This is a genomic window from Bradyrhizobium sp. Kon56 (assembly GCF_055807635.1).
In genome coordinates this window covers 110,028-166,693 of the sequence record NZ_JBVVOU010000003.1, presented here as the reverse complement: position 1 = coordinate 166,693, position 56,666 = coordinate 110,028, and the positions used below count along the sequence as shown (strand labels likewise).

The following is a 56,666-nucleotide window of genomic DNA, read 5'->3' as shown; positions in this document are numbered from 1 at the left end:
CTTGGCGCTCGAAAGCACCGACTTTCGTTGCAATCCCTATGCCGGAACCGCAAGCAAAATTGAGACAGTCTTCCTGTCCTAACCATCACCTTGCCAAATTTTTGTCTATCACACAAGCGCGCGCAAGTCCCGATTCCCCATATGTCAATCAATCGCTTTCCAAAAGTTGCGCGGCCCCGGTTTTGAAGCAAACGCGCCCTGATCCGGCCCTGCCGACGCCGGAATCCCAAATGAAGCTTCGGATCAACCCTTTGGAAGACCCGCCACGCCGCAAGAAGCGAAAGAGCGCGATCCATCCGGGGGCCTGACAGGAGCGTCTCGACCATGAAGTTTTTCACAGGATGTGTGGCCGCCGCCACGCTGGCGCTGGCCGCGACCGCGGCTCAAGCGCAGGTTCCAGCGCGAGGGGCGATGATCGCGGTCTCGGATTTCGACGCCCCCTATGCGCCGTCGGAGGCCGCGCCGCCGCCGCGCTACGGCTATGGCTACGAAGAACGCGGGCCGGCCCCGGTGCTGCTGCCATCGACCGAGGTCTACGCGGTGCTGCGCGAGAACGGCTTCTCTCCACTGGGCATCCCGCGCCTGCGCGGCGGCGTCTACACCATCGCGGTGATTGACCGCCGGGGGGAGGACGGCCGGCTCGTGATCGATGCCCGCGACGGAAGGATTTTGCGCTTCATGCCGGCTGCCGACGCCTACGGCATGGCACCCGGCTACGAGCAGCCTGCGGTTGCACCTTACCGCCCGCAAAGCGCGCTGCCGCCGCCGACCATGGTCCGCAGTGGTCCGCCCCGCCCTCCGGCCCCGATCCCGCATGTCGCCAGCCGCTCCGTGCCGCTGCCCAAGGCGGCTCCGCCGCGCGAGGCCCCGGGCGTCGCCGCCAAGCCGGCCGAGCCTGCGACGCCGCAGGCCCAGGTGCCGCAGGCACAACCTGTGACGCAGACCGCGGCCGCCGTGCCGTCCAAGCCCGCTGAGGTCGCACCGCAAGCCGCCGCGCCAACCGTAGGTCAGGTCAAGCCTGCCGCGACGATCCTGCCTACGCAGGAGATGCCGGCGGCACAGGGGCTGGACTAAGCGCGGGCGTTTGATGCGATGGCCCGCATCACACCAACGGTGTCGTCCTGGCGAAGGCCAGGACCCATACCGCGAGGTGCATCATATGAGTGACGCGGGAGTACCGAACTCCGAATATTCGCCAAACTCCTCCCTGTGGTGATGGGTCCTGGCCTTCGCCAGGACGAGGTTGGGGAGAGAGTTAGCGCAAACAGAAGGCGTCTCAGCACTCAGGCGCCTTCTGAACCATGACGAGCGCGGCTCAGCTCCGGCCATACCCCGCCGCTTCCAGGATCAAATTCGCCACCTCCTTCGGATGCGACACCAGCGAGAGATGGCCGGCGTCGAGCTCGATCGTGGTTGCGTTCATGCGCTTGGCGAGGAAGCGTTCGAGATCGGGATTGATGGTGTAGTCGTTCTTCGACACCGCGTACCAGCTCGGCTTGGAATGCCATGCCGCCTCCGTGGTGCGACCGGCGAAGATCGAGGCGGCCGTCGGCCATTGCACGGCGTAGAGCTCCTTGGCCTGCTCCGGCTTAACGCCATTGGCGAAGTACTTCAGGAAGGCGTCTTCTGACAGCTTGGTGTAGCCGTCGCGCTCGACGACGCCGGCGCGTGCCGGTCCCGCCGGAAACTGCTTCGACAGCGCGACAAAATCCTCGTTGGCATCGGGCGCACGGGCGGCGACATAGACGAGGCCGGTGACCTTCGGGTCGGTGCCGACCTGGCTGATCACGGTGCCGCCCCAGGAATGCGCGACCAGCACGGTCGGACCATCCTGTTCGGCCAGCACGCGCTTGGTCGCCTCGACGGAATCCGCAAGCGACGACAGCGGATTTTGCACGGCAGTTACGTTGAGCCCTGCGGCCTGGAGGATCGGGATCACTTCCGACCAGCTCGAGCCGTCGGCCCAGGCGCCGTGCACCAGCACGACGTTCTTGGCCTTTACGGTCTGCGGCGTCTGCGCGTGAGCGAGGCTGAGAGGGGCCGCCAGCAGGCTCGCGGCGACGAAAAGGCTGCGCCAGAAAGTCATGATTGTTCTCCGTCTTGTTTTTGGGTTCGATATCCAAAAGACGATGCGCGGGGTGGCGGTGTTACGCCATTTCACCGCCCTGTGATGCGGCGCAACAGTCCAGCACGGCCGTTCAGCAATCGGTGACGTCCCGGCGAGGACCGAGACCATCCTCTCTGGTAAGGTATGGCAGATCCGTCGTTCGGTATTTCTTCCGCGCACGATTGATCGATCTCGCGGCAGGATTCCCCGGCTCTCGCCGGGACGAGGAGAGCCCAACAAAAAAAACGCCCCGGGGCACCGGGGCGTTTTCGCAACCTGGAAGTGGCCGACGTGATTTACGCGGCTACCGAGTTCTCGATCACCTGTGCGCCTTGCGCACCGGTGTTGATCGCGATCTGGCGGGGCTTCTTCGCTTCGGGAATCTCACGGACAAGGTCTACGTGAAGCAGCCCGTTCTCGAGCGAGGCGTTCTTCACTTGCACGAAGTCGGCAAGCTGGAAGGCGCGCTCGAAGGCACGCGCGGCGATGCCACGGTACAGCACTTCGGCCTTCGAGTTCTCGTTGGCGACTTTCTCGCCCTTAATCGTCAACGTGTTTTCCTTCGCGACGATGGAGAGCTCATCCTTGGCAAAGCCCGAAACCGCAACGGTGATGCGGTAGTCGTTCTCACCGGTACGCTCGATATTGTAGGGGGGATAACCGGGGCTGCCGTCCGAACCGGCCTGGTCGAGCAGGTTGAAGAGACGGTCGAAGCCGACGGTGGAACGGTAGAAGGGGGTCAGGTCGTAGGTACGCATGGTCAAGTCCTCCATTGAGCGACTGTTGAGTAACCCGCCCGCCAATCGGGCCGGGCTTTCGTCTGTGTGCAGCCTGATGTTCCGGTTCCGAAACACTGGTAGCGGCCTGCACCAAGGTGATATGGGTTCAGGGGAACGGCGTTCAAGAGGGCGGATACTCAGCCTTTTCGGCGCTCCCGCCCCTGATTTGCAGCTCTTCGTGCCCAAGCCCTCCCCATCATGACGCTGGTCTCGATACCGTCCAATCCCGTTCCCGAAGACGTCGTCAGCGGCACCATCAAGACCCCTGATGGCGTCGAGCTGCGCTTTGCGCGCTGGGCACCGCCGGCGAACCGCAAGGGCACGGTCTGCGTCTTCACCGGACGCAGCGAGCAGATCGAGAAGTATTTCGAGACCGTGCGCGACCTGCGCGACCGCGGTTTTGCGGTGGCGATGATCGACTGGCGCGGGCAGGGCCACTCCTCGCGCCGCCTGCGCGATCCGCGCAAGGGCTATGTCCGCGACTTCGCTGATTTCGAGATCGACGTCGAGACCTTCGTGCAGCAGGTGGTGCTGCCGGATTGCCCGCCGCCCTTCTTCGCGCTCGCCCACTCCATGGGCGGCACCGTGATGCTGCGGGTGGCGCATGCGGGCAAGCGCTGGTTCGACCGCATGGTGCTGTCTGCGCCGATGATCGACCTCCCCGGCCGCGCCACCTCGTTTCCGGCGCGGGCTCTGCTGAAGACGATGCGCGTGCTGGGGATGGGCGGCCGTTATGTCCCCGGCGGCAGCGACCAGATCACCGGGCTCAATCCCTTCATCAACAATCCGCTGACCAGCGACCCCGTGCGCTATGCGCGCAATGCCGCAATCCTGGAGGAGGATCCGACCCTCGGGCTCGCGTCACCAACGGTCGCCTGGGCCGATACCGCCTTCCGCGCGATGAACACCTTCAAGGGCAAAAACTACCCGTCCGAGATCCGTCAGCCGATCCTGATGCTGGCGGCCTCCAGCGACACCGTGGTCTCGATCGCGGCGATCGAGGAGTTCGCCTATCATTTGCGCGCAGGCTCCCATCTCGTGATCGCCGGTGCCAAGCACGAGATTCTCCAGGAGCAGGACCGCTACCGTTCCCAATTCTGGGCAGCCTTCGACGCCTTCGTGCCAGGCACGCCGCTGTTCAAGTGAGGGGAGGCGATGCTGCCCTGCGACCACACGCCGGCATGCCGGGACAAGCCCGGCCATGACGAGGAAGTAGCATCACCCACTACAGCGTCTTCAGATACTCGATCAGATCGTAGCGCTCGTTGTCGTCCTTGAACACGCGGCCGATGACACCGGGACGTTTTTCCTCGCCCGGCTTGCGCTCGAAGGAATGGCCGAGCACGCTGTTGCCCTGGATCGGATCCTTGTCCGACCCGGCCGAGAACTCGGTTTCACCCGTCTTGCACTTCTCGTTGGCGGTGACCGCAAAGCCGACGGTCACGGGATCATAGTCGCGGCGGCCCATGCAGAATTTTTGCGGGCGCTCGCTTGCAGGCTTCAGCAACCAGTAGAGAGAGGGCACCGAACCGTTGTGCAGATAGGGTGCCGTGGCCCAGACGCCGTTCAGCGGCCGTGCCCGATAGCGTGCTCCCCCCACCGGATTGAGGCAGTTCTTGCGCGCGAGATTCCACAATTTCGACCGCTCGGCGTCCGGAGTCTTCTCGTCGTCCATCCATTTGCGGGCGACGAGATCCACCACCGTCATCAACCCGAGCGCATAAACCATCTCGGTCGGCGAGCTTGCGGTCGAGACGTCGCATTGCCACCATTTCTGGAGGTCGGCCGTATTCACCTTCAGGAAGCCGGGCAGATCGACGATCCTGTTGCTGAGCACGAGCGACTGTTCGGGATCCGTCTTGATCTCGTCGAGGGGGATCGTCACCGCGTTCAGCACCTTGCTGTCGCCGCTCGGCTCCCAATGTCCCGACGACCAGAAAGCCGGGGTGTCGATCGCCGGCAGATGGCATCCGGAGCACATCTCGGCGTAGATCTTGCGGCCATTGTCGACCTTCTTTTGATCGAGCCTCCAATTGTCGCCAAGGATCTGCGAGGGCCATTTCGGCGCCAGCAGGCCGCCGAACTTCGGGCCGGTGGAGGGATCTGCCGTCTTGAACGGGTCTGGCCCCCTGAGCATGTCCTCGATCCAGCCGAGCGTGTTGATATGAACCGAGGAGCGCCACAGCCTGTCCTCCGGGTAGGCGTCGGACAGGTTGAGCAGCGCCGTCACGCCGAGGGCTTCGCCGGCGTTGCGGATCAGCGGCTGCTCGATCGAGGCGTCGTACTGGGCGAACTTGAACCAGGGCACGGTCCAGATCGGGGGATAGCTGACCGGCGCGTCCTGGGCGTGCAGGTTCTTCTCGAATCCCTTGATCCCGCTCAGCGCGAGATCCTGCGAAAAAACTTGATTGCCGATGCGATTGAGAGCGTCGAGGCGACCGAACCCTTCCTCGGTGTCCTGCTGCTGCCTGCCGTTCCAGGTCTTCTTGCCTTCAATCGTCTTTTGCTGGGTTTGCGCCCAGTCGATCAGGAAGTTGCCGATCGCGCTGAGCTTCTGCTTGAGCGCGGCGCGGTCAGCCTTGCTGGCATCGGGGCCGAGCACGCGATCGGCGAAGCGCTGGAAGCGGAACGGCACGTAAAGCGTGTAGGCGATCGACAGGCCGGTGGAGACCTCGAGCTTCTTCAGGTCGGTCATGGCCGGGCCGCCGTCGAAACGCACGTCCACGCCCTGGTAGTGGATCTGGCCGGTATGGCAGGCCGCGCAGGTCAGCCCGATCTTGTCCTCTTCGCGACGGCCGGTCGCGGGATCGACGACACCGGTCATCCGTGCGAAGCCGACCGGCAGGCCGTCGACGTTCTCCGCCGGCGTCCACCTGGTCGACCAGTCCGGCACCTGTGTCGTCTCGTAGACATTGGCATAGCCGAAGCGGCGCAGTGACGTCGCGTCAGTCTGGATCGACTGCGGGCTCGGGATGAACCCGAAGCGCTCGAGATAGGTGCCGTCCGTCATCATGCCCGGCGCCGAGAACAGATGCAGGCGCGGCTGCTCCAGGGCCATGAACCATTCATAGGGCACCGGGAAGGTCGCTGTGCCCTGGCTGGCATGGTGAAACCAGTGCCTGTCCTTCAGCGACCAATTCTGTTCGAGCCAAAAGGCCGCCTTCGTCTCCGGGACCGTGGGCAAGGGTGGCGGCAGGAGATTCACGAGAATTCCCTTTTGCGGCAGCATGGCGCGCACCTGGTCGGGAAATTCGGCGACCGCAACGAGCAAGGCGAGACCGAGGGCGAGCAGCAGGGCCGCAACCTTGAGGGCGCCCCGCACCACACGCTGGCAGGTGGACAGCACCGGCTGCGATACCAGCCGCTGGTTGATGCGAGCAGGGAATTGCCGCTCGTTGAACAGAGTGCGCACGTCGGCCACGCTGAGATAGCGGTCCTCACCCGCGCCCTTGCCCATGATCTTCAGGAGGATCGGCCACTCGAACTTCATCAGCAGGGGGTAGTACCAGCGCGCGGCGCTGCCGGCGCGCTTGAGGTTGTCGCGCATGAAGACGCCGATTTCCGAGGCGTTGAGACCGGGCTCAGAGCCGCCGCCGTTCGGATCCCGGTAGTCCCGGCCGAAGCTCGCAAACCGCGCAAGCTCGTCCTCATCGACCTTGCCGTCGACGCCGAGGACGCGCGAGCCGGCACCGCGCTTGTCGAGAGGGCCGCCACGCAACGCGTCGAGCTGTGCGCCCGAAAATATGCTCTTCAGGATGTGACCGAGCCCGTTGGCGATAAGCGCAACGCCGCGGACCTGGATGCGGGCCGAGACCTTCTTCAGCCCGGTCTCGCCGCTCGCATTCGCGATCGTTTGCGACAGCGTGCCGAGCGGAACGGTTCTGCCGTCAACAAACCCCTCGCCGACGAGGCCGCGGAGGAATGGACAGGGATTGTTCGGGGAGACCTGGATCGAAGGGTCTAAGGAGGGCTTCGGAGCGGAGTCATGCATGGCCCAAATCCTGAAAACGGCGAATCGTGAAATACAGACGCGGCGATAGAGCGCGGAAAGTCCTGACAAACCGACAACACGTTATACTACTTCAGCGTGTAGCCGAGTGTGGCTGAATTCACTGTCGTGTCAATAAAGGCGGAGGGGACATTGCCGCGTGGCCGCGGCTGGCTCTCAGGATTCGGCGACGCGTTTGACGTCGCTCGAAACCAGGGTCAGTTTGCCGAGCGGCACGCCCGCATTCAAGAGTCCGGCGCGGTAATGGGCGAGGTCCTCGGGCCGCTTCCAGTGGAAATTGCGCAAATGGCGGTCGACATTGAGAGTCGGGTAGTTAGCCATGAGCACGCGGGTCGCCTCGACCGCCTCGTCGCCGCGTCCCAATTGCGCCAGCGCCGCGGCGCGGATTGCCAGCGCCTGCAAATGGTTCGGGTTGATGTAGAGCTGTTCTCGAGCCCATGACAGAGTCGCGTCATATTGGCCCAGCAGATAATGGCTGAAGGCGTTCAGTGCGGCCCATTGGTAGCGCGGATCGCTGTTGTCGCGCTGTGCGGCCATCGAGAACAGCTCGATCGCCTCGCGGTGCTCGCCGATGACGAAATGGCAGATGCCGAGCACGCCGCGCGCGCCGTTGTCGTAGGGGTTGAGCGCGACGGCGCGCTTGGCGGCGTCCATCGCGGCCTCGTAATGCCCCTCCAGCGCGTGGGTCCAGGACAGGATCGAGAACGCAAATGACGAGCGCGGATCGAGCCGAACGCTGGTTTCGGCAAGCTTCATCGCCTCGGCCCACATCTCGCGCGTGCCCTTGACCCAGCCGAACTGGATGCTCTGGATCTGGATCGTGGCGAGATAGGCGTGCGCAATCGACAGCTTGGGTTCGAGCCTGATGGCCTCCCGGAACAGGTCGACGGCGATGGCCAGGTCTTCCTTGGTTTGCCGATAATAGTGCGACAGTCCTTTGAGGAAGCGGTCCCAGGCGGTGACGTCGGTCGAGAGCCGCGCCGGCGCCGAGGCTTCGGCCCGGACGATCTCGGTGGCGATGGCGGCGGACAGGTTGGTGGTGATCTCGTCCTGCATCGCGAAGAGATCGCCGATGTCGCGGTCGTAGCGGCCAGTCCAGAGCTGCTCGCCGGTCTCCGGCGCGATCAGCTCTGCGGTCACGCGGATCTTGGCTCCGGCACGCCGCACCGAACCCTGGATCAGATAGGTGGCGTCGATCTCCCGCGCGATCAGGCGGGTGCTGGCGTTGTTGCCCTTGAACACGAACGTCGAGTTGCGGCTCAGCACGCGATAGAAGGATTGCAGCGACAGCGCGTGGATCAGATCCTCGGTCAGGCCGTCGGAGAAATACTCGTCCTGTGCGTCGCTGAGATTGGCGAAAGGGAGCACGCCGACGATCGCGGTGCGATACTGCTGCGAGAGGGCGGATGCCTCCCTCAGCGCGGGCGCAAGCGCCGGTGCACCTTCAGGCGTCCAGGTCCAGACCCCGATCGGATCCTTGATGTTCTTGAAGCGGTGGTTGCCGGCATCGACCAGCGGCACGGTGAGATGCTTGCTGGCCTCCTTGTAGGCCTTGGCCGAGATGGCGAAGCCGCCGGGGCTCGCCACGGCTTCGAGGCGGACGGCAATGTTGACATCGTCACCGAAGACCTCGTCCTCGTCGGCGATGACGTCACCCATATGGATCCCGAGGCGGAACTGCATGGCGCGATCGGCGGGCAGATGGTGATTGCGCTCCGCCATCAGGGTCTGCATCGCGATCGCGGCCTCGGTGGCGCCGACGATCGAGGGGAATTCCAGCAGGAAGCCGTCGCCGGTGTTTTTGACGACGCGGCCGCCGTGATTGAGGATGATGGGATGGATCGCGCTGCGATGGGCCTTGAAGGCGGCATGGGTGCCGGCCTCATCGGTGCCCATCATGCGCGAATAGCCGGCGACATCGGCGCAGACAATGGCGGCCAGACGTCTTTCCATATTCCGGAGCTCCAAGAGACTTGCAAGAGACTTGGAAGAGATCGAGGACCGGCCACGGCGTGGCAGTCGCCTCGAATCCCGCATTCAAAGAACCCGTTCCTTATAGAGCAGATGAGGCCGAGCGAAAGTATGATCCGCATTGCAAATTCGAGGTAAATCCTCGGCAATCCCGGCAGTGGACGGGGACGAGCGAACGCACTAAGCCGACCTCTTGGGCTACGGTTGGGCGGCGGAGGCACGTCACACATGCTGGGCATTCACGAAATCTGGCTCTTCGTCCTGTCGGGCGTGCTGCTCAACATCACGCCGGGGCCTGATACGGTCTATGTGATCGGCCGCAGCATGCAGCTGGGCTGGCGAGGTGGCGCCGCGGCCGCGCTGGGCATCAGTTGCGGCTGCTTTTTCCATGTCGCGGGCGCGGCAATCGGCCTTTCGGCCCTGCTGATGGCCTCATCGACCGCGTTCTCGATCCTGAAGCTGGTCGGAGCGGCCTATCTCGTCGTGACCGGGCTTCAGATGCTGTGGTCGCGCCCGGTGCTGGCCTCGGCCATCGACGCGCCTGTGCAGAGCTCGCTGCGGCGGGTTTTCCTCCAGGGCGTCTTCACCAACGCGCTCAATCCCAAGGTCGCGCTGTTCTTCCTTGCCTTCCTGCCGCAATTCGTCGCAGCCGACTCGGCGCACAAGCCGCTCGCCTTCCTGATGCTGGGCCTGATCTTCATCTGCACGGGAACGCTGTGGTGCCTGGTGCTGGCGGCGTTCGCGGCAAGGGCCGCCCACCGCTTGCGGAGCTCCGAAGGCGCGGTCGCCTGGGTCAACCGTGCCCTCGGCGGCCTCTTCATCTATCTCGGCATCCGCGTCGCCATGCTGGAGACGCGGTAACGTCCTTTACGCGAATTCCTTCAGCAGCGCGCTGCCGGCGAGGTAGAGGCCGAGCAGGATCATCGCGATCAGGAACCAGCGGCGAAACGCTTCCGCCGGCATCCGCGCCCGCACCGTTTGGCCGATATACATGCCGGCAAACGCGCAGGCCATGCCCACGGCGCCCGGCACCGCGTTGGCCGGCGTCAGCAATCCCCCCGCGGTGAGATTGAAGGCGAGCGCCAGTGTCGCTGTCGTGAAAAACACGCCGAGCGCCTGCACCAGCTCGTCCTTCTCCATGCCGATCGCCTGCATGAACGGCATCGAGGGGATCACCTGCACGCCGGTCGAGGCCGAGATCACGCCGGTGACCACGCCGACCACGCCGCCGACCCATTTCTCGTTCTTTGGCGCAACATGAAACTGGAATTTGTTCAGCCCGATGATCGCGTAGATGACCAGGAGCACGCCGAGCACGATCGTGCCGTAGCGCGCATGCGGGCCGGTGAGCGCGCCGGCATTGAGCCAGCACCCGATCACGGTGCCGATCATCAGCGGCCACAGCCGCCTCAGGATATCGCGCAAATGGGGGCCGACGAAGGTCTGCCAGATGTTGGTGACGATGGCGGGGACGATCACGATGGCGATCGCGCGGCTCGGCGCCATGCTCACCGCGAGCAGGCCCATGGAGACCGTCGGCAGGCCGAGCCCGACCACGCCCTTGACGAATCCGGCGATCAGGAAAACGGCGGCGATGAGAATGAGGAGCGGGTCGATCATATCTGCACATTGACCGATGCAGCGCGCCGGCACAATCTGTAGCTTACGGAGAAAGCCTTCGTTTGGAACGAAGGCTGAAGGGACCCCCGATGCGCTTCGACCTCGTCGACCTCCAGCTGTTCATCGCGGTCGCCGACCAGCGCAGCATCACCCGCGGCGCGGAGCGGTCGCATCTGGCGCTGGCCTCAGCCAGCGCGCGCATCAAGGGGCTGGAGGATGCGCTCGGCGTCGCGCTGCTCAAGCGCGGGCGCCGCGGCGTTGAGTTGACCTCGGCCGGCGAGAGCCTGCTCGATCACGCCCGTCTCGTCATTCACCAGATCGACGCCATGCGCGGCGATCTCGCCGGCTTTGCCAGCGGCGTGCGCGCCAGCGTGCACTTCCTCGCCAATACCTCAGGGCTTTCGGAGCATCTGCCGAAGGCGCTCGCCGGCTTCCTGCGCGAGCATCGCGACGTTGCCATCGACATCGAAGAGCGCGAGAGCACCGACATCGCGGCCGCGATCACTGCGGGCGCGGCCGATCTCGGCTTCGCCGCCGAGCACGCGCTGCCCGATCATATCGAGCGATTCGCCTTCAGCGAGGATCGCCTGACGCTGGTGACGTCCAGGCGCGGCCCGTTCGCCGGCCGCCGCGCGATCGATTTTCAGGAGGCGGGCGCTTGCGACTTCGTCGGGCTCACCAGCGCCACCGCGCTTCAGGTGCATATTTCGAAGCACGCCGCCCGGCTCGGCATGCGGCCGCATTACCGCGCACGCTTGCGCGACTTCGATGCGATCTGCCAGATGGTCGCCGCCGATGTCGGCGTCGCGCTGGTGCCCGAAGCCGCGGCCCGCCGCTGCGCAAAACTGATGCCGCTCGCCATGGTCCGCCTGCGCGATAGCTGGGCCAACCGCAAACTCGTGATCTGCGCGCGAAGCTTCAAGACACTACCGCGCCCGGCGAAGATGCTGGTGGAGCATTTGCGGTCTGCGGCGGTGTGAGTTCTGGGATTTCCCCTCCCTTTAGAAGAGGTTAAGACGCAGCTACTTCGCCGTCTCCACGCCAGCGTCCTTGATCACCTTCGCCCATTTCTGCGTCTCGTCCGCGATGAATGTGCGAAAATGCTCCGGCTCATCGCCGACCAGCGTCGCGCCCTGGGCAGCGAGCTTTTCCTTCACCGCCGGATCCGCCATCGCCTTCGTGGCCAGATCATGTAGCGCGGTGACGATCTCCTTCGGCGTGCCCTTCGGCGCGACCATGCCGTACCAGTTCTCGATGCGCAGATCCGCAAAGCCCGCTTCTGTGGTGGTCGGCACGTCAGGCGCCGTCGGCGAACGCTCGGCGGAGCCGACCGCGATCGGTCGCAGGGCGCCCGCCTTGACCTGCGGCAGCAGCACGGGGAGGTCCAGGAACGTCATCTGCACCTGCTGGCCCAGCAGATCGTTCACGGCGGGCGCCGCGCCGCGATAGGGCACGTGCACGATGTCGATCTTGGCCGTCAGCTTGAACAATTCACCGGCGAGATGCGGCAGGCTGCCGGGTCCGGAGGAGGCGAAGTTGAGTTTTCCCGGCTGCGCCTTGGCGAGCGCGATCAATTCCGCGATGTCCTTTGCGGGGACGTTGGTGGCGACCACCAACATTTCCGGCACGGTTGCGACCAACGTCACGGGCGTGAGGTCGTTGAGCGTATCGTAGGCGACCCTTTCCATGCTCGGGCTGATCGCCAGCGCGCCGGCGCTGGAGATCGCGATGGTGTAGCCGTCAGGTGCAGCCTTGGAGACGGCATCGGTGCCGAGCACGCCACCCTGGCCGCCGCGATTGTCGATCAGCACCGGCTGCCCTGACAGTTCCGACATGCGCTGGCCGATCACCCGCGCGATGATATCGTTGGGGCCGCCGGCCGGAAACGGCACGATCAGCTTGATCGGCTTGGCCGGGAAATTCTGGGCGGAGGCGAGCGTCGGAAAAAGAAGCAAGGCCGCGAGAAGGAGCGTACGTCGGTTGGTCATGCAGGCTCCTAGATCGCCTAGCCGTTGAGCAGTTTCAGTGCTTCTTCGTGAACCCTGGCGTCGCCGGCCGCGACGATGCGGCCGCCGCCCTGGGCCGGCTTGCCTTCCCAGGTGGTGACGACGCCGCCGGCACCGGTCACGATCGGGATCAGGGCTGCGATGTCGTAAGGCTTCAGCTCGGTCTCGACCACGAGATCGACGTGACCTGCCGCCAGCATGCAATAGGAGTAGCAGTCGCCGCCATAGCGCGACAGCCGCGCGCCCGTTTCGATGCGGCCGAAGATGGCGCGGTCGCGCTCGCTCATCAGCAGCGGGCTGGTGGTGTAGGTCGTCGCCTCCGACAGCAAGGCGCAGCGCCGGACCTGGAGCCGGCGCTCGCCGGACGGGCCTTTATAATGAGCCGAGCCGCTGTCGCCGGAAAAGCGTTCGCCGATGAAGGGCTGGTGCATCATGCCGTAGACCGGCGTGCCCTTGTGCAGGAGCGCGATCAGCGTGCCCCAGATCGGAAAGCCGCCGATGAAGGATTTGGTGCCGTCGATGGGGTCGAGCACCCAGACATAATCCGAATCCTCGCGCTCGTTGCCGAATTCCTCGCCGACGATGCCGTGCTGGGGAAAGTTGGCCTTGATCAGACGCCGCATCACCGCCTCCGCGGCGCGATCGGCCTCGGTCACGGGGTCGAAATCCTTGGTCTTGCTCTTGTCCTCGATCGACAGCGAGGTGCGGAAGAACGGTAGGATGGTTTCGCCGGAGGCGGTGGCGAGCCGTCCGATGAAGGCGGAGAAATCGATCACCGTCACGGCGTATCCTCAAAAAGCGAAAGTCGGGTGAAGCTCACTCCTGCCTAGCTCAAATCGGAAGAATCGTGCAGCGCTGTCTTGCTTTGCACCCTGGTATTTTGGATGCCGAATGCGTCCCCCCTTCAAAGAACTAGGCCGGCCAAAAATCGATCATTGAGTTGAAACCTTAGTTCCGGATCTGCCTCGTTCGTATGCAAATGACTATCAACCCATTGAATTTCCTTATGAAAGGAACTGAATCTGGGTTTCTCTAGAAGCAACCGAGCTATGTCCTCATTGCATGGGAAACCGCTCGAAAGCCCTTGCACTTTGTGCGGCGCGGCCGCATATTGTTGCGGTGCGGTAGCGCTTCTCGCGTTACTGCTGCCCTCCTTGGGCGTTTCCTCCCTAGACTTGGGCCGCTTCTTCATTAGAAGCGGCCCTTTTTTCTTTCAGCCTCTGCTTTCTCTCGGCATCGGCTTTCATTTCGATGCTCGCCGCGAAACGCATTCGCGCTGATCGCACCCAACACAATTGTTCGAAGAAAACGTCGCGCCTATTCAGCCGCGGCCTGGAACGGGCCGAGATCGCCGAACGGGACCGTGGTCGCCAGCACGTCTGCGAGCACGCCGAAGTCCGACGCCACTTGTGCAAAGCGCGGACTGCGCTCGCGCCGCCGCTCGTCCATGTAGATTGCGCGGTTGAGCTCGAGCTGCACGGCATGCAGGCCACTGGCCGGGTTACCGTAATGCTCGGTGATGAAGCCGCCGGCGTAGGGCTTGTTGCGGCCGATCGAATAGCCGAGGCCGGCCATGGTCTCCTCGACCCGGTCGGGCAATAGCGGCGTGCAGCTCGTGCCGTAGCGGTCGCCGATGACGATGTCGGGCCGGCGCGGCTCGTCGCGGGAGACGCCGACCGAGGGCATCGAATGGCAGTCGACCAGCACGACGGTGCCGAACATCTGGTGCACCTTGTTGATCAGCCGGCGCAGCGCGCGATGATAGGGCTTGTACAGCGTCTCGATCCGCCCCAGTGCGTCGTCGACCAGGATGCGCTCGCGATAGATCTCCTGGCCGTCGCCGACCACGCGCGGAATGGTGCCAAGTCCGCCGGCGACCCGCATTGAGCGGGTGTTGGCAAAGCTCGGCAGGCGCCCGGTGAACATCCGGGGATCGAGCTCGTAGGGCTCGCGATTGACGTCGACATAGGAGCGGGGAAAGTTGACCCGCACGGTCGGAAAGCCGCGCTCGCTGAGATGGCCGATCAACTCGTCCATGAAGGAATCTTCGGAACGCCGCAGCGTCGGCAGGTCGATCCTGGAGGCGCTGAGGAATTCGTCCGGATAGGTCGAGCCGGAATGGGGCGAGTTGAAGATAACCGGCGCGCGCCATTGCGCGGGCTCAACGATCTCGAAGGCTGGCGACTTGTCGCCGTCAAACCGGGTCATCTTCTCAGGCTTCGTCCCTTGGTGTCAGGCTTCGCCCTTGGCAATCAGGCTCCGCCTCTCGGTATCAGGCTTCGCCCTTGGCGCATTGATTCGGCCGATCGGGCGGCTCTTATGTGTCGTCATTGTCCGGAATCGCAACCATCCTGCCAAGCGAAAAGATGAGATCTGCGCTGGAACATGTCTTAACCCTGCGGGCAGCGAGGTGGGGACCGGCAGGTACGGCTCGATTGCTTCGTGCCGTATTCCGGTTCACAAGAGTCCGGCAGCGCGAGCTGCGGAGGGTAAAGATTTTCACCCCAAATTTACCCTCCGTCGGGCTTAGTGACCTCCGCTGATATCCTCTGGGGATTCGACATTTCCGCCATGCCAAAGATCCTGCTCGCCGAAGACGACAACGACATGCGCCGTTTCCTGGTCAAGGCGCTGGAAAACGCCGGTTTTCAGGTCTCGTCCCACGATAACGGCATGGCCGCCTATCAGCGGCTGCGGGAAGAGCCGTTCGAGATGCTGCTCACCGACATCGTGATGCCGGAGATGGACGGCATCGAGCTCGCCCGCCGGGCCTCGGAACTCGACCCCGACATCAAGATCATGTTCATCACGGGCTTCGCCGCGGTCGCCCTGAACTCCGATTCGGATGCGCCCAAGAACGCCAAGGTGCTGTCCAAGCCCGTGCATTTGAGAGAATTGGTCAGCGAAGTGAACAAGATGCTGGCGGCCTAAATCGGGCCCCTTCCGTCCTTGCACCGGCTCCCGTGAGCCGTTATAGGGACCCGACCCGATCTAGACGACATCTAGGGCGCGTAGCTCAGCGGGAGAGCACTACCTTGACATGGTAGGGGTCACAGGTTCGATCCCTGTCGCGCCCACCATCCTTCGCTCGCGATAGCCGAGTGAAGGATGCCGCGCCGAAGCCCAAAGGGCGCAGGCGAGCTGCCGCCGCGAGCTTCGGCTCGGCAAGCCACCAATCTCATTTCGGCGAAGCGTGTCCGGTGTAGCTCGAAGAGCGTAGACGGACTGGAGCGGCAGCCTCCTTCGCCGACACACCGCCGCTAAATCCCCTATTTCAGTTCCGTGTTTGCGACCGGAAGGATGGAGGCGACGTGCCAGCCGTCCGCATCCTGAACGTAGGTCTGGCTGATCAGAAACGTATTTTGTTGTGGCGGCTTGCCCGGAAGGCCGCGCGTAAAGACGATCGGCACGAGGATCTGCATGATCTCGTTCGAGATCACGGCGACGCGGAATTTCGACATGTCGGGTTCGAGGTGCCAGGTGCCCTCGTAATAGGTCTTGAACCGCGCGGCGACCTCATCGCGACCGCGCGTCTCGATGTTTCTGGCAAACAACAGCGTTCCGGGTGAATTCAGGAGCATGGCCTTCATGGCGTCCGCATCATGCGCATTCTGCGCCGCGATGAATTTCTCGAAGATGGTTCGTGCTTCGGCATCATTTGCGGCAGCCTGCGCGCCTCCGGCCGGCCAGAACGTTGCGGCGAGAAACAGCGCTGCGGCAAACGCCGCAACTTGAGGGCGCCGTGAAAACACTCGTGGCGTGAAATTGCCTGAAGGCATTTTGGGTCGGATCATGGTCACCTCTGGTCATTTGCCGGCGGAATTTGAATGGTGAGCGTCATACCATTGTGGCCAGGTCGATGTTTTCAGGATTGCACGATCGGCGATGACCCCGCATCACGGAAACGTAGACTTCCGGATGCCACGGGACCAGGCAAGCAAACCCTCGCCGCGAGCAGCGAGTTGAGTTATCGTCTTGTGGTGTGAAGTAACCCGGATGAAGGTTGCCCATGAGCGTGTCCGTCATCGAGCAGGCAAAGATCCAGGCGCAGGTGCTGGTGCCCCTGGTTAAGGCGTTGCAGGCCGAACTCGGCGAGGCGCGCGCCAATGCATTGGTGCGCAAGGCGCTTGGCGACCTTTATCGCGGCTTCGGCGAGGAATTCTGGAAGGCAAAGAACAGCACTAACAACGAAGCTGATCTCGGCAAGGCCGTCGCGTCGGCGTTCAAGACCTATGCCCGAGACGACGCGCTCGCCTATGACATCATCGAGCAGACCCAGGACGCCTTTGCGTTCGACGTGACGCGATGCGCCTATGCCGAGTTCTACAAGGCGCTGGGCGAGCCGGAGCTCGGTTTCCTGCTGGTCTGCACCGCCGACTTCGCGACCGCGGATGGATTTGGCGCCGACGTCAGGCTCACGCGCACGCAAACCATCATGCAAGGCGCGTCCCATTGCGATTTCCGCTACTGGCGCGACGAGCGCGGATCAAAATGAAGGGAACGCGGGTGATGCGGGCGAGTTATGCTGCCCTGATGGTGCTGGCGCTGATGTCGTCGCGCGCCGCTGCTGCGGTCATCGACTGGCAGGCCGAACTGCAGCGCTGCCGCGCATTGCGCGAAAGCGTGGCGCCGCTGCTTCAGGCCGGCGAGGGCATCTCGGCCGTCGGCCGCTCCAACAGATCCATCCGCCGCTGCATCTGGATCCAGCGCATCGCGGTGCGCAGGAAGATTCCCGGCGCGGAGGTTTGGTAGGGTAGCTGGTCAGGCAGCGCTGCTGCCTCACACTCCGTCATTGCGAGCGCAACGAAGCAATCCAGACTGTTTCCGCGGAGGGATTCTGGATTGCTTGGCCGCGCTCGCAATGACGATGTGGAAGCAGCAACGTGTTCAGCTCATCGCCTTCACGATGGAGATTCCGATACCGAGCTCCTCGTGGAACTTACGCACCAGCGCGGCCTGCCAGCTCTCGCCGAACTCGATCCTCGCCGCCGATCGCGACGACGCGGATGTGCGAATGAAGGCGCCATGTGGTCATGGGGGATCGTTATCGTGCACCACCTCGGTGCAATGCGCAGCTTGATCCGCGACTCCCCGCCTGCCATTGTCCGCCCACCACGCCAGCGAGAAATGAAGGCAGGTTATCGATATGAGCAGCGTGAACAAACCAGGTGGCAACTACTTGCCGGTGATCATCCATGGTGGAATTGCGTATGTCAGTGGTCAGCTGCCGCGTCGCGGCGAAGCCCTGCTGTGCTCCGGTAAAGTCGGCGCAGGTGTCGATGTCGCCGCCGCACAGGGGGCGGCGGCCCTCTGCGCAGATCTCTGCATTTCGGCCATCAATCACGCAACAGGTGGAGAGGACAAGATCGTCCAGGTCTTGCAGCTCGTTGGATACATCGCCTCGGCCCCTGGATTCACTCAGCAATCGCAAGTCATGAACGGCGCTTCCGACCGGTTGATCGAGCGCCTAGGCGATCTCGGTCGTCACACGCGTACATCTGTCGGCGTCGCCGAGTTGCCGCGGGGTGCACCGGTCGAGCTGAGTATGATTGCCGCTGTTCAGTCGTAGAAAGGCATGCCGTTCGCTGATCGTCAGCTTCGACGTTCGCACTTCGATACGTCGCGACGACACGCGGTCTATTCGACCAGATACTTCTTCACCGCAGCCTCGTCCCACGCGATCCCGTTGCCGGGCTCCTCGTTCGGCAGGGCAAAGCCGTCCTTGATGATCAGCCGCGTTGAAAGCACTGCGTCGGCCCAGTCGACATATTCGAGCCAATGCGCGGTCGGCGTCACGCACAAAAGATGCGCGCTGACTTCCGAGAACAGATGCGTCGACATCTCGATCCCGGCGGCATGCGCCAGCGCGGCGGCGCGCAGCCAGCCGGTGACGCCGCCGATGCGCTGCACGTCGGGCATCACGTAGTCGCAGGCTTCGGCTGAGAGCGCGGTCTGCATCGCGAAGGCGCTGTCGAAATTCTCGCCGATCTGGACCGGCGTGCGCAGCGCATCCGCGATGCGGGCGTTACCCTCATAATCGTCGTGACGGATCGGCTCCTCGATCCAGGTCAGGCCCTCATCGTCGAGCATCTCGCCACGGCGGATCGCCTCGGTGGCCGTCAGCGCCTGGTTATAGTCGCACATCAAGGTCACGTCGTCGCCGACGGCCTTGCGCACCGCGCGCACCACCTTCAGGTCTTCCCGTGCATCGGGACGGCCGACGCGGATCTTTGCGGCTTGAAAGCCCTCGGCCAGCAGCTTGTGGGCTTCCTCCACCGCGGCACCCGCCGGCATGATGCCGAGCCCCTTCGAATTGTAGGCCCTGACCGGTCTTGGCGCGCCGCCGAGCAGCCGCGCTAGCGGCAGGCCGCGTGCGCGCGCCAGTGCGTCCCATGCCGCCATGTCGATGCCGGATTGTGCCAGCCGCTGCAGGCCGGCGAGCCCCAGCAGGGTGAAGCGCTGGGTCAGCTTGCGCTCGATCTCGAACGGTAGCAGCTCGTCGCCCGCAAGCAGCTCCGACATTTCCGCGACCATCGCCGTCAACGGCTTCAAGGCCGATGGCGTGATCGAGAACAGATAGGCGTGCCCCTGGACGCCCTGGTCGGTCTCGCAGTCGATCAGCACCAGCGGTGCCTTTGCGACAGCCCCGGTCGAGGTCTGGAGCGGGAGGTTCATCGGCACGATGACGGAGCGCGCATTGAAGCGCTTGATGCGGATGGTCTCGGCCATTTGGTGGATCTCCTGGCGGAGTGAATGCAGATAAATGCCGATCTTAAACATTCGCCATGAAACGAAAAGCCGCTTGGCGCGACCACCATAAAATGGGGTTGCGCGGGAGCGCGTTTATTGGCTCTGTTCCGCAAATCGCCCCGAGTTCGAGACAGGAACGCAATCACGGAGCCAAAGAGTGAAGCAAGAGATCTCCGAAGAAAAGCGCAAGAGCGGCATCCTGACCGGTGCCGCGATCGCCTTCCTGCTGCTCGCCTTGCCGCTCGCGGTGTGGCTGGACCTGACCGAACTCAGCAAGACCGCGCTGCGCCGGCAGGCGATCGACCTGAATTCGGTGATCACGAGCGTGCGCAGCTACTACGCGACCAACGTGGTCGGGCGCATCATCGCCAATCCGAACGGTACGACCAGGTGATTCACAACTACGAATCCATCCCCGGCGCGATCCCGATCCCGGCGACATTGTCGCTGGAGCTAGGGCGGGTGATCGGGGCGCAGCAGGAAAACATCACCTACCGTTTCGTCTCGGACTTCCCGTTCCAGAACCGCGCCCCGCACCAGCTCGACAAGTTCGAGAAGGACGCGCTCGAATCGCTTCGCAACGATCCCGAGCGCAGAAGATCGTCGACACCGAGACCTCGCTGTTCAACGACAAGGTCCGGCTGATTGCTCCGGTGACGATGGGCCCGGCCTGCGTCAGCTGCCACAACAGCCACCCCGAGAGCCCGAAGAAGGACTGGAAGGTTGGTGACGTCAGAGGCATCCAGGAGGTGATCATCGCCCAGCCGATCGCCGCCAACATCTTCTCGTTCAAGTTCCTGCTGGCCTATTTCCTGATCGCCGCCGGCAGCGGCCTGTCGTTTCTCTCGCTGCAGCGCCGCCAGGCGAGCCGTATCAAGGGCATGAACAAGGAGCTCGAATCCGCCAACGACTTCCTGGCTTCGCTGTCGATGAAGATCTCGCGCTACATCCCGCCGCAGGTCTACAAGAGCATCTTCTCCGGCCAGAAGGACGTCACCATCCACACCGAGCGCAAGAAGCTCACCATCTTCTTCTCCGACATCCAGAATTTCACCGCGACGGCGGAGCGGCTCCAGCCGGAGTTGCTGACCCAGCTCCTCAACGAATATTTCACCGAGATGTCGGCGGTCGCCCACGAATTTGGCGGCACCATCGACAAGTTCATCGGCGATGCCATGCTGATCTTCTTCGGCGACCCCGAGACCAAAGGCGACCGCGCCGACGCGCAGGCCTGCCTTCAGATGGCCTGGCGCATGCAGCACCGGCTCACCGAGCTCAATGCGAAATGGCGCGCCTCCGGCATCGAGCTGCCGTTCAAGGCCCGCATGGGCATCAATTCCGGCTATTGCAATGTCGGCAATTTCGGCAGCAGCGATCGCATGGACTACACCATCATCGGTGCGGAGGCGAACCTCGCCGCGCGCCTGCAATCGATCGCCGAGCCCGGCGGCATCGTGTTGAGCTACGAGACCTTCGCGCTGGTCAGCGACATCGTCCGCGCCCACGCGCCGCCCGCGATCACGATGAAGGGCATCAGCCGCGAAATCATTCCCTATTCGGTCGACGCGCTGAACGACGCGGCCGCCGAAAGGAGCGGGATCATCACCGAGCGAGCGCCGGGGCTGGAGCTCTATCTCGACCCCGCCGTGGTCAAATCCGGCGACGCGGCGCGGGTGCGCTCGCTGCTGGAGAATGCGCTGGCCTCGCTGAACCCGGCGTGAGGAGCACGCGCGTTGCCGTCTCCCATCGAGAGAGTGTGCCGTGTGGCACCCCCTCCCTAGCCCTCCCCCACAAGGAGGGAGGGGAACACATCTTTAACGTGGCGACGTTGTCCAACTTCGCGGAAAGTCGATCATGGTGCGACGCTGCTCCGTTCTCCGCTCGGCTCCCTCCCCCCTTGTGGGAGAGGGCGGGGGAGAGGGGTAGCCCAGCAATAGGTGGGCCCGAGTCAACTCACCGCGCCGCGCCTTCCGTGAAGGCGGTTTCGATCACGTCGCCGAAGGGTTGCCAGGAGCGGCCGTCGAACTGGACCAGCCGCATCTGCCGGATCGGCAGGTAGCTGTTCGGCGAGGTGTTCATCCTGATGTTGGGCAGGGCGACCGAAGGCTGATAATTCCTCAGCGAAGCCGCCTGACGCATGATGTTCTCGCGCGAGAGGTCGTCGCCGCATTGCTTCAGCACCTGCGTCAGCGCCTCTGCCGCGGCGTAGCCATAGAGCGCGGCGCTGCTGTTGGTGCTTTCGTCGTGATGGTATTTGTCCATGAAAGTGAACCAGTCCTTCATGGCGGGATCGTCTTTCCAGGCGGGATCGCTCGGATCCTTGAGGAAAGCCGCCGAGATCACGCCAGAGGAATTCTCCAGGCCTGCGGGCGCCATCGCATTGGCGATCGAGGCGGAGGCGTCGTTGACGATGAAGACCGGGCGCCATTTCATTGCCGCCGCCAGCTTGATCACCTTGGACGCCGTCGACGGTACACCGAGAAAGACGAAGATATCGGCGCCGGCGCGCTTGAGGATCGAGACGTGTCCGTCGAGATGCTCATCGGCAATGTCGAAGGCGATGTCGACGAGGACGAGACGGTTCAGATCGCCAAGACCTTCCTCCAGGCCCTTGAGAAGCGCACGCCCGAACTGGTCGTTCTGCCAGAGCACCACGATCTTCTTCCTGGGATAGTAGGCCTGGAGATAGTTGGCGTAGATGCGCCCCTCCGACCGGAACGACGGCTGCCAGCCCATGGTCCAGGGAAACGCCTTGGCCTGGCTCAGCTCCTCGTCGCCGGAGGCGACGAACAGCTGTGGGATCTTCTTCGCGTTCAGATACCAGCGCGTGGCGAGATTACCGGGCGTGCCGAACGATCCGAACATCAAATGCACGTCGTCCGTCTCGACCAGATTGCGCGTCAGCTCCAGCGCGGTCGTCGGATCGGAATTGTCATCGCGCGTGACGAAGCGGATCTTGCGGCCGTTGATGCCGCCGCGCGCGTTGACCATGTCGAAATAGGCCGCTTCCGCCTGGCCGATGGCGCCGAATTCGGACAGCGGTCCCGAATACGGCATGACATTGCCGATACGGATTTCGTTGTCGGCGGTGGGTTGATCGGCGCGCTCCTGCGACATCGCCCCGAGCGATGCCAGGGCAACCATCAACACGAACAGCATCCTGCCGGAGACGCGCATGCCCGATACCTTGACGTTGGCCCCTCATCGAGGTCGGCTCAATCCGCACCAAGGCTGCTTGATTTAGGTCAAGCGTTTGTCAAAGCTGTGGCGCGGTGCGCAGCTGGAGGGCCGGACGAAACGGCAGGCGTGCTGACGCGCCGACTGGGGCGCGCCGCTAGGGCAGCCCGCGGACTTTGAACTCCATCTCGACCCGGCGGTCGTGAAATCGGGCGATATAGCGCGGGTGCGCTCGCTGTTCCGCACTCGTCCGATGAAAAATGAATCGATCTGTGAAAGATCATGTTTGGGATAGCGGGCCGTAATTTGGATGGTGGTCAATATTGACCGGTGGCGGCAGAGCTCTCGGTTCCATGATGGTCCATCACCGCCCGCATCGGCGCCCATCGGTGACTGAGAGTATCGCGCTCCCGCCGGATTCAGGCGAGTCTCATGGCCATTCAGCGACCACCTTGTCCTACATGCCGGATAACAACGACGCTGGCGCGCATCACGCCAAGCTCCGCCGGTTCTGAGATTTGGACCTTCGAATGTCCCGCTTGCGATTTCGTCGACCAGATCGCGGTCGTGCTGGTCGACCCAATGAGATCGTCTGATACCTTGGCTTGGTTTCAGGGCGAATTGCGGGCGCCTACATAGGGCGCGCGCTACCTGGAACGGTCGAGCGCCGAAAGGCCTGGACGTAGGCATTGGTCGAGAAGAACCGGTTGCAGCGCTCGGCTTGGCAACGACGGTGACGTTCAGCGAGCTTGGTGCTGCGCTTCATCAGCAGAGGTAGTCACCCGAAAATCCGCATCATTAATGCTTTGCCGATCGGGGCGGCGTGGATGCCGGTGAATGCGCTGACGTAGTCACCGGAATAGAAAGCGCGAATGAGAGCGATGCGGGTGTTGAGGGTTTCATCAAACCGGATTGCAAAGCCATTCCCCGTGCGTCGCACGACCAGGGCCGCGACGTTTCTCTCCTGGAGGGTGCAGCGAACTGCGGTCCCGACAGGTGGTGGATTGTCGCTCACGAAGCGAGCGCCCGTGATCGACATGTCTGCCAAACGGTAGATGCACTGCCGGGAACCGATATTGAAAAGGACAGGCTCATCTCGCTCGAACCGCTCGGCCTTCCGTCGCCGCGGCTGCTCGATGGACACCAGGCAGACGATCAACAGAATGATGGCGTTGTACAAACTCCAGGCGAGCGCCAGACCGCCATAGGCGATCATGTCACCTTGCACATGAAGCACGAAGGCATAGACGATACCCGCGAGCGTAATCGCCAATGCGGTGCCGTATACCCTGAGCAGTGGCCATTCGACGAAGCGTTGGTCGCGATCCCCGCCCTTCGCCGTGACCTTGAATGTGTGTCCCTGCGTCTGGAGCAGTCCCGCCGCCACGGCCTTGAGAACCGCCGGCAGTGCAATGTATTGAGCGACATCCGACATCACCGCCATGGAGCGTCCGCGGGAAATCCAGGCCATGGTGAGCGAATACCAGACATAAAAAGGCAGGAAATATCCGAGGAGTTCGAAAAGATCGGCCTGGACCGCTTTGATGCCGAAGAGAAGATAAAGGCTTGGAACGACGAGACCGAAGACCTTGACGACATAGGTCGAGGTCCAACTCATGAATGCTTCGATGAGAGAAAGCCTGTCGACAACGTCCAGTTGCGATCTTCGGGAAAAGGGACCACTGCGCCCCCGAAAGATTTGCATGAAGCCAAGACACCATCGGCTGCGCTGAGTGATGTACTCCTTGAGTCCCTCCGGGGCCAGCCCCAAGGTCAGACGCTCGTTCAGGTACACCGTGCGTGATCCAATTTCCGTCAGCCGCAGCGTCAGCAAGTAGTCCTCCGTCACGGAATCGGTCGGAAAGCCGCCGATCTTCACGAGGGACGAGAATCGGATGACCGACGACGTGCCGCAACAAAACGCCACGCCCCAAGCGTCCTTCGATGGCATCAGGATATCGAAGAAAAAGCGCTGCTCGTCCGGCCAGACCTTGGTCGCGGCCAAATTGGTTTGGATCGGATCCGCATTGATGAAATGCTGAGGTGTCTGTACCACGCCTACGCCCTGGTCGCGGAACAGGCACGTCGCGCGGCTGAGAAATTCGGGCATAGGCACGAAATCGGCGTCGAGAATCGAAATGAAATCTGGGGGATCGGCGAGCTCCGCCACATGCCACAGGGCGTGATTGATGTTGCCGGCCTTGGCGTCCTTGTTGTCCGGGCGCGCCAGATACCCGCAGCCGAGCTGGCCGGCAAGCTTTTCGAGCCAGTCACGCCGTCCGTCGTCCAGAACCCAGACGCGGTAGTTGGGATAGTTCATTCCCGTGGCGCCGATGATTGTGCGCTCCAGAATCGACGTTTCCTCGTTGTAGGTGCAAATGAATACGTCGATCAGCGGAGCTTGCCGTCCGGCAAGCCACCGCCTGTTGACTTCGACTTGCGGCGTTCGATTGGTCGAGCGACTGAGAAACACCAGTGTCAGTGCACCCGCCGCAAGCGATACAGCCTCGACGAAGAGGAACACGGATCCCACGGCGAAGTCGGCGGTCCAGCCGACGGGCGGCACCGTGGCTGTCATGCGCCATCCAAAATAGCGGATCATGAGCAGCAATGCGATTGAGATCATCAGCGAGCGCGCCGTGGAGTTCTCGTGCCGCAACCAGGGAAGGACGGCAACGCAGAACCCGAGCGCAATAAGGCCCGGTGTCAGCGCGGCGATCATGGCTTTCTCGCAGTGTCTGGCGAGAAGATGACGCGTCCGGTTCGCCCGACTGGACAATCGTTGGAGCCATCGTTGAGGTCGGGGACCGAAATCGTCGCACGATACGGTTCCTTGCTCAGCGCATCGGGATTAATGGCGAGGTTCGCTGCGACCCCTGCGGAGCCGGTGAGATTGACGACGGTGCCAGTCAATTCGGGGCCGCCGGCGCTCGGCCGGAAATGTGCGAGAGATCCCAGTTGCAGCCCGTTATACACGCTCTCAGTGACGTTCGCCGTCACTACGGCGCCGGAACAATCGAGTAGACGAATGAGCGGTTGTCCGGCCCGGACGTCCTCTCCAGGTGCCGTCATGACCTCCCATATTCGGCCGGCGACGGGGAACTTGATGTCCGCCTCGGAGCGGCCGATGTAACGAGATCGCTCTGATTCTATCTCGCCGACGAGCCACGAGATTTGCGCATCGGCGTGCGCTACGTCCGCGGTGAGGCCTTCAGCCCGCTGCCGCATTTCCTCCTCACGCTGCACCGAGCTCGGACGATCGTTGTAGCTGTCGCCGAGGAAAGTGCCCTCGCGCGCGGCGGTGAGCTCGACCTGGGTTGCATCCAGACGGCGTCGCGCGCCGATTTCGGTCTGCTGAGCAATGGTTTGATCCCGCGTCAGGCGCCCAAGCTCGACAGACGAAACGCTGCCCGATTTGATGAGCGATGATGCTCGTTCCACCGCGGCTGCCGCCTCTTCACGACGCGCTGCGGCCGCTTCGATTGATGTTTGGATTTCTGCGATGCGCGCCTCGAGCTGACGAATGCGCCCCGCTGTGAACAGGGCCGCCTGACGCGCCAGATCCTTCTGCCCCGCCTGGGCTGAAGCTATCTTCGAAACGAGGCTCGGCCTTTCGTTGTCGAGGCGAGACATCTGACTGCGCAGGTCATCGAGCCGCACGCGGTCGCCGCGCGGATTGACGACACGGAGGATGAAAGTGCCCTCACCGACGGTGCCTAAATCGCCTGACAGACTGGCCCCGGCTGAAATCTTCCCGTCAATCGGCGACCGCAACGTCACGAGCCTCGAATTGACGACGGCTTCGACGCTTGATGTCTGGAAAAGCGCTCTGAGCGGCAGCCAGCCGAATACTGCGACGATGGCGATGCCCGCCGCGGCCTTCACAAATCGGAGAAGCGTCCGGCTCGGCTTGGATTGCGCTACATCCGCGGCGGCATCGCCGCCGGTTGCGGGGGCATCGGCATTGCCGGGACTGAGACGCGCATCCAACGCGCGTTGCAAACCGTGCGCGTCATGGTTTCCGTCCACCGCGAGAGGTTTTGCGATATCTGGACCGCCGCCGTCTTCGAATGTCGAATCGAAACGCGTTTTTTTTGCATCATACACCTGAGAGTCAACGCGCAACCTCCGCGCGAGATACGGCCGGCCGAATCCAAATGCGATGTTGGTGTTGCAAAGGCTAACTGAAACATGAGAATTGTCTGCGATAGCGGATCGCCAAGAGTCGCATTGGGCCGATAGAGGCACGGGTCCGTGCTACCGTTCAGCCGATGTGTTGACGAGGTGCAGCTTGGTCGCGGGCGAAGCCCGCGGCATTGCTTTCTCAAACTCCGCGAGAATGCTGGCGCCGAGCTCTGAGGCGGGGATCGGCCCGCCGAAGAAGAAGCCCTGGACCTGATCACCGTTGGCCGCGTCGAGGAAAGCTGCCTGGTTGGCGGTCTCGACGCCTTCGACCGTCACCCGCATGCGCAGTTCCCGTCCGAGCGCGATGATCGCTTTTACTACTGTCCCGACCTGACAATGAGGGCCGTCGAGGCTCTGCATGAAGGCTCGATCGATCTTGATCTTGTCGAACGGAAAGCGCCACAGATAGCTGAGGCTCGAATAGCCAGCCCCGAAATCGTCCATCACGATGGCAACACCCATCGTCTTGAGCGTCCGGAGCTGAGCCATGATCGTTTCGGTGTTGCCGAGCAGCAGGCTTTCGGTGATCTCCAGTTCGAGCCGGTGCGCCGCGAGTCCGGCGTCTTTTAGTGCGGCGGCGACGATGTCACCGATGTTGCCCGCCACGAACTGCACGGGTGACAGGTTCACTGCAACGGTCAGGTGCGCCGGCCAGGTCGCGGCCGTGCGGCATGCCTCCCGCAACACCCACGCCCCGATCTTGTCGATAAGCCGCAAGTCCTCGGCGACCGGAATGAAGGTCAATGGCGGAATGAGGGTTCCGTCCGCCGCGGGCATTCGGATCAGCGCTTCGAAGCCGGCAAGGCGGCGCTGGGATATTTCGAAGAGCGGCTGGTAATGCAATTCGAAGCGATCGTTCAGTACCGCGTCGCGAATCGCCCTCTCGAGCTCGATGCGCGCTTGTAGCTCAGTGTCCATTTCAGGCAGGAAAAACCGGATGCAGTTGCGGCCGGCTGCCTTGGCCGCGTAGAGCGCGAGGTCGGCACTCTTGAGCAACCGCTCGGCGGTGGTGTCTTCCCCCGTCGCCAGCGCCACGCCGATGCTAGCGGTGGTGAGGATCTCGTGCTGCTTGAATTTCACGGTCGCATTTACCGCGGCGGCGAGATGGCTCGCAAACGAATCGGCCTGAGCTTTGCCGGCGATCCCGCTCTGCACGACCACGAATTCGTCGCCGCCGAGCCGCGCCACCACGTCGTCGATCCTGGCCGCGGCGCGAAGACGCTTGGCGATGGACTTGAGCAGAAAATCGCCACCGTCGTGACCAAGCGAATCGTTGACCTCCTTGAAACGGTCGATGTCGATGAAGTGTACGGCAAGGCTGCCGCCCCGCATCGGCAGGCGAGCGATGGCGCTCTCCAGTTTTTCGATCAGCTGCGGGCGATTGGTCAGCCCGGTCAACGCGTCATGATGGGCGAGAAACCGGATGCGCCGGTCAGCGTGCTTCACCTTTGTTTCCCGATACCAGGCAATTGCGGGAATGGAGAAGGCGAGACCTGACAGCAGGCAAAGGAACACGGCCGCGGTCAGGAACGTATTGTGGACATTCTTGCGTTGCTCGGTTTCATCCACGTAGGCCGCAACGACAGCGGTGAGGCGACCGTCGGTCTGGACCGGGACATAGGCGCGGGCGAAGAATGCCGGCCGGTCGGGCGAATTTCCCTCCCTGACGTCGACGATCGGGAGACCGTCAACCGCTGATCGCGCCGCATCGGGGCTATATTCAGACAAGTCGACGAGCGCGATCTTTTCGCGGGTCGAAACGAACTGGGAGTAGCCATTACGGTTGAATATTTCGTAGTGAAAGACCTCGCCGGAATTTCGCGCCGACAGGAAGAACGCCATGCTCGCGGCGGAAGGCTGCTCGCCGCCGGCGATCTGCTCGAGATCGGTGACACTGGCCGCCAGGAACCTCGCCCAGCTACGAGCGGTCGACGTCGCATCTTGACGGAGAAGATGATCGGTCGTGATCTTCAGGGTCGTCCCGGCGCCCAGCAACAGAATGGCAAGCGCGGCGACGATGGTGACGATGTTTCGCTGAGGCCAGATACTGGCGAGTGACGGCATCAGTGCTACCGGGTCGATCGCATTTTCGTGAGCTCGGCCCGAACCGTTTTTAGCAGTTCGGCATTGCGCTCACTTTTCGAAGCCCAATCGTCGGCAACGGCCGCGAACACGGCATTGGCCGCATCGAGGTCCGACGGCGTGGGTATGGTCACCTGGCGTTTGGGATCGGACTTCAGCTCCCCCATAATGCTGTTTTCAACGGCTTCGTAGGTATCCATGAAACGTCCGGCAGACCACGCACCGCTGTATTTGAGGATGGTCGCCTGTGCAGGTTTCGGCAGCCGGTTGAATATTTTCCGGTTCATCAAAACCATCAGCGGTGCGCCGCTGATGCCAAGAAGGTAATGATAGGTCGCAACGCGTTTGATGCCGTAATCGACCAATGGAGATGGTGGTACCAGGGCGCCATCGATGCTGCCGCTGCCGATGGCTTCGGAGATCTTGGTGACCGGCAGAAATACGGGCCGCGCTCCGAGCTTTTCGAGCGCTGCGGCTTCGCCCGGATTGTTGACGCGAATTCTCTTGTCCTTCAGATCATTCAGCGACGTGATCGGAATGTTGCTGTGGATCGTCTCGGGCTCGGTGACATAGGCGCCGATCACCACGTAGTCGTCGTATCCTTGCAGCGCGCCGGCGGCCATAAGCCGCTTGAACACCGCAACGGACTCCCGCATGTTCGTAAACAGGCCGGGCATCTCGATGATTGCATTGTCTGCGAACCGGTTGCGAGTCAGTCCCGTCACGACGTAGGCGATGTCGGCCGTACCATCGAGCACGAGCTGGGGTTGCTCAGCCGGATCCTTTCCAAGCACGCCGCTGAAATAGGTCTCGATTTCGATCTGGCCTCTTGCCTCGGCGTTGACCGCGTCGACGAATGGCTTGACCGCAGCGAGATAACTCGTCGAGCGGTCGGAACTGGGGAAGGCCAATTTGAGCTTGACCGGTTCGGCGGCGGAGGCCGAAATCAACGCAAAAGAGATCACCGCGCATCGTGCAAGCAAACTAAGCATCGGTTTTCCGATCGTGGCGGCGGCGCGTCGAAACGCCGATTTGCTCGGTCCCTAACGAACCCCCATAGATAGAAATGCTTCAGAGAACTCTCCTAGATAGCACGCGGCGATCCGGGCGGCGACCAGATCGCGAATCGTAGTTTGAAGCGTGCTAACGCCGGCGAGACAATTGTCTGAGAGCGCGCGGCCGCGAGAGGGCAACCCAGCTAAAGGTGGACGTTATCAGCGCGCTGCCGGCAACACGCCGCTACGGCAGACCGCGCGCCTCGAGCTGATGCACCAGCAGCAGTGTCGGCTCGGCGAGGCTGTCGCCGGAGCCGTCGAGGCCGAAGGCGCTCGCGATGCCGTCGCGGCTGCGCAGCAGCGCGCTACGCGGACAATGGCCGGCGCCGCAGAGCGTCTTCTTCAGGGTTTCGCCCTGCGCCGTGATGCCGGCGGAATCATCCGCGGCCCAGGCCAGCACGATCGGGACGTCCACATTGAGGATGCCGGGGAAGACCGAGCGCTTGTTGTACTGGCTGGCGTCCCTGCCGAGATAGGCCTTCTCGCTGTCGCTGGCGTCCTTGCCGGCGCGGTAGATCCCGGACACCAGCACGACCGCCGCGACATCGGCGCGGTCGGTCTGGAGTTCGGGATGGGCCAGCAGGGTGGCGACGTGGAAGGCGCCGGCGCCGTAGCCGACTGCGACGATCTCGCGGGCATCGCCGTTGAATAGGTCGATATTGCCGTAGACCCAGGACAGCGCCGCCGCCACGTCGCTCGCACCCGCCGGCCACGTCGCCGAGGGCGCCAGCCGGTAGTTGACGCGCACGCCGATCATGTCGTTGCGCGCGGCAAAGCACATGGCCTGGTCCTGGATCTGGCGCGACAGCTCCGGCGCGGCGCGGTCGCCAGTGAAGGTGTCGCCGGTCACGAACAGCAGCACCGGCCGCGGCGTATCCGCCTTGGTCGTGGCGGTGGCGACATCGAGCACATTGGCTTCGCTCTCGCCGTAGCGCAGGCCGCGCGAGAAGGTGACCTGCTCGCATAGCCGCGCGGTGCCGCCTGCGGTGGTGTCGCTATCTGTGAGGCCGACCTGGACAAGATCGGACGGCGCAGCCGGCCGCGGCGGCAAGGGGCCGTGCGCGGAGGCTGCCGTCAGGCCCAGAATCAGAAAAAATGCGAGAAAATTCTTCATGTCGGTGGTGGCCCTGCGTGCCCGATATGGGCTCGCGCGTTTGGCCCGTCTTTTCAATTCGCCTTATTAGTTAGTTGGTCATGAGGCGATTTCGCGGCACCCATGGTTCTCTCGGCTCGTCCTCCACGCGTGGTTCAATTCCCCGGCTGGAACGTGCAATCCGCCCCGCTGCCGTCCTTCCGGCGGATGGCATTGGGGTCGATCGTGCAGCTCAGCTTGGTCAGGCTCTCGAAATTCGATCCTGCGGCGCCGTCGGCCGGAATGCCGGCCAGAGCTTCGGTGGCGAAGATCTCGTTGGCCGTGGAGCCATTCACCGTCCGGGTCTTCTTGCCGAAGGTGACCTCGCAGTTCCGGACGGTGATGTCGACATTGCCGGCGCGACAGACGATTCGATCGGCGGTCACCATGATCGGCTTCTTGTAGGGAATGTCGCTGTTGGCGGCGAACAGCATCGCCATTGCCTTCTTCTCGGCGCCAGACAGGACCGACGACAGCGGCGCGATCACCCCCGCGAGCGCCAGCGCCGTCGCGCCCGAGACTTTTGCGGGCGTCGCGTCGGAGGCTCCCGCGACGCCGGAGGCGGCTGCGAGGACGAGGGTGCAGGCGAAGATCAATCGACCGGCTTTCATCTTCCCTCCCTGGACCTGCAATCGCGGCTTCCCTCCGAGAAGCGCGCGGAACCAGATTAGCATGTAAATCCGAATTGGAAGGCAAGTTCGCCTCGCCTCGCGCCTTCGCGCGCTACGGCTGTTTTGCTCCGAGGTGTCAAACGGTTACGCCGCGGGGCCGAGCCCCGCGCCCAGACGGCCGTTCTACTGTGCATGGGGTTGTTTCGTGTTTTTTTGTTTGGCCGACCTGTCAGGCCTGCTTCATCGTCCGGAAGGTGATGGAATAGCGGCGCGCCTCGACCGGCGGGATGCTGTGCTCCCATTGCGACCGCGCCTCGCCGTCCATCATGTAAAGCGAGCGCGGCCGGGCTTCGAGCGTGTGGCGCTCCCATTTGTCGCCGCTACGGCGGCGGAAACGGAATTTGCAGGACGAGCCCAGCGACATGCCGAGGATTTTGTCGAAATGCGGCTTGTCGCGATGCCAGCCGATGCCGACGCCGGCCTCGTATTCGGTGCAGAGCACCTGCCGCACGCTGCCGCCAGCAAGCCCAGCCCATGCCTCGACCTGCCGCGCGACGGGCAGGACCCAGTCCGGGATCGGCTCGGCCTCGGCCAGCCGCTGCAGCGAATAGTCATAGCGATAGCCGAAGGACGCCACCCGGCGGTTGCCCTCGAAGGCGCCGAACTGGAAGCGCTGGAGCGGCAATGCTGCGATGCGGCCGATGAGCGCCTGCTCGACGGCGGTCTCGACGAAGTCATCGGCATAGCGAAGGCCGGCGGGCCCTGCGTGCGGATCGTCGAACAAGCCAAGCTGCGTCATTCCTCGCATTTCCGTGATGGAACCTAATGGTGGCTGATGCGACTTACATATGACGCGGAAAGTAACATGCGAGGCTGTCATGGCAGAGAAGCATACCGCCGATCCGGCAGAGATCATGCGGGCGACCGGTCATCCTGAGCTGGAATACGCAGCCGGCTGGACCATCGCCGGTCTGGTCACCATCGGCACCATCGTCGCCGCCTGGGTGTTCGCGATCTAGCCTATTGGAAACTGCAGCTCGAACGCCGCGCCCTGATCGGTCGGCGTGAGCCTGATCGAGCCGCCATGGCTCGCCATCACCGCGCGCGCGATCGCCAGCCCCATCCCGGTGCCGCCCTGGTCGCGGCGCGTGGTGAAGAACGCGTCGAAGATCCTGTCGCGGTTCGGCGTCGAGATCGGCTCGCCGTCATTGCTTACCGTCACACGCAGGGTCGTACGCTCGTCGATCGCTTTCAGCCTGATTGTCCCAGCCTTGTGTCGCATCGCATTATCGGCGAGATGCGACAGCACGATGAGCGCCTTCTCGGCCGACATGCCGATCATCAGGTCGAGGCTGCCGCTGGCCTCTATCGAGCTCGCCGGAAATCGGCTCCTGAGGTCGGCAATCACCGGCGCCAATTCCGTGCGCTCGTTTTGCGGCAGGCTTTCGGCACGCGCGAGTTCACGCAGCCGCTGCGCCATCGCTTCCAGCCGCTTTGTGTCGGACAGGATGTTGGCGATGAACGTCTCCTGCTCGGCCGGCGTCAGGCTGCCCGCTTTGCCCTGAACCGAATCCTGCAACAGCTCGGCGGCGCCCTTGATCGAGGTCAGCGGCGATTTCAATTCGTGGGTGAGATGGGCCGAGAACGTCGCGATATAGTCCGAGCGCCGCGCCAGCTGTTCGGCCATACCGAGGAAGCTGTGCGAGAGCCGCGCGAACTCGCGCGTACCGTAGTGCCGGAGCGGCCTGAACGCCTCACGGTCGCCGCGGCCTATTCTGGTGGCGCGATCGATCAGTTCGCGCATCGGCAGCGTGATGGTGCGCGAGAATACGAGGCCAATGGCGATCGTGCCGAGAACCACGGCGAGCCCCGCCAGCACGAACTTGGCCCGCTCTTGATAGAGATGGTCGAAGATGTTGCTCGGCGTCCGCGTCGTGTAGATCACCCCCGCGACGCGGTTGTTGACGATGACAGGCATTGCCGAAAACACGTGGACGCCGAGGCCGCGGCTGAAGGAATAGATCGACGGCGGCGGCTTGTCGGGCACGCGGTTGCGCAAGGTGGCGCGGTATTGCCCATGCAGCGCGTCCGCGACCTCCTCGATATGGGCGAGCGACTGCCCGACCTCCTGCCGCCCGGCGATCACCACGCCTTGGGGATCGAGGATGCGAAAGCCTGCCAGCGTCACCTTCTGGGTCTCGCGGATGATCGGCGTCAGCTTTGCGCCGATCTCGACATAGACGGGCTGCGGCGGCTGTGGAGCGGCTTGCGCGTCGGGTCGCCGCCGCCGCAGGTCGTTGGCGGTGAGGTCAAGCGCGGGACGGATCGGGGTGACCTGGTCGCCTGGATCAGGCAGCACATTCGGCGGCACCTCGCCGCCGAGCGTCAGGCCGCTGTCGAGGCGCGCCGTGACCTCCTGCGCGTAGATCGTCGCGAGCACGCGGCTCTGCGCGATCAGCTCGGCCTGGGTCTGGCGGATCAGCTGGTTGTCGTAGAGACGGAAGAAGAACAGGCCGACCAGCGGCAGCACGCCGACGGTCGCCAGCACCGTGAAGATCACCAGGGTGAGCGACGGCCGCCATTTGTCTGGCGCCGCGCTCATGCGTCCTTCTCGCAGCGGCCGAGCTTGAATCCGACGCCGTGGATGGTCTCGATGACGTTGTCGCAGGCCAGCGCCGCGAGCTTGGCGCGGATGTTGCGAATGTGGCTGTCGATGGTGCGGTCGGAGACCTGGATGTTGAGCTGGTAGGCGGCCCGCATCAGCTGCTCGCGATTGAAGACCGAGGTCGGCCGGGTCAGGAACGCGCGCAAGATGCCGAACTCGGTCGCGGTCAGCTTCAGCGGCGTGCCGGCGAAGTACGCGACATGCTGCTTGGGATCGATCAACAGGCCGCCTTGCGCGAGTGCCGATGGCCCCGCCTTGGCCTCGCCATTGCGCGGGCCGAGACGGCGCAGGATGACGTTGACCCGCGCCACCAGCTCGCGCGGGCTGAACGGCTTCGTCACGTAGTCGTCGCCGCCGATCTCGAGGCCAAGGATGCGGTCGATCTCCTCGTCGCGCGCCGACAGGAACAGGATCGGCACGTCGGAGCCTTTGCGCACCTCGCGGCAGACGTCGAGGCCGTCGAATTCGGGCATGCCGATGTCGAGCACGATGAGATCGGGCTTGTCGGCGGCAAAGCGGCTCAGCGCCTCCTTGCCGTCGCGCGCCTCGATTACGTCCATGCCGGCTTTGTTCAAGGCGACGCGGATGACCTCGCGGATATGGCCTTCGTCGTCGACGATGAGAATGCGATGCGCCAAGAACCTCTCCGCTCCCCGTCAGCCCGCCGGCCGAACTTTCTCCAGCGCGTCCAGCCTGCGCTGGAGCCGCCAGGTCCGAAAGCCCCAGCTCCGCCAGGCCAGATCCTGACGCTGGACTTCTACAAGCCGATCGCGCCGCGACACAAGGCAGTTGTCGCCCGGGCGATGAGCGATGACCTTGTCGATCGCAGGCAGCGCCTGCGGCCCGAGTGTGAGGAGATAGTTCGCGTCGATGCTCAAGCCCTTACCCGACATTTCGTTGCTGTGGCTCAGATTATAGTCGGCGATAAACGCATCGAAGTTCATCAGCGAGCAGCCATACAGCGCGATCGTTAACGCGATCAGATTGGCGCCGACGAGCCATTGGTTGGACCTGTCGAGCACGATACGGGCCACGATCAGGATCAACCCGAGCGCCACCAGTCCCATCCAGATGAAGGCGGCGATGCGCCAATAGGTCAGCATGTAGATGTCGACATAGAGGTCGAGGCGGAGGATGGAGGACGCGACCAGAAGCACATTCTGCCCGACCCAGAGATAGACCAGCGGCCGGATCACTTTTGATTTTTCGACCGGTCCACCCGGACGCATCGCCACTAGCACGAAGGCGGCGGCGAGGAGGGCGGTGGCGATCAGGGGGTAGGCGCCGCGATGGGCATAGGCCGCATATGTCAAATTGGCCGGCAGCGCGACTTGGCCCCACAGGTAGATGCCGTCGAGAATGGACTGTGCCGCGAACAGCAGATTGAACAGGATCAGCGAGCGCAGGATGGTGGAGGGGCCCAGGAACTCAGCCGAGACTTGGGACGGCAGCGGCGGCGGCACGGGGCCATCGACGACCATCGTGGTGGCAATCGTCCTGCGCCGCCAGCGCACATGGATGAACGGCCAGACCAGCGCCAGCATCACGGTCCAGAACAGCACGCGCGGGACGCTGATATATTCGAAGATGAGCTTTGGATTGAGCAGAGACACCCACTGCTCGATTACCGGATTGGCCGCCGCGAACAGCGCGACGAAGACGGTGCTCATCACAGCAGGCATCAGCCAGAGTACGATGCCCCGGGTGAACCCCGACATGTTGAAGATCTGCAGCGCGTCGAGAAAGAACCTGAAGGGCCCGAGCAGGAAGAAATTGCGCAGCGCGCGCGCACGTTCAGTGAACCCGGTCGTTTTCGGATTGGTCGCGATCAGAAGCGCAATAACCAGCGCCATGGTGAGGATCAGGAAGGACAGCATGTTGAGCTCCTCGACCGCCGGTGCGAGGCCGGCGACGAGAATGGCCGCGCCGATCATGGCGCGCCGCAGATCCAGGGCCGCATGATTGAACAGCATCGACACGCAAGCCATCGCGATCACAAACAGCGTCAGCGACAGCCCGATCCGCGGACCATAGAACAGCCAGTCGGCGAGCGCAGCGAGAACGAGCGCGAGGCCGACCTTGGCCGGGATCGAGGAATGCCTGATCGGCTGGATTTCCGCTGCAATTGTCGAAGCCAGGCTCGTCATGTCAAGAAGACCTTTCGTGTTGGGTGGCATCACGAAGTCTGAACGTCGTTTGTGCAGAAGGCGGGATCGTCGTCTGCACGGCTTCAGGAGTCTTTTGCAGATTATGTGCAGGCCCGCTTTTGGTCCTTACGCGGCGCAAATCGCTTTGATAGGTGCGATGCATACATCACCTTGGGCGTGACGCATCATGCAGCTCTTCAACCGCACCGGTCTCATCCTCCTCTGGCTGGCCGCCCCTCTCGTCGCATTTGCGGCCGCTAACAAGAACGATCCCTATCTGCTCGAGCTGCGCGGCGCTGGAAACATCGCACTTGTCGTCACAAGCATCGTGATCGTCATCGTGCTGCTGCGCAGGGGGCGGTGGCGCACGATCGCCGGCAAGCTGCTCGTCATGCTCTGGTGCGTTCCATCGGTGCTGATGTCGGCGGCGCACCTGAAATTCGAACTGCGGAAGCACGATGTTCTTGCAGCCAGTGCGGCCGAGGCGCGTCAGCTCGGACCTCACTTCATGGTCGGTTATTCCTCCTTCCCGGAGGTCGCGCGCCTCGCCGAGCAAGGCGTGATCGGCGGTGTCTACGTCACCCGTCACAATATCCGTGGCCGGTCCGTCGAGACGTTGCGCACCGAGATCGCGACGCTCCAGGACAAGCGGCGCGCCGCCGGCCTGCCGCCGCTGGTCGTCGCCGCGGACCAGGAGGGCGGCATCGTCGGTCACCTTGCGCCGCCGTTGACGAAGCTGCCGGCGCTGGCGACGCTTGCCGGGCTTGCTCCCGATGACCAGCAGGCCAAAGCGGCAGAGTTCGGCCGCATCCACGGACGTGAACTCGCCGGGCTCGGTGTCAACCTCAATCTCGCGCCGGTGCTCGATCTCAAGCCGCCGGGCCGGCGCAATCGCCTCGACTTCCACACCCTGATCGGTCAGCGCGCGATTGCGACCGATCCCGCCGTCGTCGGGGCGATCGCGAGCGCCTATGTGCGCGGGCTGGAAGAATCCGGCGTCGGCGCCACGCTCAAGCATTTTCCCGGCATCGGGCGCGTGCGCACCGACACGCATCATTTCAGCGCCAACCTCGACACGCCGGTGAAGGAGTTGGAGGCAGCCGACTGGCTCCCGTTCCGCGAGGTGCTGTCGCATTCGCGCAGCGCGCTCATGGTCGGCCATGTCACGCTCACGGCCGTCGATCCCGACCGAGCCGCCTCGCATTCGAAGCGCGTCGTCGAGGGGATCATTCGCGACAAATGGGGCTATCAGGGCGTCGTCATGACCGACGATCTCGTGATGGGCGCGATCTACCAGCACGACGTCTGCCGGGCCGTGGTCGAGGCGATCAACGCGGGCGTCGATCTGCTGCTGGTCGCCTATGACGGCGCGCAGTTCTACCGGATTTTCGCTTGCGCCCTGGATGGATCGCGACACGGCAAGCTCGATACAGCGATGCTGCGCGCGAGCGAGGCGCGGCTCGCGCGGGGTTTCCCCTCCGAGCAGGCACGAGCCGTCTCAAGCACTGTCAGCGTCGCCCGCCAAAACTAGCCCTTCGCGAACTGCCGGTAGTCAGGCTCGCGATGAAACCAGAATTCGTAGCCGGTGATGGCCCTCTGCATCGCGACATCGTGGATCGGCTGATTCAGCGGGACGATGGGAACATCGCGCATGCAGAGCGCGATGAAATCCTTCACGGCCTTTTCGTACTCGGCAGCATCCGTGGTGTACCGCGCCTTGTCGATCAGCGCGTCCATTTCCTTGTTCTGGTACGAGGAGATGTTGAAGATCGAGTTGTTGCCGTGGAAATTCCAGTAGAAGTAGTATTCGGGATAATCGAGCCAGCCGCTGAAACGATTCAGCGCGAGCGGCAGCTCCTTCTTGTTCAGCGTAGTGCGCCAGTTCGCGCCGGGAATCTTGTCGATCGCCGCCTTGATTCCGATCTTGGCGAGGCTCTCTTGGATCAGGATCGCGGTCGGCTCGCCGACCGTGGCCGTGCCGGTATCGAGTGACAGCGTCGTCTCCAGCCCTGACTCGAAGCCAGCCTCCTTCATCAGGGCCTTGGCCTTGTCGAGATCGGTGGCGTAGGGAAACGCCTGCGGCCAGACCGGCTTTGAGACGTCTGCTGCTCCGCCATACATGGGAACGGCGCGTCCGAAGAACGCGCTGTTCTGGATCTGCTCATAGGGCATCGCCCAGGCGACGGCTTGGCGCAGCTTCACATTGTCGAACGGCGGCTTTGCCGTGTTGAGCGCCACCGACCAGAGCGCGTTCGGGATCGGCACGCCGGAGACCTTGACCTTGCCCTCCCGAATGATCTGCTCGAAGTCACGCGGCGCGAAGCCGCTGGAGATATCCGCATCGCCCCGTTCCAGCATGGCGCGGCGAGTGCCGGCGGAAGGGACGTCGCGCGCGATCACCCGCTTGAGCTTCGGGAGAGGTCCGCTCTTCCAATCGTCGAAGCGCGCCAGCACGGTCTCGCTGCCCGGCTTCCAGCTATCGATCGTGTAAGCGCCGCCGCCGGCCTCGTTGTTCCTGAGCCACGCCAGCGCCCACGGGTCTTCCGCCGTCGCGTTCTTTTTTGCGAGCTCCGAGTTGATGATGAAAGGCACGACCACCGCGACGTTGAACAGCAGCATCTTGTCCTTGCGCACGTAGTCGATGCGGAAAGTGTGGTCGTCGACCACGATGAACTGCTCGGACTTTTCCAGCGATCCCGCCGACATCTGGAACGTCGGAAAACCGCCGACCTTCACCGCGCGATCGAACGACCATTTGACGTCTTTCGCCGTGACCGGCGTATCGTCGTGGAATTTCGCGTCCGTCCGCAGCTTGAAAATGCAGGACATGCCGTCGGCCGCAACCTCCCAGCTCTCGGCGAGTTCAGGTGCGAGCTTCTCGCGGTCATAAGACAGCGTACCCGTCGGAGAGCGTCTTGGAGGCATAGCTCAGCAGGCGATCGTAGCAATTCCAGGACAGCCCGTTCACGGTCTGGTTGGAGCCGACGCCCTGCATGTCGAGCGAGTTTGGCCCGAGCTCCTGCACCACCAGCAACGTCTCTGCGCGCCCTTGCGCCGAGGCAAAGCGCGGAGCGAGGGCGGTCATTCCGGCAAGGCCGAGGCCGCCGAGCACGCTGCGGCGGTTTAGGTCGAATGATGATGCGCTCATGGGTGCCTCACTCTTGAGAGATTCGCACCATAAAGAGGCAAGGCGCATGCCATCGGCCGCGCTTCACGGCGTCGCATGCTGCGCGGCCATCAATTCTACGGCGTCACCGCTCCGCGGGGCACGGCGCGTGGGGCGGTCAGCTCCTTCCACGTCGAATTGGCGACATGCACGGGCGAGAACGCCGGGCGCTCGACATAACGGCCGTCGCCGGCCTCGGCGCGCAGATCGCCGTCTTTCCAGACGATTCGGCCGCGCGACAGCGTCGCCGCCGGTCCGCCGGTGCAGGAAAACCCCTCGAACACGTTGTAATCGATCCGGCTCATCTGCCGCTTCGCGCTGATGGTCCTGCTCGCCTTGGGATCCCAAACCACGATATCTGCATCCGAGCCGACGGCGACCGCGCCCTTGCGCGGATAGATGTTGAGGATGCGGGCGATATTCGCCGAGGTGACTGCGACGAATTCTTCCTTCGTCAACCGTCCCGTGGCGACGCCCGCGGTCCACAGCAGGGCGAGGCGATCTTCGAGGCCGCCGGTGCCGTTCGGGATCTTTCTGAAATCGCCGAACCCGAACCGCTTCTGCTCGGTGGTGAAGGCGCAGTGGTCGGTCGCGACCACCTGCAGCGAGCCGGCTTGCAGACCGGCCCAAAGACTATCCTGATGCGACCTGTCGCGGAACGGCGGCGACATCACGCGCTGCGCGGAATGATCCCAGTCCTTGTTCTGATATTCACCGGCGTCCAGCAACAAGTGCTGGATCAACGGCTCGCCATAGACGCGCCTGCCCGCCGCACGTGCGCGCGCGATCGCCTCATGCGCTTCGCGGCAGCTCGTGTGCACGATGTAGACCGGCGTCCCCGTCATGTCGGCGATCATGATGGCGCGGTTGGTGGCTTCACCCTCCACCTCCGGCGGCCGTGAATAAGCGTGTCCCTCGGGCCCGGTGATGCCGCGCGCGATCAGCGCCTCCTGCATCAGGGCGATGACGTCGCCGTTCTCCGCATGCACGACCGGCATGGCGCCGAGATGGGCGCAGCGGGCGAACGAGTTGTAGAGCTCGTCGTCGTTCACCATCAGCGCGCCTTTGTAGGCCATGAAGTGCTTGAAGGTGTTGATGCCGTAGGTTTTGACCACGGTCTCCATCTCGTCATGGATTTGTTTCGACCACGACGTTACCGCCATGTGGAAGCCGTAATCGGAGGCCGCCTTCTCGGATTTGTGCCGCCACTCCTGATAGGCCGCGAGCATCGACTGGCCTGGATCGGGCAGACAGAAATCCACCACCATGGTGGTGCCGCCGGCCAGCGCCGCCTTGGTCCCCGATTCGAAATCATCGGCGGTGACCGTGCCCATGAACGGCATTTCGAGATGGGTGTGCGGATCGATGCCGCCCGGGATGACGTAAGCGCCGCCCGCATCGATGATCTCGCACCCCGTCGGCGCATCGAGCGACCGCCCGATCGCGACGACGGTCGCGCCGTCGATCAGCACGTCCGCGCGGCGCGAATGATCATGATTGACGACGGTGCCGCCGCGGATGAGGAGGGGCATTGGATGCTCCGGAGAGGGAAGTGGACCTCGCGAAGCTAAGCGCGCGGCACACGGCGCGACAGGTGAAATTTTAGTCAGGCACGCCGACAGTTGAGCCGTGCTCTCTCGGCCCCTACGCCGCCCGCGCGATCAGCCCGTCAATCATCGCGCGCACCAGGCCCGCGATTTCCTTCCGGAGCGCCGGCAGCGGCACCGCGACCAGTTTCTGCTCCAGTCCCAGCGCCACCATGCCATGCACCGCCGAGAACAGGCTGCGCGCGGTGATGCCGAGCTCCTCCCGACTGCGTTTTGGAAATAGCGCGGCCAGCGGCTGGTAGACGTGGCGAAACAGCTGCAGCTGGTCGTCGATGGACCAGTCGGGGAGGGGCTTGTCGGCTGCCATGCGGTGCTCGAACAGAGCGCGCCACAGTTCGAGATTCTCCGCGGCGAAATCGCAATAGACGAGGGCGATGCGGACCAGGGTCTCTTGCGGTGATGGCTCGCCCGCGCTTTCCACCGCGCTCAGGGCCCGGTCGAGCCGATGCAAGGTGCGCGAGCCCACGCGGAGGATCAGCTCGTCCACGTCGGCGACGAGATTGTAGACCGCGCCGTTAGCGCAGCCGATCTCGCGGGCGAGATCGCGGGTTTTCAGGCCCGCCAATCCCTTGTCGGCGATCATTCGTTCCGCCGCCAGGATCAGATCGAATCGAAGTTTCTCTCGGCGTTCCAATGGCTTAGTCATCTGCGAACCAAATTCTTGAGCGTCGCTCAAATATTCTTTGAACCAAGTTCAAGTTTCTTGCTACAAACCATCCGTGAGCAACGCTCATAACAGGGAGCTTCAGATGTTCAAGACCGTAGTGACACTTTTCCGTGGCAGCGTGGCCGCCGCCAGCGAGGAGCTGGAAGACCGGACGGCCCTTCTGATCCTCGATCAACAGATGCGCGACGCGGCCGCGGCCGTCGAGCGCGGCAAACGGACCCTTGCGCTGGCGATTGCGCAGGACCAGCAGGAAGCTCGCAAGCTCGAGGCGACCGTCGCCCGCATCGCTGATCTCGAGATGCGCGCGGTCGCGGCGCTCGACGGGGACCGCGAGGATCTCGCCAACGATGCTGCCGAAGCCATCGCGGGCCTGGAGGCCGATCGCGATGCGGCGCTGACGGCCCGCGCACTGTTCGCAACCGAAATCGCGCGGCTGAAGCGGCACGTCGCAAGCGCGCAGGCCCGCATCACCGAGCTCGACCGCGGCCGCCGCGTCGCCCGTGCCTCGGAAGCGGTGCGCTCGCTTCGCCGCAGCGGCATCGAGGCGGCACGCCCCTACGAATCCACGCTGCCGGAGGCGGAGAGCACTTTGAGGCGTCTTCGTGAGCGGCAGATGGAAGCCCAGGCCGCCGACGACGCGCTGGTCGAGCTCGATGCGGCCACCGGTCCGCTCGCCACCGCCGAAAAACTCGCCGAGCAGGGTTTTGGCCCCAGGCTCAAGACGACCGCGGACGACGTGCTGGCACGGTTGAAGTCCAAGCGCACGCCGACGGTCTGATCCCAAACCCATCATCATTCGAACCAACAGGAGACCATCATGAACCAGAATGGCCAGCCCCACAGCGGCGCCTGGGTGACTTTCACTTACGTGTCCTTCGCAGCCTCCGCCTTCCTCATCGCCATCGGCATCTTCTTCCTGCCGATCGACCTCTGGATGAAGGGTTATCTCACCATGGGCATCGTCATGTTGATCCAGACTTGCATCACCCTGACCAAGACGGTCCGGGACAACCATGAAAGTAGCCGGATGGTGAACCGCATCGAGGATGCCAGGGCGGAACGTTTACTGATGGAAGTCTCCAAGGCGGCTTGAGAGGCATGACAATACGCGAGGAAGCAGCGGAGTAATTCGCTCCGCTGCCTCGGCGCCGACCCGCATTCCGCCAAACTTCGTATTGCGCCTGCGAAATGCAACCGAGCCATGACGGATCGCGCGGGCGTGCGCTCTTGCGCACCGGCAGCGGCCGGAGCACTCTGCACGAGCGGCACACAAAGAATGCCGCCAAAAAGATGTGCTTACAAGATCTCGGCGAGGAACTTCATGGCGGTGACGCGGATCGACTGCGACATCCACCCGGCGGTTGGTGGCACGCGCACGACGCTGCTGCCCTATCTCAGCGATCACTGGAAAGAGCAGGTCGTGAGCCGCGCCATCGACGGGCTCGATCTCACCTCCTATCCGCCCAGCATGCCGCTGGCGGGCCGCGCCGACTGGCGTCCGGCGAACGGCGCAAAGCCTGGTTCCGATCTTGCGATGGTACAGAAGGGCGCATTCGAGCAGTTGGGTGCCAGCCACGCGATTCTCAACGTGCTCTACGGCGCTCAGGCCGTGTTCGATCGCTACATGGCGGCCGACTTCTGCAGGGCGATCAACGACTGGATCGCGACTGAGTGGCTGTCGCGCGATGCGCGCTTGCGTGCCTCGATCGTGGTGCCGATGCAGGATCCGGATCTGGCGGTCGAGGAGATCGAGCGCCGCGCCGGCGATCACCGCTTCGTCTCGATCCTCGTGCTGGCGCAGGGCGAGACGCTGCTGGGACGCCGGCATTTCTGGCCGGTCTATCGGCTCGCGGAAAAGTACAAGCTGCCGCTCGCGATCCACGCCGGCACGCAATATCGGCAGGCGCCGAGCTCGGCCGGATGGCCGTCGCACCGCTACGAATATTACTTCGTCGAGGCGCAGGCATTTCAGGCGCAGATCCTGAGCCTGATCTATGAGGGCGTGTTCGGCAAGTTTCCGGACCTCAAGGTCGTGCTGATGGAATCCGGCGTGAGCTGGCTCCCGGCTTTCATGTGGCGCGCCAACAAGACCTGGCGCGGGGTGCGCGTCGAGGTGCCCTGGGTCGAGCGCGAGCCGGCAGCGATCATCCGCGACAGTTTTCGTGTCACAATGCAGCCGTTCGACGCGCCGGGCGACGCCAAAAGCGTCGAGGAGATCATCGACCAGATCGGCTCGGACAAGATGTTCCTGTTCGCGTCCGACTATCCGCACTGGCAGTTCGACGGCGACGATCCGATCCCGCCGGACCTGCCGAACAGCATCATCTCGAAGATGTGCGTCGACAACCCGCTGGAGACGTTTCCGCGGCTGTCGCTCGCCAACTAGACCGGAGTTTCGCATGAGTGACGTCATCGACCGCCCACTACGAGAAGACGAAAAGCCTGCCGCTTCGCGGCTGCGCATCGTCGATTGCGACGTTCATCCGAGCCTGCATTCGTTCGACGATCTCAACGAGTTTCTGCCAAAGCGCTGGCAGCAGCATCTGAAGGAATATGGCAGCCATTTGCGCACGCCCTATCTGTTCACCACGCCCTATCCGCGCTCTTCGCCGCTGATCGCGCGGCGCGATGCCTGGCCGCCGACCGGCGGGCCGCCCGGTTCGGATCTCGCCTTCATGCAGAAGCAGCATCTCGATCCGCTCGATGTCGAGTTCGGGATTTTGCAGGTGCTCGATCTCTTCATCTTCTCGCAGCAGAACCTCGAATTCGGCGCCGCGATCCAGCGTGCCATCAACGACTGGCAACTGGCGTTCTGGTCGCATCGCGACCCGCGCCTGAAGGCTTCGATCCTGGTCGGGCAGGACGGCGTCGATCTCGCCATTGCCGAGATCGAACGCTGCGCGAAAATCGGCGAATACGTCCAGATCAACGTCTCGCCGCGCGCCAACGAGCCGTTGGGCCGCCGCCGCTACTGGCCGATCTACGAGCGTGCCCAAGAACTGGACCTGCCGCTCGGCATCCATGTCGGCGGCTATGGCGGGCATGCGCCGACCGGTGGCGGCTGGCCGTCCTATTATGTCGAGGAGCACCAGTCCAACGCGCACACCATTGCGGCGCAGCTTGCCAGCCTCGTGATCGAGGGTGTGCCGGAGCGTTTTCCGAAATTGAAGTTTGTCTTTATCGAGGGCGGCTTCGGCTGGATCCCGTCCGCGGTGTGGCGAATGGACCAGCATTTTGAGCGGTTTCGCAGCGAGGTGCCGCATCTCAAGCGCAAGCCGTCGGAATATGTCCGCGAGCATTTCTGGTTCACGACGCAACCGATCGACGAACCTGACGAAGCCCGGCACCTGCGCTCGTTGATCGAATGGGTCGGCATCGACCGTCTCCTGTTCTCGTCGGACTATCCGCACTGGGATTTCGACGATCCGCGCTTTGCGTTCAAGACGCCACTGACGGAGGCCGAGCGAAGGAAGATCTTCAGCACCAATGCCCGCGCGGTCTACAAGTTCTGAGAAGGTCTGCACGGATGGCCCGTCACATCGTCGCGTCCACCTCGGAGATCCCACCCGGTGGCAACAAGGTCGTCGATGTCGCCGGCCGCGACATTGTCGTGTTCCACGTCAATGGCGAGTTCTTCGCTTTGCTGAACCGCTGCCCGCACGAAGGCGCGCCGCTGGAGAAAGCGGCCTGTGTCGCGCGACTGACCTCGCCCGAGCCCGGCATCTATCAGCGCTCGCGCGTCGGCGAGATGCTGCGCTGTCCCTGGCATGGCTGGGAGTTCGACATGCGCAACGGCCAATCCTGGTTCGACCCGAAGCGCGTCAAGATTAGGTCATATCCGGTCGCGGTGGAGCGAGGCGAGGAACTCCAGAAAGGCCCGTATGTTGCCGAGACCTTTCCGGTGCATGTCGAGGACAGCTACGTGATTGTCGAGGTCTGAGCAGCCGTTTCGGATTGTGATTTCGCCGCAGGTGGGATAAGCCTCGCCCGCATTTATGGCGGAGACGAGCTTTGTCGAAACAATCCCTGCGTGAGGAGGCCGAGCGCCTGATCCGCGAATCGATGGAAAAGAAAACCGTCGTCGTCAAGCAGGGCGATACTCGCATCGAGGCCGTCTGTGGTAAATGCGGCGCCCCGAACCGTGTGCAGGCGCCAAAGGGCCAGACCCGCATCAAGTTCGCCTGCAAGAATTGCGGGCATCAGCAAGAGACGCTGTAGAGCGCCCCCTGTGTAAACCCTCGTCCTGAGGAGCTCGCTGGAAGCGGGCGTCTCGAAGGATCGAGGCCCAACCGGGCCTGCATGGTTCGAGACGCGCGTTCCGCGCTCCTCACCATGAGGATCAAACAGCCTAATCCCCCTTCACGAATTTCGCGAATGCATCCGCATGGTCCGGGTGCCAGCGTGACAGTGGCGGGCGGTTCTCCACGATGTCGCCGGCGGCCCACAGCATGCGCTTTTCATCGAGCGCGCGCGGGACATCGTTGTCCGGGCACAGAATGTAGAAATCCCCGGCCTCCAGCCGCGCCAACATGAAATTCACGGTCTGCTCGGCCGTCCAGGCGCCGGCCGGCTTCTCTGTGCGGCCCTTCGCGGTAAGGCCCGTAAAGACGAAGCCGGGAATCAGCAGATGCGCGGTGATGCGGCAACCCGCAGTGTTGCGCAGCTCGTGCTGGAGCGCTTCCGTAAAAGCTTTCACGCCTGCCTTGGAGACGTTGTAGGCGGGATCGCCGGGCGGGGTGGTGATGCCCTGCTTCGACCCGGTGTTGATGATGAGCCCCGCGCTGCCGCGCGCGATCATGTTGGGCGCGAAGGTTCGCGAGCCGTTGATGATGCCCCACATGTTGACGCCGATGATGCGCTGCCAGTTGTCGGGTTCGCCGAACAGCGTGCTGCCGGGCTGGATGCCCGCATTGTTCATGAGGATGTCGGTGCCGCCGAAGCGCTCGTGGACGGCGCGCTCCAGTTCCATCACGCTCTCGGCCTTGCTGACGTCAATCGCGAAGGTCATCACATGTGCGGCGGACGTGAGGGATGAGAGTCTTGTCGCGGCGTCCGCCAGCCGCGCCTGATCCACATCGGCGATACACACCTTCACGCCGTTTCGCGCGAAGGCTGCGGCGGCGGCGAATCCGATGCCGGACGCGCCACCGGTGATCACGGCAACATTGTCTTTGATGATCGCGGGATGTGGCATGGATCGGTCTCCGGGGAGGGGCTCGGTCGTGCTATAACATGGCACTCGCGCGACCCCGCACAAGTCGGCATGGGAGGTGTTCGTTCCGCGCCGACTCTACGCCTCTACTTTACGCCTGTCCGGCATCGCAGTATTCTATCGATCAACGATCCCACCCAGATCGAACCAATCAATCATTGACAGGGAGTTCAGCCATGGCTGTGTCGCAGGCTATTCCGATCACGCGCCATCCATTCGCCAACGGATCCTACAAGCAGATGCTGATCGACGGGAAGTGGGTCGATGCTGCCTCAGGCAAGCGCTTCGAGACCCACAACCCCGCGACCGGCGAACTGCTCGCAACAGTGGCCGAGGGCGACAAGGAAGATATCGATCGCGCAGTTGCTGCCGCTCGCCGCGCCTTCGAAGGGCCCTGGAGCAAGGTCAAGCCGTTCGAGCGGCAGAATCTGCTCCTGAAGCTTGCCGACCTCGTCGAGAAGAATTTCGACGAATTGTCGCAGCTCGACACGCTCGACATGGGCGCGCCGCTCAGCCGTACCCGTGCCTATCGCCTGCGCGCCGTCGGCATGCTGCGCTATTATGCCGGCCAGACCACCGCGATCCATGGCGAGACCATCGAGAACTCGCTGCCCGGCGAAATCTTCTCCTACACGCTGAAGGAGCCGATCGGCGTCGTCGGCGCCATCATTCCCTGGAATGGTCCGCTGACTGCGACGATCTGGAAGATCGGTCCGGCGATCGCGACCGGCTGCACCGTCGTGCTTAAACCGGCCGAAGAAGCGCCGCTGACCTCGCTGCGCATCGCCGAGCTGGCGATGGAAGCGGGCGTTCCGCCCGGCGTCATCAACGTCGTCCCTGGCTATGGCGAGACTGCGGGCGCGGCGCTTGCCGCACACCACGACGTCGACAAGGTTGCCTTCACCGGCTCGCATGTCACGGGCCAGTCGATCATCCGCGCCTCGGCCGGCAACCTCAAGCGCGTCTCGCTCGAGCTCGGCGGCAAGTCGCCGGACATCGTGTTCGCGGATGCCGATCTCGATGCGGCCGTGCCGGGCGCTGCGATGGCGGTGTTCGCCAATTCGGGACAGATCTGCAGCGCCGGCACCCGGCTTTTCGTCGAGCAGTCGATCTATGAGGAGTTCGTCGGCCGCGTGGCCGAGTTCGGCAAGAAACTGCAGGTCGGCAACGGCCTCGATCCCAACACCCAGATCGGACCGCTGGTGTCCGAGCAACAGCTCGAGCGCGTCACCAGCTATCTCGACATCGGCCAAAAGGAAGGCGCGCGGGCGCTTGCCGGCGGTGGCCGCGTCACCGAAGGCGCGCTTGCAAAAGGCTTCTTCGTCTCGCCGACAGTGTTCGCGGGCGTCCAGGACAATATGCGCATCGCGCAGGAGGAGATCTTTGGTCCCGTCATTTCCGCGATCGCGTTCAAGGACATGGACGAACTGGTCAAGCGCGCCAACGCCACCACGTTCGGTCTCGGCTCGGGCCTGTGGACGCGGGACGTCAGCAAGGCGCATGCGGTCGCGAAGAGGCTCCGTGCCGGTTCGGTGTGGGTGAACTGCTACCAGGCGATGGACCCGGCCGTGCCCTTCGGCGGCTACAAGATGAGCGGCTACGGCCGCGAATCCGGCAAGCAGCACGTCGAGGAATATCTCAACGTGAAGGCGGTGTGGATCAAGACGGCGTAACACTGGTCTTTCCCGCGTTCCGCGGGAGGGAATATCTGCTTTTGCAGGGGCGGCGCCTTCTCTCGGTAGCCGCCCCTCGCTATATGATGCGCATCCTTCCTTCGCCATTCGAGGCCAGCATGAAATTCGAGGCGTTGTTTCAACCGTTGCAGGTCGGTCCGTACACGCTTGCGCATCGCGTCGCGATGGCGCCGTTGACGCGCATGAGGGCCGAGCGCGAGAGCTTTTCGCCGCGGCCGCTCAACGCCGAATATTACGGCCAGCGCGCCACCCAAGGCGGCCTGCTCATCGCCGAGGCCTCGCCCGTGCTCTCGCACGGCCGCGGTAATCCAGCGACGCCCGGCATCTATTCGGAGACGCAGATCGCGGGCTGGCGCAAGGTGGTCGACGCCGTGCACGCCAAGGGCGGCATCATCTTTCTCCAGCTCTGGCACGTCGGCCGCGTCTCGCATTCCTCCTTCCACGGCGGGGAGCTGCCGGTCTCGGCCTCCGCGATCCCGATCAAGGCCGAAGGCATGAAGGCGATGACTGCCGACGGCAAGATCTCCAACTATGAGACGCCGCGCGCGCTGGACACGGATGAAGTCAAGGGCATCGTCGAGGCCTTCAGGCAGGGTGCGAAGAACGCGCTGGCCGCCGGCTTCGACGGGGTCGAGATCCACGGCGCCAACGGCTATCTGCTCGAGCAATTCCTGCAATCACGCAGCAACCAGCGCACCGATCAATATGGCGGTTCGATCGAGAACCGCGCGCGGCTTCTGCTCGAAGTGACCGAGGCCGCGATCGACGTCTGGGGCGCGGGCCGCGTCGGCGTGCGGCTGTCGCCCCACGGCATCGCCAATGATTCCGGCGAGCCCGATCCGATGCCGCTCTACACGCACGTGGTCAACGCGCTCGACAAGCTCGGTCTTGCCTATCTGCATTTCATCGAACCGCGCTCCAGCGGCTCGGGGCGCGCCGAAGTCAACTGGCAGAACGTGCCGTCGGCGATGCTGCTGTTCCGCCCGCTCTACAGCGGCGTGCTGATGACCGCCGGCGGATTTACCGGCGAGACCGCGAACGCCGCCATTGCGGAGGGGCATGCTGACATCATCGCCTTCGGCCGCATCTTCATCTCCAACCCCGATCTGCCGCTCCGCCTGCAGCAGGATTACCCTCTCACGCCGTATAACCGTGCGACGTTTTACGGTGGCGAGGAGAAGGGTTATACGGATTATCCCGCGTACGACGAACTGACGCCGGTCTGACACTGCTGTAGCCCGGATGAGCAAAGCGATATCCGGGGTTCACTCAAGCTCTGGTCTTCCCGGATGTCGCTTCGCTCATCCGGGCTACAGAGTTATTGTGTTGCCCCGACTGACACCACGAACTCCGTCATTGCGAGCGCAGCGAAGCAATCCAGACTGCCTCGGCGGAAAGACTCTGAATTGCTTCGCTGCGCTCGCAATGACGAGAGGAGAGACAATGGCCAAAGCCGCAGCCTCCGCAGGTATAGCCACCGGCCAGTGCCTCTGCGGCAGGGTTACCTTCGAGATCGACGTTCCCGCACGCTGGGCCTGGCACGATCACTCCGCCGCCAGCCGTCGCGCCCACGGCGCCGCCTATGTAACCTATGTCGGAAGCTGGAAGAAGCGGTTTCGCATCACCGCAGGTAAGACGGCGCTGACGCGCTACGAGGACAAGGCAACGAAGACCGCGCGCAGCTTCTGCGCGCATTGCGGCACGCCGATCGCATATGAGCGCCCGCGCGGGCCGCATATGGTCAACATCCCCCGTGCGCTGTTTAGGGAACGCACCGGCCGCCAGCCGCTCTATCACATCGCGATCGAAGAGCTGCAGGAATGGACCTATACCGGCGAGCCGCTGGTGCCGCTGAAAGGCTTTCCCGGTGTGGTCTGGCAGCGCTCGAAAAAAAAGAAGCGGGCGAGCGGCGAGGATCCGTTCGAGTTGGGGCGCGAGGAGATGTAGCGCTGTCCCACGCAACGCAGCCATGACCGCGCTTCCTTGCGCGCCTCCCGCGATTTCGGCCATCATGCTTTTTGCCTTGCGGCAACGTCCGCCTCTGGAGGAAACATGAAGAACAAGATCACCGGCCGCTCCGCCTTTCTCGCGTTGCTCAAGGACGAGGGCATCACGCATCTGTTCGGCAATCCCGGCACCACCGAGCTGCCGATCATGCATGCGCTGAAGGATCACCCTGACCTCGCCTATGTGATGGCGATGCAGGAGAGCCTGGTGGTGGCGATCGCGGATGGCTATAGCCGCGCCTCCGGAAAGCTGGTCGCCTGCAACGTCCATGTCGCGCCCGGCCTCGGCAACGCGATGGGCTCGCTCTACAACGCCCAGTTCACGGGCACGCCGATGATCCTGACCGCGGGCCAGCAGGAGCAGGGCCACGGACTGATGGAGCCGGTGCTGTATGGGCCGCTGGTGCGCATGGCCGAGCCGCTGGTGAAATGGGCGGTCGAGGTGACGCGGCTCGAGGATCTGCCGCGCATCGTGCGCCGCGCCGCAAAAGTCGCAACCACCCCGCCGACCGGGCCGGTGTTCATTTCATTGCCCGGCGATATCCTCAACAGCGAGGCAGGGATCGATCTCGGTCGCTCCACCCGCATTGACGCTCGCACAAGGCCATCGGATGAGGCACTGAAGGCGTTCGCCGCCCGACTGCTCAGGGCCGAGCGTCCCGTGATCGTCACCATGGACGAAGTGGTCAAGAGCGATGCGCTGATGGAGGCCGCCGAACTCGCAGAACTACTCGGCGCGGCTGCCTACCAATCCTCGACGCCCTATGGCTCGCACTTCCTCTCGGAGAGCCCGAGCTTCGTCGGCACGCTGGCACGTGTCCAGAAAGTCGCGCGCGACACGCTTGCGCCCTTTGACCTCTTGATCGCGCTCGGCGGCGATCCCTTGCGGATGTCGGTCTACAGCGAGGTCGACGCGCTGCCGGAGGGCCTTGGCATCGTGCAGATCGGCCTCGGCGATTGGGAGATCGCCAAGAACTACGGGGCTGAGATCGCGCTGAAGGCGGATTTGAAGGAAACGCTGCGCGCGCTGATCCCGGTGTTGAAGGAGATGGGCGGCGCTGCCCTGGCGAGCCGCGCGAAGCAACGGCTGACCGAACTCGCGCCGAGGAACTGGACCGCGCGGCGCACCGCGCTGGTCGAGCAGATCGGCAAGGCCGCGGACCGCAGCCCCATCGATCCGGACTGGCTGGTGCTGCAAATGGTCGAGGCCATGCCCGCTAATGCCATCCTCGTGGACGAAGGCCTCACCTCGAGCCGCCAGATCACGGCCTTGCGTGCGCACCGCGATCGCTTCGGCTATCACGGCCTTGCCTCCGGCGGCATCGGCTGGGGCCTGCCGGCCTCCGTCGGCGCCAGCATCGCCAATCCCGATCGCCCGGTGGTCTGCTTCTCCGGCGACGGCAGCGCGATGTATTCGATCCAGTCGCTGTGGACAGCGGCGCATCACAAGCTGCCGCTCAATGTGGTCATTGCCAACAATGGCGGCTACCGCATCATCAAGCAGCGCCTGCTCGCCTTCCACGGCGACGACAATTACGTCGGCATGGATTTTGTCGATCCGCCGGTGGATTTCGCGGGCGTGGCTAAGGCGCTGGGATGTGAGGCAATCAAAGTCAGCGATCCCCGAGAGTTGAAGGCGACGCTGGCGTCGGCGTTTGGCCGGCCGGGGACGAAACTGATCGAGGTGATGGTGGACGGGAAGCTGTAGGGCAGCGTCACCTGCGGCATTGGTGCCGCCACATTATCAGTCGTGATCACCCGCGAAGGCGGGTGATCCAGTATTCCAGAGGCGGCGGTGATTGAGTCGAGACGTTGCGGCGTACTGGATGCCCCGGTCAAGCCGGGGCATGACAGCGTACCTAGCGGCGCTACCCCTTTCTCCCCACTCTGAACCCTGCCGCCGGATGCGGCGCACCTAGCCGCGCCCGCCCCTCGCCGAACAGCTTCTCGCGTAGCGTGCCCTGCGCGTACTCCGCCTTGTACCGCCCGCGTCGCGTCAGCTCCGGCACCAGCATGTCGGCGATGTCCTCGAAATCGCCGGGTGAGATCGCGAAGGCGACGTTGAGGCCGTCGACATCGGTCGCCTCGAACCACGCCTCGATCTTGTCCGCGACCATTTCCGGCGTGCCGACCACGACGGGACCTGCGCCGCCGACGCCGACATGCTCGATGACGTCGCGCACGGTCCAGACGCGATCGGGATCGGCGCGGGTGACGTTATCGAGTGCGCTGCGGCCGGCATCGTTCTGAACATGGCGCACCTGCTGATCGAGCTCGTAGCCGGAGAAGTCGATTCCGGTCCATCCCGACATCAGCGCCAGCGCGCCTTCCGGGCTGATGTGGCGGCGATAGTCGGCATATTTTTCGTTCGCTTCGGCTTCCGTCCGCCCGAGGATGATCGTCATCATCGAGAACATCAGGATTTCCGCCGGATTGCGGCCGAACGCGGCGGCCTCCTGACGGATCGCCGATACGCGCGGCGCGATCACCTTGGCTGACGGCCCCGACATGAACACGCATTCGGCGTGCCGTGCCGCGAACTGCCGTCCGCGCGGCGAGGTGCCGGCCTGATACAGCACGGGCGTCCGCTGCGGCGACGGTTCGCTCAGGTGGATGGTGTTGTTGATGCGGTAGTTCGCGCCCTCGTGGTTGACGCGATGGACCTTTGTGGGATCGGTGAAGATGCCGCGCGTGCGGTCGCGCAGCACGGCGTCGTCCTCCCAACTCCCTTCCCAGAGCTTGTAGACGACCTCCATATATTCGTCCGCGATCTCGTAGCGGTCGTCGTGCCCGATCTGCTTGTCCTTGCCGGCGCCGCGCGCGGCGCTGTCGAGATAGCCGGTGACGACGTTCCAGCCGATACGCCCCTCGGTGAGATGATCGAGCGTCGACATCCGCCGCGCGAACGGATAGGGCGGCTCGAAGGAGAGATTGCTGGTGACGCCGAAGCCGAGATTCTGCGTCACGGCGGCCATTGCCGACAGCAGCAGCAGCGGATCGTTCGAGGGCGACTGGGCTGCGTTGCGCAAGGCTGCGTCAGGACTGTTGCCGTAGACGTCATAGACGCCGAGCACGTCGGCCAGGAACAGTCCGTCGAAACGGCCGCGCTCCAGCGTTCTGGCAAGATCGATCCAATAGGGCAGGCGGTTATATTCGGCAGTGCGGTCGCGCGGATGGGTCCACAAGCCCGGTGATTGGTGCGCGACGCAATTCATCGCAAATGCATTGAGCCTGATCTGCTTGGCCATGATGGTCCCCCGGCGCCCTGTACCGGGCGCTCTTCGAATGATAGAGCTGCGCCCGAACTTGGCGAAGTTCTTGCATATAGCGCGACGTTGGCAAGGCCAAAATCAGCGGCGCTGCCGCGCTTGGCAAGCCAATCTCAAGAGAGCAAGAACGAAATCCCAAGACTATCGAAGTCCCCGCCACTTTCGGAGGCCTGCCCGTATCGGGTATGCTCCTTCGCCTCGCAACCTAAAAAAGAAAATAATGACCAGAGCCGATGCCATCGCCCGCGCCCGTGACGATTTTCAATCGGGCGCGTTCCTCGCCGAACTCGACCGCCGCGTCGCCTACCAGACCGAGAGCCAGAATCCGAACCGGAGCGTCGAGCTGCGCGCCTATCTGGAACAGGAGATGGTGCCCGCTTTTGCCGCGCTCGATTTCGAAAGCCGGATGATCGAATCTCCCAGCGGCAAGGCGCCGTTCCTGTTCGCCGAACATCACGAAAGTGAGGCGGCGCCGACCGTGCTGATCTACGGCCATGGCGACGTCGTCGACGGGATGGAAGGCGAGTGGCGCGACGGCCGCGATCCCTGGCGCACCACGGTTTCGGGCACGCGTCTCTACGGTCGCGGCACCGCCGACAACAAGGGCCAGCACAGCATCAACATGGCGGCACTCCGCGCGGTGCGCGAGGCCCGCGGCGGCAAGCTCGGCTTCAACGCCAAGTTCATCCTCGAGATGGGCGAGGAGATCGGCTCGCCGGATCTCGGCAAGGTCTGCGATCTCAATCGCGATGCACTCAAGGCCGATCTGTTCGTGGCCTCCGACGGGCCGCGCCTGTCCGCCGACCGTCCGACCCTATTCCTCGGCTGCCGTGGCGGCATCCGCATTCATCTCGATGTGAACGTTCGCGACGGCGGTCATCACTCCGGCAATTGGGGCGGTGTGCTCGCCAACCCCGCGACCATTCTGGTCAACGCGATCTCGACGCTGGTCGACGGCCACGGCCGCCTTCAGCTGGACGCGCTGAAGCCGCCGCGCCTCACCAACCAGATCCGAAGCTATCTTGCGGACGTGCAGGTGGTGCCGACCGAGGACGAGCCGGCGTTGGCCGAGAACTGGGGCGAGGAGGGTCTTTCGGCGGCCGAGCGGCTCTATGCCTGGAACACGCTCGAAGTGCTGGCGATGTCGTCGGGAAACATCGAGAAGCCGGCCAACGCCATTCCCGGCCACGCCAATGCCGTGCTGCAACTGCGCTTCGTGGTCGGCACCAAGGTCGACGGCCTGATCGAAGCCGTCCGTGCGCATCTGGTCGAAAGGGGTTTTCCGATGGTCGAAGTGCGGGCCGCACAGAGCTTCGCGGCATCGCGCACCGATTTCGACAGCCCCTGGATCGCATGGGCGGCGAATTCGGTGAAGGAGACCACCGGCAAAGTGCCGGCGGTGCTGCCGAATTTCGGCGGCTCGCTGCCCAATGACGTGTTTTCCGAGATATTGGGCCTGCCGACGATCTGGGTGCCGCACTCCTATCCCGGCTGCTCCCAGCATGCGCCCAATGAGCACATCCTGCTGCCATTGACCGAAGAGGCCTTGACGGTGATGGCCGGCCTGTTCTGGGATCTCGGGGAATTGCCAAGCCCGCTAACAAGCCCGCTAACGCGCCCGCCGGCCTGAGCCGTTAACCGGAGCCGCGATCCAGCCAAAAGTCACATTCTATTCCAACCCAATTTGTGCTTGCATCCCGCCGGCATCATCCTGAAAGGGGACCAAAACGTGAAACATTTCCGTAGCATCGGCCTCGCGCTCGCCGCGACCTTCGCCGTCGGCCAGGCCGGGGCCGAGGAGCTGACCGGCACGCTCAAGAACATCAAGGACACCGGCGCCATTACGCTCGGCTTCCGCGACTCCTCGATCCCGTTCTCTTATCTCGACGACAACCAGAAGCCCATCGGCTACGCGATGGACATCTGCTACAAGATCGTCGACGCCGTGAAGAAGGAGCTCAAGCTCGACAAGCTCGAGGTCAAGCTCAATCCGGTGACCTCGGCGACCCGGATCCCGCTGATGGCGAACGGCACCATCGATCTCGAATGCGGCTCGACCACCAACAATGCCGAGCGCCAGAAGCAGGTTGCCTTCACCAACACCCATTATTTGACCGCCAGCCGCTACGTCTTCAAGAAGTCGAGTGGCCTGAAGGCGATTGACGACCTCAAGGGAAAATCGGTGGTTTCCACTGCCGGCACCACCAACATCAAACAGCTCACCGAGGCCAATGTTGCAAAAAGCCTCGGCGCAAACATCATTCCGGCCAAGGACCACGCCGAGGCCTTCCTGATGGTCGAGACCGACCGTGCGGTCGCCTTCGTGATGGATGATATCCTGCTCGCGAGCCTCGTTGCCGGCTCGAAGTCGCCCGATGACTACGTCATCTCCAAGGACGCGTTCTCCAAGCCTGAGCCCTACGGCATCATGCTGCGCAAGGACGACGCGGCCTTCAAGAAGGTCGTCGACGCGGCGACCGCTGCGCTCTACACCTCCGGCGAGGGCCAGAAGATCTACGACAAGTGGTTCACGCAGAAGATCCCGCCGAAGGGCCTCAATCTCAACACGCCGATCTCGGCCGAACTGAAGAACGAGTTTGCCAAGCCGACGGACTCGCCAAACCCGGACGATTATAAGTAAGCTATAACCTCGATCTTTCGATCGGGATCGTGTCCGGCCATCTTGACTCCAGGATGGCCGGACATTTGCATAGGCGCCAGGACATCGATGACTGGCGCGTTCGCGCGG

General features: G+C 63.5%; 47 protein-coding genes, 1 tRNA gene and 2 pseudogenes. 24 read left to right on the top strand and 26 right to left on the bottom strand.

Features of this window, described 5'->3' with window-relative positions; translation table 11 throughout:
• The first annotated feature begins 324 nt into the window (after positions 1-324).
• Positions 325-1,074 carry a hypothetical protein gene (locus AC0L3B_RS06405; RefSeq protein WP_473380181.1) on the top strand — a complete coding sequence of 250 codons (750 nt, stop codon included), beginning with the start codon at positions 325-327 and terminating at the stop codon, positions 1,072-1,074.
• 241 nt (positions 1,075-1,315) lie between these two features.
• On the opposite strand, the gene AC0L3B_RS06400 is transcribed toward AC0L3B_RS06405, so the two are convergent.
• Together AC0L3B_RS06400 and AC0L3B_RS06395 are read right to left on the bottom strand one after the other, a co-directional pair.
• Positions 1,316-2,086 (bottom strand): alpha/beta fold hydrolase, encoded by a 771-nt coding sequence (locus AC0L3B_RS06400; RefSeq protein ID WP_018453337.1) that lies wholly within the window; start codon positions 2,084-2,086, stop codon positions 1,316-1,318.
• Between the two features lie 317 nt (positions 2,087-2,403).
• Positions 2,404-2,865: an Hsp20 family protein gene (locus AC0L3B_RS06395; protein ID WP_007597127.1), complete on the bottom strand. Its 462-nt coding sequence runs from the start codon at positions 2,863-2,865 to the stop codon at positions 2,404-2,406.
• Positions 2,866-3,084: 219 nt separating this feature from the next.
• Here AC0L3B_RS06395 and AC0L3B_RS06390 point away from each other — a divergent pair, with 219 nt between their 5' ends.
• Positions 3,085-4,032: an alpha/beta fold hydrolase gene (locus AC0L3B_RS06390; protein WP_018453339.1), complete on the top strand. Its 948-nt coding sequence runs from the start codon at positions 3,085-3,087 to the stop codon at positions 4,030-4,032.
• A gap of 79 nt (positions 4,033-4,111) precedes the next feature.
• Here the strand turns inward: AC0L3B_RS06390 and AC0L3B_RS06385 are convergent, their stop codons facing one another.
• Positions 4,112-6,877 (bottom strand): di-heme-cytochrome C peroxidase, encoded by a 2,766-nt coding sequence (locus AC0L3B_RS06385; protein WP_085350689.1) that lies wholly within the window; start codon positions 6,875-6,877, stop codon positions 4,112-4,114.
• Positions 6,878-7,051: 174 nt separating this feature from the next.
• Positions 7,052-8,848, bottom strand: coding sequence for an adenylate/guanylate cyclase domain-containing protein (locus AC0L3B_RS06380; protein ID WP_162496403.1), 1,797 nt, complete (start codon positions 8,846-8,848; stop codon positions 7,052-7,054).
• Between the two features lie 246 nt (positions 8,849-9,094).
• On the opposite strand from AC0L3B_RS06380, the gene AC0L3B_RS06375 reads away from it, so the two are divergent.
• A complete protein-coding gene (locus AC0L3B_RS06375; protein ID WP_377788175.1) occupies positions 9,095-9,727 on the top strand; it encodes a LysE family translocator in 633 nt (210 codons plus the stop codon).
• A gap of 6 nt (positions 9,728-9,733) precedes the next feature.
• Here the strand turns inward: AC0L3B_RS06375 and AC0L3B_RS06370 are convergent, their stop codons facing one another.
• Entirely contained in the window at positions 9,734-10,486 is a 753-nt protein-coding gene (locus AC0L3B_RS06370; RefSeq protein WP_018453343.1) for a sulfite exporter TauE/SafE family protein, read from the bottom strand.
• Positions 10,487-10,575: 89 nt separating this feature from the next.
• Here AC0L3B_RS06370 and AC0L3B_RS06365 point away from each other — a divergent pair, with 89 nt between their 5' ends.
• Entirely contained in the window at positions 10,576-11,466 is an 891-nt protein-coding gene (locus tag AC0L3B_RS06365; protein ID WP_018453344.1) for a LysR substrate-binding domain-containing protein, read from the top strand.
• Positions 11,467-11,508: 42 nt separating this feature from the next.
• Here the strand turns inward: AC0L3B_RS06365 and AC0L3B_RS06360 are convergent, their stop codons facing one another.
• The 3 genes from AC0L3B_RS06360 to AC0L3B_RS06350 all read right to left on the bottom strand — a co-directional run bounded on the left by AC0L3B_RS06360 (position 11,509) and on the right by AC0L3B_RS06350 (position 14,700).
• Positions 11,509-12,474: a Bug family tripartite tricarboxylate transporter substrate binding protein gene (locus tag AC0L3B_RS06360; protein ID WP_377788179.1), complete on the bottom strand. Its 966-nt coding sequence runs from the start codon at positions 12,472-12,474 to the stop codon at positions 11,509-11,511.
• 17 nt (positions 12,475-12,491) lie between these two features.
• Complete coding sequence (gene hisN / locus AC0L3B_RS06355; protein ID WP_018453346.1) at positions 12,492-13,274, bottom strand: histidinol-phosphatase; 783 nt, start codon at positions 13,272-13,274, stop codon at positions 12,492-12,494.
• 535 nt (positions 13,275-13,809) lie between these two features.
• On the bottom strand, positions 13,810-14,700 hold the full coding sequence (locus AC0L3B_RS06350) for an N-formylglutamate amidohydrolase (protein WP_018453348.1): 891 nt from the start codon (positions 14,698-14,700) through the stop codon (positions 13,810-13,812).
• A 363-nt stretch (positions 14,701-15,063) separates the two neighbouring features.
• Here AC0L3B_RS06350 and cpdR point away from each other — a divergent pair, with 363 nt between their 5' ends.
• Positions 15,064-15,423: a cell cycle two-component system response regulator CpdR gene (gene cpdR / locus AC0L3B_RS06345; protein ID WP_007597092.1), complete on the top strand. Its 360-nt coding sequence runs from the start codon at positions 15,064-15,066 to the stop codon at positions 15,421-15,423.
• A 74-nt stretch (positions 15,424-15,497) separates the two neighbouring features.
• Positions 15,498-15,572: transfer RNA gene (locus AC0L3B_RS06340), tRNA-Val, on the top strand.
• Positions 15,573-15,761: 189 nt separating this feature from the next.
• On the opposite strand, the gene AC0L3B_RS06335 is transcribed toward AC0L3B_RS06340, so the two are convergent.
• Positions 15,762-16,286, bottom strand: coding sequence for a Cif family virulence factor (locus AC0L3B_RS06335; RefSeq protein WP_473380180.1), 525 nt, complete (start codon positions 16,284-16,286; stop codon positions 15,762-15,764).
• 215 nt (positions 16,287-16,501) lie between these two features.
• Here AC0L3B_RS06335 and AC0L3B_RS06330 point away from each other — a divergent pair, with 215 nt between their 5' ends.
• The 3 genes from AC0L3B_RS06330 (at position 16,502) to AC0L3B_RS06320 (ending at position 18,061) form a co-directional block, all read left to right on the top strand.
• Positions 16,502-16,987, top strand: coding sequence for an L-2-amino-thiazoline-4-carboxylic acid hydrolase (locus AC0L3B_RS06330; protein WP_018453351.1), 486 nt, complete (start codon positions 16,502-16,504; stop codon positions 16,985-16,987).
• The gene (locus tag AC0L3B_RS06325; RefSeq protein WP_473380179.1) at positions 16,984-17,244 is read left to right on the top strand and encodes a hypothetical protein; all 261 of its coding nucleotides are present in this window, start codon (positions 16,984-16,986) and stop codon (positions 17,242-17,244) included. The genes AC0L3B_RS06330 and AC0L3B_RS06325 overlap by 4 nt, the downstream gene beginning before the upstream one ends.
• A 394-nt stretch (positions 17,245-17,638) precedes the next feature.
• Positions 17,639-18,061, top strand: coding sequence for a RidA family protein (locus AC0L3B_RS06320; protein ID WP_473380178.1), 423 nt, complete (start codon positions 17,639-17,641; stop codon positions 18,059-18,061).
• Positions 18,062-18,129: 68 nt separating this feature from the next.
• On the opposite strand, the gene AC0L3B_RS06315 is transcribed toward AC0L3B_RS06320, so the two are convergent.
• Positions 18,130-19,221 (bottom strand): enolase C-terminal domain-like protein, encoded by a 1,092-nt coding sequence (locus AC0L3B_RS06315; protein ID WP_026232518.1) that lies wholly within the window; start codon positions 19,219-19,221, stop codon positions 18,130-18,132.
• A 178-nt stretch (positions 19,222-19,399) separates the two neighbouring features.
• Here AC0L3B_RS06315 and AC0L3B_RS06310 point away from each other — a divergent pair.
• Positions 19,400-20,963: pseudogene (locus tag AC0L3B_RS06310) on the top strand (adenylate/guanylate cyclase domain-containing protein).
• 232 nt (positions 20,964-21,195) lie between these two features.
• On the opposite strand, the gene AC0L3B_RS06305 reads toward AC0L3B_RS06310, so the two are convergent.
• The 8 genes from AC0L3B_RS06305 to AC0L3B_RS06270 all read right to left on the bottom strand — a co-directional run bounded on the left by AC0L3B_RS06305 (position 21,196) and on the right by AC0L3B_RS06270 (position 32,283).
• Positions 21,196-22,419: an ABC transporter substrate-binding protein gene (locus AC0L3B_RS06305; protein WP_473380177.1), complete on the bottom strand. Its 1,224-nt coding sequence runs from the start codon at positions 22,417-22,419 to the stop codon at positions 21,196-21,198.
• A gap of 778 nt (positions 22,420-23,197) precedes the next feature.
• Entirely contained in the window at positions 23,198-25,141 is a 1,944-nt protein-coding gene (locus AC0L3B_RS06300) for a glycosyltransferase (protein ID WP_473380176.1), read from the bottom strand.
• Positions 25,138-26,526 carry an HlyD family secretion protein gene (locus tag AC0L3B_RS06295; RefSeq protein WP_473380175.1) on the bottom strand — a complete coding sequence of 463 codons (1,389 nt, stop codon included), beginning with the start codon at positions 26,524-26,526 and terminating at the stop codon, positions 25,138-25,140. The genes AC0L3B_RS06300 and AC0L3B_RS06295 overlap by 4 nt, the downstream gene beginning before the upstream one ends.
• 150 nt (positions 26,527-26,676) lie before the next feature.
• Positions 26,677-28,668 (bottom strand): putative bifunctional diguanylate cyclase/phosphodiesterase, encoded by a 1,992-nt coding sequence (locus AC0L3B_RS06290; RefSeq protein WP_473380174.1) that lies wholly within the window; start codon positions 28,666-28,668, stop codon positions 26,677-26,679.
• 5 nt (positions 28,669-28,673) lie between these two features.
• Positions 28,674-29,636, bottom strand: coding sequence for a TRAP transporter substrate-binding protein DctP (gene dctP, locus AC0L3B_RS06285; RefSeq protein WP_473380173.1), 963 nt, complete (start codon positions 29,634-29,636; stop codon positions 28,674-28,676).
• 289 nt (positions 29,637-29,925) lie between these two features.
• Positions 29,926-30,855 (bottom strand): alpha/beta hydrolase, encoded by a 930-nt coding sequence (locus AC0L3B_RS06280; protein ID WP_018453363.1) that lies wholly within the window; start codon positions 30,853-30,855, stop codon positions 29,926-29,928.
• Between the two features lie 134 nt (positions 30,856-30,989).
• Entirely contained in the window at positions 30,990-31,484 is a 495-nt protein-coding gene (locus AC0L3B_RS06275; protein ID WP_018453364.1) for a hypothetical protein, read from the bottom strand.
• Positions 31,485-31,713: 229 nt separating this feature from the next.
• Positions 31,714-32,283, bottom strand: a complete 570-nt coding sequence (locus AC0L3B_RS06270) for an alpha-ketoglutarate-dependent dioxygenase AlkB (RefSeq protein WP_018453365.1) — start codon at positions 32,281-32,283, stop codon at positions 31,714-31,716.
• 79 nt (positions 32,284-32,362) lie between these two features.
• Between AC0L3B_RS06270 and AC0L3B_RS06265 the strand changes: the two genes are divergently transcribed.
• On the top strand, positions 32,363-32,503 hold the full coding sequence (locus tag AC0L3B_RS06265; RefSeq protein ID WP_007597071.1) for a hypothetical protein: 141 nt from the start codon (positions 32,363-32,365) through the stop codon (positions 32,501-32,503).
• On the opposite strand, the gene AC0L3B_RS06260 is transcribed toward AC0L3B_RS06265, so the two are convergent.
• From AC0L3B_RS06260 to AC0L3B_RS06250, 3 genes are read right to left on the bottom strand one after another with little or no spacing between them, the layout of a single operon-like run.
• Entirely contained in the window at positions 32,500-34,086 is a 1,587-nt protein-coding gene (locus tag AC0L3B_RS06260; RefSeq protein WP_473380172.1) for an ATP-binding protein, read from the bottom strand. The genes AC0L3B_RS06265 and AC0L3B_RS06260 overlap by 4 nt on opposite strands.
• Positions 34,083-34,787: a response regulator transcription factor gene (locus AC0L3B_RS06255; RefSeq protein ID WP_473380171.1), complete on the bottom strand. Its 705-nt coding sequence runs from the start codon at positions 34,785-34,787 to the stop codon at positions 34,083-34,085. The genes AC0L3B_RS06260 and AC0L3B_RS06255 overlap by 4 nt, the downstream gene beginning before the upstream one ends.
• A gap of 18 nt (positions 34,788-34,805) precedes the next feature.
• Positions 34,806-36,296, bottom strand: coding sequence for a DUF4153 domain-containing protein (locus tag AC0L3B_RS06250; RefSeq protein WP_473380170.1), 1,491 nt, complete (start codon positions 36,294-36,296; stop codon positions 34,806-34,808).
• Between the two features lie 187 nt (positions 36,297-36,483).
• Between AC0L3B_RS06250 and AC0L3B_RS06245 the strand changes: the two genes are divergently transcribed.
• The gene (locus tag AC0L3B_RS06245) at positions 36,484-37,827 is read left to right on the top strand and encodes a glycoside hydrolase family 3 N-terminal domain-containing protein (protein ID WP_473380169.1); all 1,344 of its coding nucleotides are present in this window, start codon (positions 36,484-36,486) and stop codon (positions 37,825-37,827) included.
• On the opposite strand, the pseudogene AC0L3B_RS06240 reads toward AC0L3B_RS06245, so the two are convergent.
• The 3 genes and pseudogenes from AC0L3B_RS06240 to AC0L3B_RS06230 all read right to left on the bottom strand — a co-directional run bounded on the left by AC0L3B_RS06240 (position 37,824) and on the right by AC0L3B_RS06230 (position 41,715).
• Positions 37,824-39,444, bottom strand: a pseudogene (locus tag AC0L3B_RS06240) (ABC transporter substrate-binding protein). The gene AC0L3B_RS06245 and the pseudogene AC0L3B_RS06240 overlap by 4 nt on opposite strands.
• 95 nt (positions 39,445-39,539) lie before the next feature.
• Positions 39,540-40,994, bottom strand: coding sequence for a dihydropyrimidinase (gene hydA, locus AC0L3B_RS06235; RefSeq protein WP_473380168.1), 1,455 nt, complete (start codon positions 40,992-40,994; stop codon positions 39,540-39,542).
• A gap of 112 nt (positions 40,995-41,106) precedes the next feature.
• On the bottom strand, positions 41,107-41,715 hold the full coding sequence (locus tag AC0L3B_RS06230; protein ID WP_473380248.1) for a TetR/AcrR family transcriptional regulator: 609 nt from the start codon (positions 41,713-41,715) through the stop codon (positions 41,107-41,109).
• Between the two features lie 103 nt (positions 41,716-41,818).
• On the opposite strand from AC0L3B_RS06230, the gene AC0L3B_RS06225 reads away from it, so the two are divergent.
• From AC0L3B_RS06225 to AC0L3B_RS06200, 6 genes are all read left to right on the top strand, one after another.
• Positions 41,819-42,514: a PspA/IM30 family protein gene (locus tag AC0L3B_RS06225; protein WP_018453369.1), complete on the top strand. Its 696-nt coding sequence runs from the start codon at positions 41,819-41,821 to the stop codon at positions 42,512-42,514.
• Positions 42,515-42,553: 39 nt separating this feature from the next.
• Entirely contained in the window at positions 42,554-42,829 is a 276-nt protein-coding gene (locus AC0L3B_RS06220; RefSeq protein WP_085361234.1) for a YiaA/YiaB family inner membrane protein, read from the top strand.
• 228 nt (positions 42,830-43,057) lie between these two features.
• The gene (locus AC0L3B_RS06215) at positions 43,058-44,122 is read left to right on the top strand and encodes an amidohydrolase family protein (protein WP_473380167.1); all 1,065 of its coding nucleotides are present in this window, start codon (positions 43,058-43,060) and stop codon (positions 44,120-44,122) included.
• Between the two features lie 13 nt (positions 44,123-44,135).
• The gene (locus tag AC0L3B_RS06210; RefSeq protein ID WP_085385450.1) at positions 44,136-45,248 is read left to right on the top strand and encodes an amidohydrolase family protein; all 1,113 of its coding nucleotides are present in this window, start codon (positions 44,136-44,138) and stop codon (positions 45,246-45,248) included.
• Between the two features lie 14 nt (positions 45,249-45,262).
• Positions 45,263-45,676, top strand: a complete 414-nt coding sequence (locus AC0L3B_RS06205) for a Rieske (2Fe-2S) protein (protein ID WP_027565497.1) — start codon at positions 45,263-45,265, stop codon at positions 45,674-45,676.
• A gap of 71 nt (positions 45,677-45,747) precedes the next feature.
• Complete coding sequence (locus tag AC0L3B_RS06200) at positions 45,748-45,954, top strand: hypothetical protein (RefSeq protein WP_007615092.1); 207 nt, start codon at positions 45,748-45,750, stop codon at positions 45,952-45,954.
• A gap of 130 nt (positions 45,955-46,084) precedes the next feature.
• On the opposite strand, the gene AC0L3B_RS06195 is transcribed toward AC0L3B_RS06200, so the two are convergent.
• Complete coding sequence (locus tag AC0L3B_RS06195) at positions 46,085-46,930, bottom strand: SDR family NAD(P)-dependent oxidoreductase (protein WP_085350155.1); 846 nt, start codon at positions 46,928-46,930, stop codon at positions 46,085-46,087.
• 194 nt (positions 46,931-47,124) lie between these two features.
• On the opposite strand from AC0L3B_RS06195, the gene AC0L3B_RS06190 reads away from it, so the two are divergent.
• From AC0L3B_RS06190 to AC0L3B_RS06175, 4 genes are all read left to right on the top strand, one after another.
• Positions 47,125-48,621, top strand: coding sequence for an aldehyde dehydrogenase family protein (locus AC0L3B_RS06190; RefSeq protein ID WP_247299325.1), 1,497 nt, complete (start codon positions 47,125-47,127; stop codon positions 48,619-48,621).
• A 119-nt stretch (positions 48,622-48,740) separates the two neighbouring features.
• A complete protein-coding gene (locus tag AC0L3B_RS06185; RefSeq protein WP_204512430.1) occupies positions 48,741-49,868 on the top strand; it encodes an alkene reductase in 1,128 nt (375 codons plus the stop codon).
• A gap of 217 nt (positions 49,869-50,085) precedes the next feature.
• Positions 50,086-50,589, top strand: coding sequence for a GFA family protein (locus AC0L3B_RS06180; protein WP_473380166.1), 504 nt, complete (start codon positions 50,086-50,088; stop codon positions 50,587-50,589).
• A 105-nt stretch (positions 50,590-50,694) separates the two neighbouring features.
• Positions 50,695-52,356: a thiamine pyrophosphate-binding protein gene (locus tag AC0L3B_RS06175; RefSeq protein ID WP_018453377.1), complete on the top strand. Its 1,662-nt coding sequence runs from the start codon at positions 50,695-50,697 to the stop codon at positions 52,354-52,356.
• Between the two features lie 160 nt (positions 52,357-52,516).
• Here AC0L3B_RS06175 and AC0L3B_RS06170 read toward each other — a convergent pair whose 3' ends face one another.
• A complete protein-coding gene (locus AC0L3B_RS06170) occupies positions 52,517-53,896 on the bottom strand; it encodes an LLM class flavin-dependent oxidoreductase (RefSeq protein WP_018453378.1) in 1,380 nt (459 codons plus the stop codon).
• Positions 53,897-54,137: 241 nt separating this feature from the next.
• On the opposite strand from AC0L3B_RS06170, the gene AC0L3B_RS06165 reads away from it, so the two are divergent.
• Both AC0L3B_RS06165 and AC0L3B_RS06160 read left to right on the top strand, forming a co-directional pair.
• Positions 54,138-55,547 (top strand): M20 family metallopeptidase, encoded by a 1,410-nt coding sequence (locus AC0L3B_RS06165; protein ID WP_473380165.1) that lies wholly within the window; start codon positions 54,138-54,140, stop codon positions 55,545-55,547.
• A gap of 99 nt (positions 55,548-55,646) precedes the next feature.
• On the top strand, positions 55,647-56,558 hold the full coding sequence (locus tag AC0L3B_RS06160; protein WP_026232521.1) for an amino acid ABC transporter substrate-binding protein: 912 nt from the start codon (positions 55,647-55,649) through the stop codon (positions 56,556-56,558).
• The last annotated feature ends 108 nt before the right edge of the window (positions 56,559-56,666 follow it).

Bases quoted from the DNA above. Each gene is read 5' to 3' on its own strand.
- AC0L3B_RS06405 (WP_473380181.1), top strand. From the start codon at position 325: ATGAAGTTTTTCACAGGATGTGTGGCCGCCGCCACGCTGGCGCTGGCC.
- AC0L3B_RS06400 (WP_018453337.1), bottom strand. From the start codon at position 2,086: ATGACTTTCTGGCGCAGCCTTTTCGTCGCCGCGAGCCTGCTGGCGGCC.
- AC0L3B_RS06395 (WP_007597127.1), bottom strand. From the start codon at position 2,865: ATGCGTACCTACGACCTGACCCCCTTCTACCGTTCCACCGTCGGCTTC.
- AC0L3B_RS06390 (WP_018453339.1), top strand. From the start codon at position 3,085: ATGACGCTGGTCTCGATACCGTCCAATCCCGTTCCCGAAGACGTCGTC.
- AC0L3B_RS06385 (WP_085350689.1), bottom strand. From the start codon at position 6,877: ATGCATGACTCCGCTCCGAAGCCCTCCTTAGACCCTTCGATCCAGGTC.
- AC0L3B_RS06380 (WP_162496403.1), bottom strand. From the start codon at position 8,848: ATGGAAAGACGTCTGGCCGCCATTGTCTGCGCCGATGTCGCCGGCTAT.
- AC0L3B_RS06375 (WP_377788175.1), top strand. From the start codon at position 9,095: ATGCTGGGCATTCACGAAATCTGGCTCTTCGTCCTGTCGGGCGTGCTG.
- AC0L3B_RS06370 (WP_018453343.1), bottom strand. From the start codon at position 10,486: ATGATCGACCCGCTCCTCATTCTCATCGCCGCCGTTTTCCTGATCGCC.
- AC0L3B_RS06365 (WP_018453344.1), top strand. From the start codon at position 10,576: ATGCGCTTCGACCTCGTCGACCTCCAGCTGTTCATCGCGGTCGCCGAC.
- AC0L3B_RS06360 (WP_377788179.1), bottom strand. From the start codon at position 12,474: ATGACCAACCGACGTACGCTCCTTCTCGCGGCCTTGCTTCTTTTTCCG.
- AC0L3B_RS06350 (WP_018453348.1), bottom strand. From the start codon at position 14,700: ATGACCCGGTTTGACGGCGACAAGTCGCCAGCCTTCGAGATCGTTGAG.
- cpdR (WP_007597092.1), top strand. From the start codon at position 15,064: ATGCCAAAGATCCTGCTCGCCGAAGACGACAACGACATGCGCCGTTTC.
- AC0L3B_RS06335 (WP_473380180.1), bottom strand. From the start codon at position 16,286: ATGATCCGACCCAAAATGCCTTCAGGCAATTTCACGCCACGAGTGTTT.
- AC0L3B_RS06330 (WP_018453351.1), top strand. From the start codon at position 16,502: ATGAGCGTGTCCGTCATCGAGCAGGCAAAGATCCAGGCGCAGGTGCTG.
- AC0L3B_RS06325 (WP_473380179.1), top strand. From the start codon at position 16,984: ATGAAGGGAACGCGGGTGATGCGGGCGAGTTATGCTGCCCTGATGGTG.
- AC0L3B_RS06320 (WP_473380178.1), top strand. From the start codon at position 17,639: ATGAGCAGCGTGAACAAACCAGGTGGCAACTACTTGCCGGTGATCATC.
- AC0L3B_RS06315 (WP_026232518.1), bottom strand. From the start codon at position 19,221: ATGGCCGAGACCATCCGCATCAAGCGCTTCAATGCGCGCTCCGTCATC.
- AC0L3B_RS06305 (WP_473380177.1), bottom strand. From the start codon at position 22,419: ATGCGCGTCTCCGGCAGGATGCTGTTCGTGTTGATGGTTGCCCTGGCA.
- AC0L3B_RS06300 (WP_473380176.1), bottom strand. From the start codon at position 25,141: ATGATCGCCGCGCTGACACCGGGCCTTATTGCGCTCGGGTTCTGCGTT.
- AC0L3B_RS06290 (WP_473380174.1), bottom strand. From the start codon at position 28,668: ATGCCGTCACTCGCCAGTATCTGGCCTCAGCGAAACATCGTCACCATC.
- AC0L3B_RS06280 (WP_018453363.1), bottom strand. From the start codon at position 30,855: ATGAAGAATTTTCTCGCATTTTTTCTGATTCTGGGCCTGACGGCAGCC.
- AC0L3B_RS06275 (WP_018453364.1), bottom strand. From the start codon at position 31,484: ATGAAAGCCGGTCGATTGATCTTCGCCTGCACCCTCGTCCTCGCAGCC.
- AC0L3B_RS06270 (WP_018453365.1), bottom strand. From the start codon at position 32,283: ATGACGCAGCTTGGCTTGTTCGACGATCCGCACGCAGGGCCCGCCGGC.
- AC0L3B_RS06265 (WP_007597071.1), top strand. From the start codon at position 32,363: ATGGCAGAGAAGCATACCGCCGATCCGGCAGAGATCATGCGGGCGACC.
- AC0L3B_RS06260 (WP_473380172.1), bottom strand. From the start codon at position 34,086: ATGAGCGCGGCGCCAGACAAATGGCGGCCGTCGCTCACCCTGGTGATC.
- AC0L3B_RS06250 (WP_473380170.1), bottom strand. From the start codon at position 36,296: ATGACGAGCCTGGCTTCGACAATTGCAGCGGAAATCCAGCCGATCAGG.
- AC0L3B_RS06245 (WP_473380169.1), top strand. From the start codon at position 36,484: ATGCAGCTCTTCAACCGCACCGGTCTCATCCTCCTCTGGCTGGCCGCC.
- hydA (WP_473380168.1), bottom strand. From the start codon at position 40,994: ATGCCCCTCCTCATCCGCGGCGGCACCGTCGTCAATCATGATCATTCG.
- AC0L3B_RS06230 (WP_473380248.1), bottom strand. From the start codon at position 41,715: ATGACTAAGCCATTGGAACGCCGAGAGAAACTTCGATTCGATCTGATC.
- AC0L3B_RS06225 (WP_018453369.1), top strand. From the start codon at position 41,819: ATGTTCAAGACCGTAGTGACACTTTTCCGTGGCAGCGTGGCCGCCGCC.
- AC0L3B_RS06220 (WP_085361234.1), top strand. From the start codon at position 42,554: ATGAACCAGAATGGCCAGCCCCACAGCGGCGCCTGGGTGACTTTCACT.
- AC0L3B_RS06215 (WP_473380167.1), top strand. From the start codon at position 43,058: ATGGCGGTGACGCGGATCGACTGCGACATCCACCCGGCGGTTGGTGGC.
- AC0L3B_RS06210 (WP_085385450.1), top strand. From the start codon at position 44,136: ATGAGTGACGTCATCGACCGCCCACTACGAGAAGACGAAAAGCCTGCC.
- AC0L3B_RS06205 (WP_027565497.1), top strand. From the start codon at position 45,263: ATGGCCCGTCACATCGTCGCGTCCACCTCGGAGATCCCACCCGGTGGC.
- AC0L3B_RS06195 (WP_085350155.1), bottom strand. From the start codon at position 46,930: ATGCCACATCCCGCGATCATCAAAGACAATGTTGCCGTGATCACCGGT.
- AC0L3B_RS06190 (WP_247299325.1), top strand. From the start codon at position 47,125: ATGGCTGTGTCGCAGGCTATTCCGATCACGCGCCATCCATTCGCCAAC.
- AC0L3B_RS06185 (WP_204512430.1), top strand. From the start codon at position 48,741: ATGAAATTCGAGGCGTTGTTTCAACCGTTGCAGGTCGGTCCGTACACG.
- AC0L3B_RS06180 (WP_473380166.1), top strand. From the start codon at position 50,086: ATGGCCAAAGCCGCAGCCTCCGCAGGTATAGCCACCGGCCAGTGCCTC.
- AC0L3B_RS06175 (WP_018453377.1), top strand. From the start codon at position 50,695: ATGAAGAACAAGATCACCGGCCGCTCCGCCTTTCTCGCGTTGCTCAAG.
- AC0L3B_RS06170 (WP_018453378.1), bottom strand. From the start codon at position 53,896: ATGGCCAAGCAGATCAGGCTCAATGCATTTGCGATGAATTGCGTCGCG.
- AC0L3B_RS06165 (WP_473380165.1), top strand. From the start codon at position 54,138: ATGACCAGAGCCGATGCCATCGCCCGCGCCCGTGACGATTTTCAATCG.